57 protein-coding genes and 1 pseudogene are annotated in these 56,474 nt (G+C 55.2%); 30 read left to right on the forward strand and 28 right to left on the reverse strand.

Going from position 1 to position 56,474, the window contains the following annotated elements; all coding sequences use genetic code 11:
* The first annotated feature begins 782 nt into the window (after nt 1–782).
* Nucleotides 783–1,220 (forward strand): hypothetical protein, encoded by a 438-nt coding sequence (locus tag ACR0MP_RS19845; RefSeq protein ID WP_480893864.1) that lies wholly within the window; start codon nt 783–785, stop codon nt 1,218–1,220.
* A 693-nt stretch (nt 1,221–1,913) separates the two neighbouring features.
* Here the strand turns inward: ACR0MP_RS19845 and ACR0MP_RS19850 are convergent.
* Nucleotides 1,914–2,915: a LacI family transcriptional regulator gene (locus ACR0MP_RS19850; protein ID WP_480887779.1), complete on the reverse strand. Its 1,002-nt coding sequence runs from the start codon at nt 2,913–2,915 to the stop codon at nt 1,914–1,916.
* 173 nt (nt 2,916–3,088) lie between these two features.
* Here ACR0MP_RS19850 and ACR0MP_RS19855 point away from each other — a divergent pair, with 173 nt between their 5' ends.
* The 7 genes from ACR0MP_RS19855 (at nt 3,089) to ACR0MP_RS19885 (ending at nt 11,623) form a co-directional block, all read left to right on the forward strand.
* Nucleotides 3,089–4,318, forward strand: a complete 1,230-nt coding sequence (locus ACR0MP_RS19855) for an ABC transporter substrate-binding protein (protein ID WP_480887777.1) — start codon at nt 3,089–3,091, stop codon at nt 4,316–4,318.
* Nucleotides 4,319–4,390: 72 nt separating this feature from the next.
* A complete protein-coding gene (locus tag ACR0MP_RS19860) occupies nt 4,391–5,317 on the forward strand; it encodes a carbohydrate ABC transporter permease (protein ID WP_480887775.1) in 927 nt (308 codons plus the stop codon).
* A complete protein-coding gene (locus tag ACR0MP_RS19865; RefSeq protein ID WP_480887773.1) occupies nt 5,310–6,218 on the forward strand; it encodes a carbohydrate ABC transporter permease in 909 nt (302 codons plus the stop codon). The genes ACR0MP_RS19860 and ACR0MP_RS19865 overlap by 8 nt, the downstream gene beginning before the upstream one ends.
* 2 nt (nt 6,219–6,220) lie before the next feature.
* Nucleotides 6,221–7,291 (forward strand): ABC transporter ATP-binding protein, encoded by a 1,071-nt coding sequence (locus tag ACR0MP_RS19870; protein ID WP_480887771.1) that lies wholly within the window; start codon nt 6,221–6,223, stop codon nt 7,289–7,291.
* Nucleotides 7,288–9,717 (forward strand): beta-mannosidase, encoded by a 2,430-nt coding sequence (locus ACR0MP_RS19875; RefSeq protein WP_480887769.1) that lies wholly within the window; start codon nt 7,288–7,290, stop codon nt 9,715–9,717. The genes ACR0MP_RS19870 and ACR0MP_RS19875 overlap by 4 nt, the downstream gene beginning before the upstream one ends.
* Entirely contained in the window at nt 9,717–10,484 is a 768-nt protein-coding gene (locus ACR0MP_RS19880; protein WP_480887767.1) for a sugar phosphate isomerase/epimerase family protein, read from the forward strand. The genes ACR0MP_RS19875 and ACR0MP_RS19880 overlap by 1 nt, the downstream gene beginning before the upstream one ends.
* A complete protein-coding gene (locus ACR0MP_RS19885; RefSeq protein WP_480887765.1) occupies nt 10,484–11,623 on the forward strand; it encodes a Gfo/Idh/MocA family protein in 1,140 nt (379 codons plus the stop codon). Before ACR0MP_RS19880 ends, ACR0MP_RS19885 begins: the two co-directional genes overlap by 1 nt.
* A gap of 608 nt (nt 11,624–12,231) precedes the next feature.
* Here ACR0MP_RS19885 and ACR0MP_RS19890 read toward each other — a convergent pair.
* The 3 genes from ACR0MP_RS19890 to ACR0MP_RS19900 all read right to left on the reverse strand — a co-directional run bounded on the left by ACR0MP_RS19890 (nt 12,232) and on the right by ACR0MP_RS19900 (nt 13,552).
* A complete protein-coding gene (locus tag ACR0MP_RS19890) occupies nt 12,232–12,555 on the reverse strand; it encodes a hypothetical protein (protein ID WP_480887763.1) in 324 nt (107 codons plus the stop codon).
* A 21-nt stretch (nt 12,556–12,576) separates the two neighbouring features.
* Nucleotides 12,577–12,774, reverse strand: coding sequence for a hypothetical protein (locus ACR0MP_RS19895; RefSeq protein WP_480887761.1), 198 nt, complete (start codon nt 12,772–12,774; stop codon nt 12,577–12,579).
* 295 nt (nt 12,775–13,069) lie between these two features.
* Complete coding sequence (locus ACR0MP_RS19900; RefSeq protein WP_480887759.1) at nt 13,070–13,552, reverse strand: GNAT family N-acetyltransferase; 483 nt, start codon at nt 13,550–13,552, stop codon at nt 13,070–13,072.
* Nucleotides 13,553–13,804: 252 nt separating this feature from the next.
* Between ACR0MP_RS19900 and ACR0MP_RS19905 the strand changes: the two genes are divergently transcribed.
* The 3 genes from ACR0MP_RS19905 (at nt 13,805) to ACR0MP_RS19915 (ending at nt 16,124) form a co-directional block, all read left to right on the forward strand.
* Nucleotides 13,805–14,524: a sulfite exporter TauE/SafE family protein gene (locus ACR0MP_RS19905; RefSeq protein WP_480887757.1), complete on the forward strand. Its 720-nt coding sequence runs from the start codon at nt 13,805–13,807 to the stop codon at nt 14,522–14,524.
* A 277-nt stretch (nt 14,525–14,801) separates the two neighbouring features.
* Nucleotides 14,802–15,611, forward strand: coding sequence for an RNA polymerase sigma factor (locus tag ACR0MP_RS19910; RefSeq protein ID WP_480893866.1), 810 nt, complete (start codon nt 14,802–14,804; stop codon nt 15,609–15,611).
* 39 nt (nt 15,612–15,650) lie between these two features.
* Entirely contained in the window at nt 15,651–16,124 is a 474-nt protein-coding gene (locus ACR0MP_RS19915) for a YybH family protein (RefSeq protein ID WP_480887754.1), read from the forward strand.
* Nucleotides 16,125–16,673: 549 nt separating this feature from the next.
* Here the strand turns inward: ACR0MP_RS19915 and ACR0MP_RS19920 are convergent.
* Nucleotides 16,674–17,657, reverse strand: a complete 984-nt coding sequence (locus tag ACR0MP_RS19920; protein WP_480887752.1) for a TAXI family TRAP transporter solute-binding subunit — start codon at nt 17,655–17,657, stop codon at nt 16,674–16,676.
* 544 nt (nt 17,658–18,201) lie between these two features.
* A complete protein-coding gene (locus ACR0MP_RS19925) occupies nt 18,202–19,134 on the reverse strand; it encodes a metallophosphoesterase (protein ID WP_480887749.1) in 933 nt (310 codons plus the stop codon).
* Between the two features lie 575 nt (nt 19,135–19,709).
* On the opposite strand from ACR0MP_RS19925, the gene ACR0MP_RS19930 reads away from it, so the two are divergent.
* The gene (locus ACR0MP_RS19930) at nt 19,710–20,765 is read left to right on the forward strand and encodes a tyrosine-type recombinase/integrase (protein WP_480887747.1); all 1,056 of its coding nucleotides are present in this window, start codon (nt 19,710–19,712) and stop codon (nt 20,763–20,765) included.
* 56 nt (nt 20,766–20,821) lie between these two features.
* Here the strand turns inward: ACR0MP_RS19930 and ACR0MP_RS19935 are convergent, their stop codons facing one another.
* Nucleotides 20,822–21,166, reverse strand: coding sequence for a type II toxin-antitoxin system RelE/ParE family toxin (locus ACR0MP_RS19935; RefSeq protein ID WP_480887745.1), 345 nt, complete (start codon nt 21,164–21,166; stop codon nt 20,822–20,824).
* On the reverse strand, nt 21,163–21,420 hold the full coding sequence (locus ACR0MP_RS19940) for a type II toxin-antitoxin system ParD family antitoxin (RefSeq protein ID WP_480887742.1): 258 nt from the start codon (nt 21,418–21,420) through the stop codon (nt 21,163–21,165). Before ACR0MP_RS19940 ends, ACR0MP_RS19935 begins: the two co-directional genes overlap by 4 nt.
* A 353-nt stretch (nt 21,421–21,773) precedes the next feature.
* Between ACR0MP_RS19940 and ACR0MP_RS19945 the strand changes: the two genes are divergently transcribed.
* From ACR0MP_RS19945 to ACR0MP_RS19970, 6 genes are all read left to right on the forward strand, one after another.
* Complete coding sequence (locus ACR0MP_RS19945) at nt 21,774–22,079, forward strand: hypothetical protein (protein WP_480887740.1); 306 nt, start codon at nt 21,774–21,776, stop codon at nt 22,077–22,079.
* Between the two features lie 441 nt (nt 22,080–22,520).
* On the forward strand, nt 22,521–23,702 hold the full coding sequence (gene repA / locus ACR0MP_RS19950; protein ID WP_480893868.1) for a plasmid partitioning protein RepA: 1,182 nt from the start codon (nt 22,521–22,523) through the stop codon (nt 23,700–23,702).
* A gap of 1 nt (nt 23,703) precedes the next feature.
* Nucleotides 23,704–24,687 carry a plasmid partitioning protein RepB gene (gene repB / locus ACR0MP_RS19955; protein WP_480887739.1) on the forward strand — a complete coding sequence of 328 codons (984 nt, stop codon included), beginning with the start codon at nt 23,704–23,706 and terminating at the stop codon, nt 24,685–24,687.
* Nucleotides 24,688–24,881: 194 nt separating this feature from the next.
* Entirely contained in the window at nt 24,882–25,943 is a 1,062-nt protein-coding gene (locus tag ACR0MP_RS19960) for a helix-turn-helix domain-containing protein (protein WP_480887737.1), read from the forward strand.
* Between the two features lie 128 nt (nt 25,944–26,071).
* On the forward strand, nt 26,072–26,356 hold the full coding sequence (locus ACR0MP_RS19965) for a hypothetical protein (RefSeq protein ID WP_170456398.1): 285 nt from the start codon (nt 26,072–26,074) through the stop codon (nt 26,354–26,356).
* Nucleotides 26,353–26,634: a type II toxin-antitoxin system RelE/ParE family toxin gene (locus ACR0MP_RS19970; RefSeq protein WP_170592490.1), complete on the forward strand. Its 282-nt coding sequence runs from the start codon at nt 26,353–26,355 to the stop codon at nt 26,632–26,634. Before ACR0MP_RS19965 ends, ACR0MP_RS19970 begins: the two co-directional genes overlap by 4 nt.
* A gap of 220 nt (nt 26,635–26,854) precedes the next feature.
* Here the strand turns inward: ACR0MP_RS19970 and ACR0MP_RS19975 are convergent, their stop codons facing one another.
* The 7 genes from ACR0MP_RS19975 to ACR0MP_RS20005 are packed head-to-tail and all read right to left on the reverse strand — an operon-like array spanning nt 26,855 to nt 35,193.
* Nucleotides 26,855–28,240 carry a M20 family metallopeptidase gene (locus ACR0MP_RS19975; RefSeq protein ID WP_171127182.1) on the reverse strand — a complete coding sequence of 462 codons (1,386 nt, stop codon included), beginning with the start codon at nt 28,238–28,240 and terminating at the stop codon, nt 26,855–26,857.
* A 12-nt stretch (nt 28,241–28,252) separates the two neighbouring features.
* A complete protein-coding gene (locus ACR0MP_RS19980; RefSeq protein ID WP_480887735.1) occupies nt 28,253–29,659 on the reverse strand; it encodes an amidohydrolase in 1,407 nt (468 codons plus the stop codon).
* A gap of 20 nt (nt 29,660–29,679) precedes the next feature.
* On the reverse strand, nt 29,680–30,684 hold the full coding sequence (locus tag ACR0MP_RS19985; protein WP_480887734.1) for an ABC transporter ATP-binding protein: 1,005 nt from the start codon (nt 30,682–30,684) through the stop codon (nt 29,680–29,682).
* Nucleotides 30,681–31,658 (reverse strand): ABC transporter ATP-binding protein, encoded by a 978-nt coding sequence (locus tag ACR0MP_RS19990; protein ID WP_480472948.1) that lies wholly within the window; start codon nt 31,656–31,658, stop codon nt 30,681–30,683. Before ACR0MP_RS19990 ends, ACR0MP_RS19985 begins: the two co-directional genes overlap by 4 nt.
* Nucleotides 31,655–32,578, reverse strand: a complete 924-nt coding sequence (locus ACR0MP_RS19995; protein WP_480472946.1) for an ABC transporter permease — start codon at nt 32,576–32,578, stop codon at nt 31,655–31,657. Before ACR0MP_RS19995 ends, ACR0MP_RS19990 begins: the two co-directional genes overlap by 4 nt.
* A complete protein-coding gene (locus tag ACR0MP_RS20000) occupies nt 32,575–33,552 on the reverse strand; it encodes an ABC transporter permease (protein WP_480473304.1) in 978 nt (325 codons plus the stop codon). The genes ACR0MP_RS19995 and ACR0MP_RS20000 overlap by 4 nt, the downstream gene beginning before the upstream one ends.
* Before the next feature lie 60 nt (nt 33,553–33,612).
* Nucleotides 33,613–35,193: an ABC transporter substrate-binding protein gene (locus ACR0MP_RS20005; protein ID WP_480472940.1), complete on the reverse strand. Its 1,581-nt coding sequence runs from the start codon at nt 35,191–35,193 to the stop codon at nt 33,613–33,615.
* Between the two features lie 179 nt (nt 35,194–35,372).
* On the opposite strand from ACR0MP_RS20005, the gene ACR0MP_RS20010 reads away from it, so the two are divergent.
* Nucleotides 35,373–36,284 carry a LysR family transcriptional regulator gene (locus tag ACR0MP_RS20010; protein WP_170387145.1) on the forward strand — a complete coding sequence of 304 codons (912 nt, stop codon included), beginning with the start codon at nt 35,373–35,375 and terminating at the stop codon, nt 36,282–36,284.
* Here the strand turns inward: ACR0MP_RS20010 and ACR0MP_RS20015 are convergent.
* The gene (locus tag ACR0MP_RS20015) at nt 36,281–37,822 is read right to left on the reverse strand and encodes a M81 family metallopeptidase (RefSeq protein ID WP_480887732.1); all 1,542 of its coding nucleotides are present in this window, start codon (nt 37,820–37,822) and stop codon (nt 36,281–36,283) included. The two genes, ACR0MP_RS20010 and ACR0MP_RS20015, sit on opposite strands and share 4 nt — an antisense overlap.
* A gap of 151 nt (nt 37,823–37,973) precedes the next feature.
* On the opposite strand from ACR0MP_RS20015, the gene ACR0MP_RS20020 reads away from it, so the two are divergent.
* Complete coding sequence (locus ACR0MP_RS20020; RefSeq protein ID WP_480473300.1) at nt 37,974–38,474, forward strand: RES family NAD+ phosphorylase; 501 nt, start codon at nt 37,974–37,976, stop codon at nt 38,472–38,474.
* A gap of 217 nt (nt 38,475–38,691) precedes the next feature.
* Here the strand turns inward: ACR0MP_RS20020 and ACR0MP_RS20025 are convergent, their stop codons facing one another.
* Nucleotides 38,692–40,251 carry an acetolactate synthase large subunit gene (locus tag ACR0MP_RS20025; protein WP_480473298.1) on the reverse strand — a complete coding sequence of 520 codons (1,560 nt, stop codon included), beginning with the start codon at nt 40,249–40,251 and terminating at the stop codon, nt 38,692–38,694.
* Nucleotides 40,252–40,372: 121 nt separating this feature from the next.
* Nucleotides 40,373–40,558 (reverse strand): annotated as a pseudogene (locus tag ACR0MP_RS20030) (hypothetical protein); the annotation flags it as partial.
* A gap of 153 nt (nt 40,559–40,711) precedes the next feature.
* Here ACR0MP_RS20030 and ACR0MP_RS20035 point away from each other — a divergent pair.
* Both ACR0MP_RS20035 and ACR0MP_RS20040 read left to right on the forward strand, forming a co-directional pair.
* Nucleotides 40,712–41,329, forward strand: a complete 618-nt coding sequence (locus tag ACR0MP_RS20035; protein ID WP_480473296.1) for a GNAT family N-acetyltransferase — start codon at nt 40,712–40,714, stop codon at nt 41,327–41,329.
* Nucleotides 41,330–41,643: 314 nt separating this feature from the next.
* Nucleotides 41,644–43,290, forward strand: coding sequence for a tetratricopeptide repeat protein (locus ACR0MP_RS20040; protein WP_480887730.1), 1,647 nt, complete (start codon nt 41,644–41,646; stop codon nt 43,288–43,290).
* A 320-nt stretch (nt 43,291–43,610) separates the two neighbouring features.
* Here ACR0MP_RS20040 and ACR0MP_RS20045 read toward each other — a convergent pair whose 3' ends face one another.
* A complete protein-coding gene (locus ACR0MP_RS20045; protein WP_480887729.1) occupies nt 43,611–44,390 on the reverse strand; it encodes a HalD/BesD family halogenase in 780 nt (259 codons plus the stop codon).
* A gap of 107 nt (nt 44,391–44,497) precedes the next feature.
* On the opposite strand from ACR0MP_RS20045, the gene ACR0MP_RS20050 reads away from it, so the two are divergent.
* Nucleotides 44,498–45,412, forward strand: a complete 915-nt coding sequence (locus tag ACR0MP_RS20050; RefSeq protein ID WP_480887728.1) for a LysR family transcriptional regulator — start codon at nt 44,498–44,500, stop codon at nt 45,410–45,412.
* 182 nt (nt 45,413–45,594) lie between these two features.
* Here the strand turns inward: ACR0MP_RS20050 and ACR0MP_RS20055 are convergent, their stop codons facing one another.
* The 6 genes from ACR0MP_RS20055 to ACR0MP_RS20080 all read right to left on the reverse strand — a co-directional run bounded on the left by ACR0MP_RS20055 (nt 45,595) and on the right by ACR0MP_RS20080 (nt 49,065).
* Nucleotides 45,595–46,068 carry a GNAT family N-acetyltransferase gene (locus ACR0MP_RS20055; protein WP_480887726.1) on the reverse strand — a complete coding sequence of 158 codons (474 nt, stop codon included), beginning with the start codon at nt 46,066–46,068 and terminating at the stop codon, nt 45,595–45,597.
* Nucleotides 46,069–46,144: 76 nt separating this feature from the next.
* Nucleotides 46,145–46,516, reverse strand: coding sequence for a VOC family protein (locus ACR0MP_RS20060; protein WP_010443837.1), 372 nt, complete (start codon nt 46,514–46,516; stop codon nt 46,145–46,147).
* A gap of 48 nt (nt 46,517–46,564) precedes the next feature.
* Entirely contained in the window at nt 46,565–47,242 is a 678-nt protein-coding gene (locus ACR0MP_RS20065) for a methyltransferase domain-containing protein (RefSeq protein ID WP_480887725.1), read from the reverse strand.
* A gap of 29 nt (nt 47,243–47,271) precedes the next feature.
* Nucleotides 47,272–47,691, reverse strand: a complete 420-nt coding sequence (locus tag ACR0MP_RS20070; protein ID WP_480887723.1) for a DUF6326 family protein — start codon at nt 47,689–47,691, stop codon at nt 47,272–47,274.
* A 62-nt stretch (nt 47,692–47,753) separates the two neighbouring features.
* Nucleotides 47,754–48,410 (reverse strand): DUF2306 domain-containing protein, encoded by a 657-nt coding sequence (locus tag ACR0MP_RS20075; RefSeq protein ID WP_480887722.1) that lies wholly within the window; start codon nt 48,408–48,410, stop codon nt 47,754–47,756.
* A gap of 34 nt (nt 48,411–48,444) precedes the next feature.
* Nucleotides 48,445–49,065, reverse strand: coding sequence for a class I SAM-dependent DNA methyltransferase (locus tag ACR0MP_RS20080; protein ID WP_171329872.1), 621 nt, complete (start codon nt 49,063–49,065; stop codon nt 48,445–48,447).
* A 189-nt stretch (nt 49,066–49,254) separates the two neighbouring features.
* On the opposite strand from ACR0MP_RS20080, the gene ACR0MP_RS20085 reads away from it, so the two are divergent.
* Nucleotides 49,255–50,169 (forward strand): LysR family transcriptional regulator, encoded by a 915-nt coding sequence (locus ACR0MP_RS20085; protein ID WP_171329874.1) that lies wholly within the window; start codon nt 49,255–49,257, stop codon nt 50,167–50,169.
* A gap of 251 nt (nt 50,170–50,420) precedes the next feature.
* Nucleotides 50,421–50,786: a VOC family protein gene (locus ACR0MP_RS20090; RefSeq protein WP_480887720.1), complete on the forward strand. Its 366-nt coding sequence runs from the start codon at nt 50,421–50,423 to the stop codon at nt 50,784–50,786.
* Nucleotides 50,787–50,874: 88 nt separating this feature from the next.
* On the opposite strand, the gene ACR0MP_RS20095 is transcribed toward ACR0MP_RS20090, so the two are convergent.
* Nucleotides 50,875–51,471 (reverse strand): NUDIX domain-containing protein, encoded by a 597-nt coding sequence (locus ACR0MP_RS20095; protein ID WP_480887718.1) that lies wholly within the window; start codon nt 51,469–51,471, stop codon nt 50,875–50,877.
* A gap of 17 nt (nt 51,472–51,488) precedes the next feature.
* A complete protein-coding gene (locus ACR0MP_RS20100) occupies nt 51,489–52,316 on the reverse strand; it encodes a GNAT family N-acetyltransferase (RefSeq protein ID WP_480887717.1) in 828 nt (275 codons plus the stop codon).
* A 330-nt stretch (nt 52,317–52,646) separates the two neighbouring features.
* Between ACR0MP_RS20100 and ACR0MP_RS20105 the strand changes: the two genes are divergently transcribed.
* A complete protein-coding gene (locus ACR0MP_RS20105; RefSeq protein WP_480887715.1) occupies nt 52,647–53,546 on the forward strand; it encodes a LysR substrate-binding domain-containing protein in 900 nt (299 codons plus the stop codon).
* Nucleotides 53,547–53,568: 22 nt separating this feature from the next.
* On the opposite strand, the gene ACR0MP_RS20110 is transcribed toward ACR0MP_RS20105, so the two are convergent.
* Nucleotides 53,569–54,021 carry an Lrp/AsnC family transcriptional regulator gene (locus tag ACR0MP_RS20110; RefSeq protein WP_480887713.1) on the reverse strand — a complete coding sequence of 151 codons (453 nt, stop codon included), beginning with the start codon at nt 54,019–54,021 and terminating at the stop codon, nt 53,569–53,571.
* A gap of 123 nt (nt 54,022–54,144) precedes the next feature.
* On the opposite strand from ACR0MP_RS20110, the gene ACR0MP_RS20115 reads away from it, so the two are divergent.
* The 4 genes from ACR0MP_RS20115 (at nt 54,145) to ACR0MP_RS20130 (ending at nt 56,474) form a co-directional block, all read left to right on the forward strand.
* Nucleotides 54,145–54,984, forward strand: coding sequence for a PhzF family phenazine biosynthesis protein (locus ACR0MP_RS20115; protein ID WP_480887711.1), 840 nt, complete (start codon nt 54,145–54,147; stop codon nt 54,982–54,984).
* On the forward strand, nt 54,981–55,358 hold the full coding sequence (locus ACR0MP_RS20120) for a nuclear transport factor 2 family protein (protein ID WP_480887709.1): 378 nt from the start codon (nt 54,981–54,983) through the stop codon (nt 55,356–55,358). The genes ACR0MP_RS20115 and ACR0MP_RS20120 overlap by 4 nt, the downstream gene beginning before the upstream one ends.
* Nucleotides 55,359–55,466: 108 nt before the next feature.
* Nucleotides 55,467–55,865 (forward strand): RidA family protein, encoded by a 399-nt coding sequence (locus ACR0MP_RS20125; protein ID WP_480887707.1) that lies wholly within the window; start codon nt 55,467–55,469, stop codon nt 55,863–55,865.
* Between the two features lie 12 nt (nt 55,866–55,877).
* Nucleotides 55,878–56,474, forward strand: coding sequence for a LysE family translocator (locus tag ACR0MP_RS20130; protein ID WP_480887706.1), 597 nt, complete (start codon nt 55,878–55,880; stop codon nt 56,472–56,474).

Consider the following 56,474-nt stretch of genomic DNA (forward strand, 5'->3'; position numbering starts at 1 on the left):
GATTGAAGGGAACGCATGAGGGGATCAGAAAGGAGGATGACTGATCCCCTAACGTTATCGGCGCATTAGAGAGGGGGTCTATCCACGCACCTCGTTCTGGCTGTGTTTGTACCAAACCCTCACAGGTTTCCAATTGGGGGATTCCCGTAAACTTGAGATATAAGTGATCGTTGCGCTCTTCGCTTCCTTGTCCTTATGCCATCAAGAGCTTTGGCTCATTTCAGCAATTCACAGGCGGAATGAAAATTCGCAGGAGCTGCCCCGTCTCCAGTTGCGGGGAAGCAGGGCCTGCCAACAGCTTTATGGTGCGCGACTGATCAGGGGCCGCGCTCAAGCGGGAAACCAGGCAAGAGCAGTCCGCCTCGGCGGGCTGCTATCGCAAATACAGATAATGCCTGGGTGGGGCTAAGCGGGCGTGCCCGTGCGCCCTGCCCTGTCAAAAACAAATGTGAACCGCGCGTCGCGCGCGGATCTCCTATGATGGTTGTCCAGTAGGCGTTTGTTTTTGTTTGATAATGAAGGCCGGAAAAACCTCGAATATCCAGCCGTTCTTCAGCGTGTCATAGATTATCGAGAGCAACTTCCGGGCGGTGGCAATAATGGCTTTGCCTGATCCCTTGCGTTCCTTGATGCGCTGATAAAAGGCGTTCAGATACGCCGCTACAGCATTCTCCCGGTATAACTAAGGGAGCGCTTCCGGTGCGCCAGGGGGTCTTAGGCGCGCAAATGCTGTAGCGGCGTCGTGCGAGTGGTGATGCTCTTTTTGTACCCGAACAGGGCCGATGGCACACTGGCGCTATGTCTCTAGTTTATGTGCTAGGTTTCTCAGGGCACGGCCCTGTATTTTCTGGAATTCAGCCTGTTCACCTTTGATCCCCCTGCCCGCGATCACCAACTGTGCCGTGCCGGGACTGCCGGAGCAAAAGAAAGGGCGACTTGTGCCGCCCGTCCTTGGTTCAATCGTCTTCACTGCTCCGCTTAGGGAAGGCCACCATGTCGACACTGGGGAACATGTTGTGCTTTACCTGGATCGATGTGATGTTGAACCGGTCGTCGGTATGTACGAAGGCTACGCCGCAGCGGTCCCAGAAATTTTTGCCATCTTTTTGGCCGGTTTTGACGTTCAGTTTCAGAGTTTAAGTTGCCATTGCTGGATCCTCGCTTTTGAGTGTTTCGATGAACATGGCCAAAGCGGGCACCAAGGGGATGTCAGCACCTAATTTGTCTCGCGAGGAATGCGCTGTAGGCGCAGGGGAAATTAGGTGTTGAAGCTCTTGATCTTTACGCAGATCGAGAGCGGCTTCCCCGACTGCCCGCTTATGTTCATCTTGAAGAAACACGTGAGCGAGGACCTTCACTGGCAACGGTGTTGATGCTGTCTAACCCGCGAAAAGGCAAAAACGGATGGGGCTGATGCGTTCGGAACCTATGAACGGTTCACCTACGGCGCCGGCAACATCACATCGATCTCCCACAAGCTCATCGATCTGATCCGAGACCTGGTGGCCTTCCCAAAGCGGATCTGCCTGACGGTTAAGATCAATTCTCGGTACACGTCGCCCTTTTCTATTGGCGGAGGCACGGATCGGCATGCCCGCCCCTGGGCCGGTCTCCGCCGGACCAGGTTAACCAGCGGGCTCAAGGTCAGCTGTGCGGGACAAAACCAACTTTCTCCGCGCCTGCAATTGATCGGGCAAGGCACGGGAAAATCGGCCACCAAGCTGCCGTTCGCTGCGGCCGCCAAATTCGCGCTGTGAATGCTAAAGCGGACCTCAGAAAAACCTTGTTGTCCTAGCCGTGGGGAGCAATCGGACCACACCAGGGCCGCCCTGGGTCCTGTTTAATCTGACCCACCGAAAAAAGGCGGATCATGCTATTGGATCGCTTTTCCTATTTACATGATGAAACCGAAGTCACGCCAAGCGGGCAGAAACAAGATCCTGGCTCGGTTTTTCTTCCGGTGACTCGATTGCCTGGATGGCCGCTCTGGCTAGAAAGCTGCCTGCGTTCTGAACATCTTCTCTGACCACCTTGATTGCCTCCCGGAAGTGTTTCAGAAACGGCACAGCCTCTTTGGCAAAAATGTCCAGATCATGCCCAATGACCCGACCGGCCCGTTCTGCCCCAACGCTGGCGAAAATTGCTGCTGTTGAGGATGGAGCGATAATACCGTCGATATCGGTCTGATCTGTCAAGAGCGCTGTAATTCCCCGCTTTATGCTTTCCCCACTTTCGTCGCTGGTAAGCGCCGAGATGGTTTGGAAGTGCGCATCGGTCTGTGAGATCACCTCCTGCGCGCCCCGGAGCATATCCTGTGAATAGTTCTGACTGAGAGGGGGCGTCAGCATCGCAATGCGCCGACGGCCACAGCGGATTAGTTCCTGGGCCGCGATCTTTCCGAAGGATGTATTGTCAAAGTCGAAATACGGATGCTGATCCCGCCATTTCGACCGGCCGTAGGTGGCAAAAGGGAACTTGCGTTCCAGAAGGTGGACGACACGTGGGTCCTCGACTTCAATACGGTTCAGGATCAGCGCATCCGCTGATCCGGTCTCAAGGATGTAGCGGACCGGTTGCATTGGATCCTCACCAGGAAAATAGGGGGTCACAATCAGATGGTAACGGGTGCTACGCAACGCATGCGCGATCGACGATACAAGCTGACCGGTATGATCGGTCACTTCATGATCCGAACACAGGACCAACGAGATTACGTTGGTCTTGCCCGTGCGAAGACGCAAGCCGGCACGGTTCGGGATGTAGCCGATCTGCTCGGCAATAGCGCGCACCTTTTCCTTGGTAGCCAAGCCAATATCCGGTGCGTCGTTCAGAGCGCGTGACACGGTGGGCACCGCCAGTCCCGCAAGCTCGGCGATGGTGCGCAATGTTGGTCGGGAGTTCCCTGGAGGGGGCATTTGAACGCTTGCCTAACATGTTTGTTCCGGGCTTTACGGCCAAAGTGGATTTCGCCTGCACCGATATTTTATTCCCTGAACCTAGCTTTGTTGGCGGTGCGTGTAAATCCGTTGCAAAAAGCTTCTAAAGCGTTACAGTCGTCCACTATATCGATTTAGATTGGGAGGAATCAATGAATCGTTTGGCAAAAATATTCGCCGGAACAGTCCTGACAGGGGCCGGCGCGGCCCATGCGGCGGACCTAGAGGTCACACATTGGTGGACATCCGGGGGCGAAGCTGCAGCTGTTTCCGAATTTGCTAAAGCATTCAATGAAGTTACCGATCATAACTGGGTGGATGGGGCGATCGCGGGGTCGGGTGGCACGGCACGCCCGATCATCATCAGTCGTATTATCGGTGGTGACCCGATGGGCGCGACGCAGCTGAATCATGGCCGGCAGTCTGAAGAACTGATCGAGGCCGGGCTGCTGACGGATCTGACCGAGCTGGCCGAGCAGGAGGGATGGAAGGACATTGTGAACCCCTCATCATTGCTGGAGGCCTGTACATACGAGGGCCGCATTTACTGCGTTCCAGTCAATATCCACTCATGGCAATGGATCTGGCTCAGCCACGGAGCATACGAGACGGCTGGTATTCCTGTGCCAACTAACTGGAACGAATTTGTGGAGACTGCTCCCAAATTGCAGGAGGCAGGCATAGTGCCTCTGGCGATGGGGCAGCAAAGTTGGCAGCAGAACGGTGCATTCGGCGTTCTTGCTATTGCGATCGCCGGCGTGGATGCCTGGCGCAAGGTGGTGGTCGAGCGGGATGCAGATGCCGCAATGGGACCGGAATACAAGGAGGTCTTCGCAGCGATTGAAACGGCGCGCCAGCTCGCCGCCGACTCGAATATTCAGGACTGGAACCAGGCCACAAATATGGTGATCACTGGTAAGGCTGGGGCTCAGATCATGGGGGACTGGGCGCAGGGAGAGTTTCAGATCGCTGAGCAGGTGGCCGGAGAGGATTACACCTGTCTTCCCGGTCTCGGCATGAATAAAGTCCTCGATACTGGTGGTGATGCATTCTATTTCCCTGTTGTAGATGACCCAGAGATTCAGAAGGCGCAGATGGCTCTTGCCTCGACCCTGATCGCGCCGGAAGTTCAGGTCGCTTTCAATCTGAAGAAGGGTTCGCTGCCGGTGCGGGGCGACATCGATCTGTCTGCAGCAAACGAATGCATGCAAAAAGGTTTGGATATCCTCAAGGCCGGAGGTGTTTTGCCGTCCGGCGAGATGAACCTTACACCTGACACACAGACGCAAATCGAAGATCTGATGGCCGAGTTCTGGTCGACTGACATGTCCGCGGCGGACGCTCAGGAACGTTACGCTGACATCATCCGGTCCGCAGAATAGAGCACCACTCACAGGTCCACCTGTCCGGGGATTTGCACCCTCGGGCAGGTGAACTGCGCGCAGAGGACTATCATGTCAGACCTGACATCCGACAACTCGCTTGACCGCCGACACACAAAAAGGCCCGTATCGCTGTTTCGCAATCTGTCGGCCAAGATCGCCTCGATCCCCATGATCCTGACAGCTCTGGTAGTGTTTGTGGGAGGCACGGCCTGGACGGTGGTGCATTCCTTCACGTCTTCCAAACTGCTGCCCAAGCTCAACTTTGTGGGGCTTGATCAGTACGAGCGGCTCTGGACGACCCGGCGATGGTTGGAATCGATTGAGAACCTCGCGCTCTACGGCATTCTGTCCCTGATCTTCACACTGGTCATCGGGTTCACGCTTGCCGCCCTGCTGGATCGCAAGATCCGGGGCGAAAATGTGTTTCGGACAATCTTCCTATATCCCTTCGCGCTGAGCTTCATTGTGACCGGTCTGGCCTGGCAATGGATTCTGAACCCGGACCTGGGCATTCAGTATGTGGTGCGTGGCCTTGGGTGGGAAAGCTTTACCTTCAACCCGCTGAACGACCCTGACATTGTGATGTACGGAATTCTGATTGCCGGTCTGTGGCAGGGGACCGGGTTGATCATGGTCATAATGCTGGCCGGGCTGCGGGGGATCGACGAAGACATCTGGAAAGCCGCCAGAGTCGACGGTATCGGCACGGTCAAAACCTATATCGTGGTGATTATTCCGATGATGCGGCCGGTTTTTGTCACCGCGCTTGTCCTGATAACAAGCGGGATCATCAAGCTGTACGATCTTGTGGTGGCGCTGACCAATGGCGGGCCCGGCATAGCCTCGGAAGTGCCTGCCAAATACGTGATCCAATACATGTTCCGCGCCCAGAATCTGGGTCAGGGATTTGCCGCCTCGACGATGATGCTGATCTCGGTGGTGATCATCCTGATCCCCTGGGCCTATCTGGAATTCGGAGGGCGCAAACGTGGTTGATCTGTCCTCCGACCGCTATGCCGAAGGGCCGCGCGGCCCAAAGCCGAAACGCAGCTTTAGCAGAGCGAACATCTTCCTTTACGGCACGCTGATTGTGGTGTCGTTCTACTACCTGCTGCCGCTTTACGTGATGGTGGTGACATCGCTGAAAGGCATGCCAGAGATTCGGGCCGGGAACATCTTTTCCCCGCCGCTAGAAATTACCTTTGAGCCTTGGGTCAAAGCCTGGGCGCAGGCCTGCACCGGCATAAACTGCGACGGGCTGAGCCGCGGCTTCGGGAATTCGGTCAAAATCCTGATCCCATCGGTGATCCTTTCCATCGCGATCGCTTCGGTCAACGGCTACGCGCTGGCGCGCTGGCGGTTCAAAGGGTCCGAGGTGTTCTTTACCATCCTGATCGTCGGCGCGTTCATCCCCTATCAAACGATGCTGTACCCGCTGGTTATCATCCTGCGCGAGATTGGGCTGATGGGCGATCTGGGCGGGCTGGTCCTGGTGCATACGATCTTTGGCATGCCGATCCTGACGCTGCTGTTCCGGAACTATTTCACCTCGATCCCCGAAGACCTGCATAAGGCGGCCCGCGTCGATGGCGCGAGGTTCTGGAGTATCTATTTCCGCATCATGCTGCCGATGTCCCTGCCGATCTTCGTGGTGGCGATCATCCTGCAAGTGACTGGTATCTGGAACGATTTCCTGTTCGGTGTGATCTATACCAAACCCGAAACCTATCCGATGACGGTACAGCTGAACAACATTGTCAACTCGGTACAGGGCGTAAAAGAATACAACGTCAACATGGCGGCAACGCTGCTGACGGGTCTGGTGCCCCTGACCATCTATTTTGTCTCCGGCAAGCTTTTTGTACGCGGCATCGCCGCCGGGGCCGTGAAAGGGTGAACATGCATTCCGTTGAAATACGCGATCTGGATCTGAGCTTCGGCACCGTCGAAGTGCTCAAGGAGCTGAACCTGAATATCGAGGATGGAGAGTTTCTGGTTCTGCTTGGCTCGTCAGGCTGCGGAAAATCCACGCTGCTGAACTGCATCGCCGGATTGCTTGAGGTCACAGACGGCCAGATTTTCATTAAGGACCGCAATGTAACATGGGAGGAACCCTCGGACCGGGGTATCGGAATGGTTTTTCAGTCCTATGCGCTTTATCCGCAGATGACGGTTGAAGGAAACCTCTCCTTCGGCCTGAAAAACGCGCGTATGCCGCGAGATGAAATCAACAGACGGGTGGCGCGGGCAGCAGAAATTTTGCAGATCGAACCGTTGCTAAAACGCAAGCCTGCGGCGCTGTCGGGTGGTCAACGGCAGCGTGTCGCCATTGGCAGAGCCTTGGTGCGCGATGCTGATGTGTTTCTGTTTGACGAGCCACTCAGCAATCTGGACGCCAAGCTACGCGCCGATTTGCGGGTCGAGATCAAGCGCCTGCACCAGCAACTGAGAAACACTATCATCTACGTCACCCATGATCAGGTCGAGGCGCTGACCCTCGCAGACCGGATCGCGGTGATGAAGGGCGGGCAGATTCAACAACTGGCCTCACCCACGGAGATCTACAACCGGCCGGGCAATCGCTATGTGGCGGATTTTGTGGGCTCTCCGGCGATGAATTTCCTTGAAGGTCTGTTGAGCGAAGGGCGGTTCGAAACCAAGGATCAGGTGCTGTCGGTCGACGAGTATCATTTTGCTCGGCAGCCCGGCGGCCCGGCCACGATGGGCATCCGTCCCGAACATGTGGTGACAGGCGCAACTGCCGAGGCGGTGACGTTCAGCACCGACGTCCCCGTTGAAGTTGTCGAACCTATGGGGTCCGACACGCTCGCCTGGACCCGTTTTGCGGGGGAACCGTTCCGCGTACGGCTGGATGGTCAAACCGGCATTCAGCCCGGCGATCATCTGAGAATCGGGATCGACTTATCCAAGGCCTCGTTTTTCGACGCAGAGACCGAGGTGCGGCTGTGAAGGGTCTGCCGAACGGCCATGCCATCGACCTGACGGGTCACTGGCGTATGCGAGATGTTGACGGCGATTATGATCTGACGATCCGGCTGCCGGGTGACGGGATCACCTCCCTGTACGAGGCGGGGCTGATCCCCGACCCATATGCCGGGCGCAACGAATACGATCTGCGTTGGATTGCCGAACGCGATTGGGTGTTTGAACGGACGTTTCGCCTGGACAATCCCGCCTGCACCCTATGTCTGTCCGAGATCGATACGGTCAGCGAAATCGAGCTGAATGGGACCACAGTCCTGAAAACGGCCAACGCCTTCCGAAGCTACCGGGTCGACGTCTCACAGGCCGCGCGTCAGGGCGAAAACATGCTGCGGATCACCCTGCGGTCCGGCGTTCGGGAAAGCGCGGCCCGGCAGGCTGAACTGCCGTATCCGGTGCCCAGCCATCCCCGGAATTGCCCGATCCCGAACGGGAATATGCTGCGCAAGGTTCAGTGCGATTTCGGCTGGGACTGGAACATTGCGCTGGCCCCTTTCGGCATCTATGGCGACATGCGTCTGGTTCCAAAGGACCAGCCGTATTTTTCGTACATCCGCACGACGCAGGTTCACGCGGAAAATCAGGCAACCTTGACGGTTCAGGCCCGGCTTGACGGAGCCCGCAACGCAGAGGTTCGTTTCGCCGGGCAGTCGCAGACCGTGTCTGCCGATGAGGCGGGAGCTGTCAGGGCTGAATTCGTAGTTGAAAACCCTGACTTGTGGTGGCCAGCGGGCCTTGGGGCTCAGACCCTGTACCCGTTGACGCTGGTCGCTGACGACGTGACCGAGACCCGGCGCGTCGGTGTGCGGGATATTCGCCTTGTCACCGAACCGGATGATGTCGGCACGAGCTTCAGGTTAAAAGTGAACGGGATCGACGTGTTTTGCCGTGGCGCGAACTGGATACCGGCCGATGCATTGCCGGGACGGATCGCCCCAGGGAAAACCCGTGATCTGCTGCAATCCGCTGTGGACGCAAATATGAATATGCTCCGGGTCTGGGGCGGTGGGCGCTATGAGCCTGATAGTTTCTATGCTGCCTGCGATGAGTTGGGTTTAATGATCTGGCAGGACGCCATGTTTTCGTGCAATTTGTATCCAGCCCATGATGCATTTCTGGAAGATGTTTACACGGAAGTGGCCGAGCAGGCCGCGCGCCTGTCGACCCATGCATGTGTCGCCCTTTGGTGCGGAGACAATGAACTGGTTGGCGCGTTGGGCTGGTATGAGGAGAGCGTCCAGAACCGTGACCGATACCTGGCGGCTTACGACCGGCTGAACCGAACGGTTGAACGGGCAGTCAAGGACACGCTGGGTCGTAATGCCAATTGGTGGCCATCTTCTCCGTCGCTTGGGCCGCTCGACTTCGGTGATGGCTGGCACGATGACCGTGCGGGCGACATGCATTTCTGGTCGGTCTGGCACGAGGGGCGCGACTTTGACCACTACCGCGACGTTGCCCCCCGGTTTTGTAGCGAATTCGGGTTTCAGTCTTATCCATCGATGGATGTAATCAGCACTTTCGCAAACACACAGGATTTCAACATCGCCGCCCCGGTTCTCGAAAGCCACCAGAAAAATGCGGGCGGCAACGCCCGTATTGCTGAGACCATGTTTCGGTACTTTCGGTTCCCCGATGGATTCGAAAATTTTGTCTATCTCAGTCAGGTTCAGCAAGGCCTGGCGATCAAAACCGCTGTGTCACATTGGCGCGCGCAAAAGCCGCGTTGCATGGGTACGCTGTACTGGCAACTGAACGACACCTGGCCAGTGGCCAGTTGGTCATCTCTGGACTACGGCGGCGGCTGGAAACTGCTGCACCACATGGCCCGCAGATTCTTTGCCGCGGTGTGTGTCACCGTTGTACCAAACCGCGATGGGTACGCCCTAGTGGTCGTCAATGACACAAAAGAACCGTGCGAAGTCACTCTGACCGCAAGCGTCCTCAGGATGGACGGGCGTGAACGCGGTCTTGGAGATGTCAGGGCGACCATTGCGACTGACCGAGCCACAGAACTTTTGCAGGTACCGAAAGGCGCAGTAGCACCCGAGGAAATCCTGCTGTATCGGGCGACTTTGCCGAACGGGTCAGTGCAGACAGATCACCACGCGCCATTGGCTTACAAGAGCTATGACTTGCCCGAAGCGCATCTTCGACTGGCAACCAGAAAGGGCAGAGATCACACGGATCTGACCCTTACAACGGACCGGCCGGCCTTTTTTGCAGGTCTCGAAGCGGATCGACCAGGGCGGTTTTCAGACAACGCCATGCTAGTCCTGCCCGATGCGCCAGTGCACCTGACGTTCACCCCGACCGTATCCGGACCCGAACCGCAATTTGTGTTGCGAGACCTGCGGTCCGCCACCTATGGCCCCACTGAAAAGGATGTGTAATGACCTCATTCGGCTACCAGCTTTACAGTTCCCGGAATTTTCCTCCGCTCACCGATACACTGAGCTTGTTGGCCTCATATGGGTACGAGGAAATTGAGGGCTACGGGGCGCTGTTTCAGGATGCCGGTTTGCTGGCTCAACTACGGGCGGGGATGGAGCAAACCGGTCTGCGCATGCCAACGGCCCACTTTGGGCAGGAATTTGTGCGCCAGTCCCCGGATCAAGTCATCGCGTTGTGCCGCCAGTTTGATGTCGGGACCGTGTTTTTTCCCTTTCTTATGCCCGATGACCGTCCATCGGATGCGAAAGGATGGGAGGAGTTCGGGAAGTCGTTGGCCGAGGCCGGCAAATCCTTGCAGGACGCAGGGCTCGCCATTGGCTGGCACAATCATGATTTCGAGCTGGCTGATCTGGGTATCCCCGAAACGCCTCTGGATCTGATTCTACAGGCCGCGGATGATCTGCTGCTGGAACTTGACGTGGCCTGGGTTGTCCGGGGCCGACGTGATCCGTTCGACTACATCAAACGCTACGGCGATCGGCTGCGCGCCGTGCATGTCAAGGACATTGCGATTGTTGGAACCTGCGTGGACGAGGATGGCTGGGCCGATGTCGGTCACGGGACGCTGGACTGGCCCGCTTTTTTCGCAGGATTGCAGGACACAAGCGCACGTCACTTCATAATGGAACACGACAACCCGTCCGATCACACCCGGTTCGCCCGGCGATCGATTGAAGCTGCAAAATCGTTCGTGGAGGGATCTTAATGGACATGTTTGGGGTCGGGATCATCGGAGCCGGGAACATCTCGGCGGCATATCTGAGACTTTCACCGTTGTTCAAAGGCTTTGAGGTCCGCGCCATTGCTGATCAGAACCCAGCCGCGGCGGCCGCCAGGGCAGCAGAGTTTGGCATCCGAGCTCAGTCGGTCGAAGCCCTGTTGCGGGCGGACGACATCGACCTCGCTGTGAACCTTACCGTGCCTGCGGCGCATTTTGCGGTGTCCAAAGCTATTCTTGAAGCCGGTAAACATGTCTATTCCGAAAAGCCGATCGTTCTAACCAAAGATGAGGGCGCGAAGCTTTCGCAAGTAGCGGCCGAGCGTGGTCTGCGTGTCGGGTCGGCACCGGATACGTTTCTGGGCGGCAGTCACCAGCAGGCTCGGCAATTGATTGACGACGGGGCCATCGGCAAGGTCATTTCGGGAACCGCCTATGTGATGGGGCCAGGAATGGAACATTGGCATCCCGATCCCGACTTCTTCTTCCTGCCCGGCGCCGGGCCGGTACTGGATATCGGGCCATACTACATAACCAACCTGGTGAACTTGCTGGGTCCGGTAAACAGGGTAGCCGCTTTGTCCCAGACAGCATTTTCTGAACGCATAATACAGTCAGAACCACGTCGCGGTGAAACCGTCCCGGTAAAAACACCAACCACACTGATGGCCATCCTGGAGTTCGCCTCAGGCGCTATTATCAACCTTGGTACCAGTTGGGATGTGAAAGCACATACTCACAGCAACATGGAACTCTACGGCAGCACCGGATCATTGTTTGTGCCCGACCCGAACTTTTTCGGCGGCCCGCTCAAAATCGCAGGCGAGGACGGTCTGACCGAAGTCGTTGAACCGTGGGAGCACCCCTTCGGAATTCCCAACGAAAACCTTCAGGACCCAGAACCGCGCGCCAATTATCGTTGTGCAGGATTGGCCGATATGATCTCCGGCCTGCGCTCCAGTTCGCCTCACCGTTGCGCGCTTGAACTTGCGGTGCACAGCGTGGATGTCATGACGGCAATACTGAAATCGGCCGAGAGCGGTCGTTTCGTTGACATGACAACAACATGCGCTAGGCCCGAACCGCTTCCTCCCACTCTGGCCTCGAGTGTTATTGAACCTGTTTGAGAGCCTCTGGGAAACTCTGTTGCAAAGTCCGGAACCAACACAGCTGTTTGCACAATCACGCAGAAGTAAGGCAGCCAGCTCACCAAGCCGTTTGACAACACGGACTCTGTGCTTGAGCCTGCCTTGTCCGATCAAGGGCACGACTTTTCCCGCCAATGGTTATTAAGTGGCGTCTGCAACTCGGCTTAGGAATGGCGGCCCACAGCTGCCTTCCCTTCCAATTGACCCATTCTACGCCGCAGCCTGTCGAACCTGCCATTAGCCGCGAGTGTGAAATTCAGAGCTCTTCAAAATGAAACCTTGCGGGAAGAACTGACATTGGAATCTACGCTAGTATTGGCGTTGTTTAAGCGCCGTCAATAATGGTCGTATCCCTGACCACTGTGGGCTCGCAAAATGAATTCGACGCAGGGCGCGCAAGCGCCCTGCCCTAACGCGCCACTCCTGTTGGCTGTTTAGCTAGAGCTCAAATTTGGGATCTCGTCCCTAAAGAAACCCCACAACTTTGAGCAAATCGGAGCCAATAAAACGAGAATAGTTCGCGTGCGATACGTGAACGCTGCGTGGATGACCTTCCCCGTGTTCCAATTTCTGAAGCCCAGTTGAGATTAGTGCTTGATATTACTAATTGTCAGCAGGGGAGCACCGTTCTGACCAGTAAGATCGTCACCTACACCTACAATAGAATCTAAATCTCCCCACCAAGTTTCATCTATGACCACATAACTCTTCTTAAGCGTAACGGCATCCTGACCCTCCAAAATGACGTAGTTAAACGTGAGATTGCCATCTGCCATTTGAGGGTTGGTGATCTCCACAATCAATGACGTTGCTTTGCCGTAAACTTCTCCGACAACTGCAGCATTGGGCGGATCTTCAGCAAAGTCATCGTTGCCCTTGTTCCAGATTTCGATCAGTTTTGCCGTTGGCACTACGCTCGCGACACGAAACGGTCAGTCTGTGAAAGCAATCAAGTTGTTATTCACACCAGTCAAGGTGAGTGTTCCGTCAGACAGGCTTACCTCATCCGCGTGTTGGACGAACAGCACTTTGGGTTTTATTTGCGTCTCATCTGAAGACTGTGCTACCGCTGATGTCGAATAACAGGCAACGGCTGCCACTGCTCCGAAAAGTCGTATTGAAATGTTCATTTCTATCTCCCTCAATAACACTACCAAGCTATTCAGAACGCAATCTCGGCTTCTCGTGATGACAATTCTGATGCGCCTTCGCCTTTCATGTGTGCATGGTCTGCTATGCGGATCAAGAGAACAAAAATTGTCGCCAAAGATGCGAGCAAAGGGCGTCACAATCGTTTGCTTGCAGTGGTTGGGAATATATTCTGCGGTCGCAATATACTGCACTAAGATTGAGGTGAGTTTGGGCTCTCGGCGGACCTTCTCTGCAAGGCGTTTAGATGGTGGCAGGGCCGGACGAAACGGCCATTCACAGCGCAAGCGGCAATGTCCTCTTGTAGAACACATCATGCCCATCTTCATGCTCTCGGCTAAATCCAAGCCTTTCGAGAAGTGCATGCGATCGTATATTGTGCTGCTCTGTGTCCGCAATGATCTCATAGACCGAATATCGCGCCTCAAGCTCGGCCAACGTCAATACGCAAGCAGTATATGCAACCGAGCGTCCCCAAACGATTGGTGAGAGAACATAGGCCAAACTTGCCTTGCCATCCCGACTGATCGTCGCCTGTGTGTAGCCAACAACGACGTCTTCCTCGAAGACGGTCCAGTTCAGCCATGTTTCACCACTGGATGCTGGCGCGCCTTTCAAACGCCTTTCAATATCTGCGGTTACAGCTTCCAAAGAGTTCGGTGGCTTATCGTCGAGGAACTCGTAAACTCGTTCGTCTTGAAGAGCAAGGTACAGGCCCTTTGCGTGCGCAGCAGCCTGTTTTTCAATCGTGATCGCCATAGATGCAAAGATACGCTGAGCGCGCGGCTATCACTAGCCGAAAAGCTGACATTCGGAGAAGTGGGGCCTGATGTCTTCTCGACGGCTGCAGGGTGGGGCGAAACGAACTTTGGTTGTTTCTGATCCAATGACTGTTTCAAATGATCACGTGCGGATTCTAATGCTCCTGTTGAAAAAACTGGACTCAGAAGAATCTCGTGCTTCGGTAGCTTCCGGCAACTAAGGTGACAACCGAGCAGGATTGGGAAGCATTTGGACCTTCAACTTGATTTCATGGAACTGTGTTTGGTGACACTGGTGATCCTAATCGGATCAGCAAGCCAAGCGGCCATTGGCATGGGCCTGAACCTCTTTGCGATCCCCCTCTTACTGCTCATCAATCCAATCTATGCCCCCGGTCCGGTGCTGGTAGCGTCCTTTGCGTTGTCTTTTCTCGCACTTTGGCGCGTCCCCGCGAAGGTTGATCGGACCGAATTGAAGTTTGCTCTGATCGGCTTGGCAACAGGAACTGCTATAGCAGGGCTTGTTGCGGCGCTCATCGACAGTTCGAGTCTGACACGGTTGCTAGGGGTATTCGTGGTTATTGGTGTAGGGCTTGCACTTTCCGGTTGGTCAGCGGCTCTTAATCAACGAAACCTGATTGCTGCGGGAGGTGGAGCTGGTTTCCTCGGAACAATAGCCGGTGTCCACGCCCCACCCATAGCCCTCCTGTATCAAGGTTTGGAACCGGATCGGGTGAGAGGCGCGATCCTCACGTTTGTCGGAATCGGTAACCTGTTCTCGATCATTGCCTTGGTATTTGTTGGTCGATTTGGCACCGATCAGGCTATGGCGACGATATTGCTAATACCCGGCGTCCTATTTGGGCTTTGGCTTGCGCCAAGTCTTGCCCGACTGATCAATGCACGTTTGCTTCGGTTTCTTGTATTGTCAATCTCAGCCATTAGCGGGCTGTTGCTGGTATTCGGATAGCTGCCATTCGCGCATCGTGCAGCATCGGTCAAAGGGGCTCTTTCGTAGAATCTGCCGCGCGAAGGACGAATGCTCGCTCTCGGAAATCGCTGCCATCCGCGTCATCGACTATGAACGCACAAGGCGCGGAATGAGCGGTCGTTGGCGTGGTACATTGCAATGTCTGCTTCATCGTGTTTTTCAGAAGTCGCGGCTACCATTCCAAATTGTTTGTCACACTTCGCCTCAATGAGTTGTCTAATAGAACATGATTACTTCAAAAGGCACCGAAAACAACATGGCCCGGATCAGCAAGACCGACATAGAACTGGCCAAAGAAGGCGACGCCAAAGCGTTGGAAAGCCTCGTGCGTGGAGTTCAGGATCGAATTCACAAACTAGCTCTGCGAATGCTGGCTGATCCAGACGCCGCGCAAGATGCAGTTCAAGAAATTCTAATTCGTATCGTTACAAAGTTGTCGACCTTTCGGGGCGAAAGCAGCTTTGAGACCTGGGTCTATCGGGTTGCGACGAATTACCTGCTGACTGCGCGCAAGATCATCACACGCGATCCAGGGCTTTCGTTTCAAATATTCGCCGACGACCTTCTTGACGGGCTGGCGGACGAGAGCAGCCGCGCCGCTGAAGACCATGTGATGCTCAATGAACTGCGTCTGCGCTGCACCATGGCGATGCTGCTGTGCCTCGACCGGGAGCACAGGGCGGCCTATGTGCTTGGCGAAGTTATCGAGTTTGACCACAGCGAAGCGGCGGAGGTCTTGCAGGTCTCTCCTGCCAACTTCCGGAAACGGCTGTCCAGGGCGCGAGCCAGAGTGCAGGAGTTCACTGCAAGCACCTGTGGTCTGGCGGCCGAGAAGGCGACCTGTAGTTGCCGCAGGCGTCTCCCAGCGGCCATGCGCGCGGATCGGATCGGACAGATGCCTTCTGACGTGATGGCGGGCGCGCCCGCATTTGAAGACGTCGCGAAGCTCGCCTCCCGGACGGAGGCGCATCTCGTCGCTGCCAAACTTCAGCGAGCGACTGGACCGTTGAAGTCTCCGAAAGACTTTGCCGCGAAGGTTCTCAGGATCGTGGAACCGCCGGGCTAGAACCCCCACCCAACTGACCCCAAACCAAAGGAGACCAACATGAAACATGCATTCGCGTGGCTGATGGCGCTTGCCCTGAGCCTACCCCAAATGTCGACAGCAGAAGGAAACGATATTACACAAGACCAGCAAGACGTACTCGCGGCCATCGAAACCATGACCACCAGCTTTCAGGCTGCAGACATCACGCGGGTCATGGAGAGCTATGAACCCGGGGCAACAGTGGTGTTTGAGCCCGAAGCCCCCATCAACGATGCAGCCATCCTTGAACAGATGTTCGGCGGAATGGCGGCGATGAACCCGATTTTTGAATACCCCGCAGGCCACGAGGTTATTGTCTCCAGCGACATCGCAATCCATATCGCCCCTTGGTCGATGGCGGCAAAGTCCCCTGATGGCCAAGCAATCACGCAGTCGGGATTGTCAGTTGCGGTCCTCCGCAAGCAGCAGGACGGAAGCTGGAAGATGGTGATTGACAACCCACATGGCGGGCGACTGCTGGCTCAGGATTGATGACGTGGCTGGGACGGACTGAGAGGTACGTCCCGCCAGCGCACTTAGGGGAGATGCCAGTACGCAGATGTCTGCGGGACAGGAATACGTCAATTTCTGCCGCTCAAACCGACATTCGTATGGAGCGCAGCATGCATCACTCTGGGCTCTTTCGTAGAATCTGCCGCGCGAAGGACGAATGCGCGCTCTCGGAAATCGCTGCCATCCGCGTCATCGACTGTGAACGCACAAGGCGGGACAAACCGGACTTGTGCAGCTGCGGCTATTGCTGACGCAGCATTTGTTTCTGAGTTCAGCACGTTCTCAAAGGTGTCGCAGCCGACACCACCAAAGCAGTCATTGGAATCGTCAGGTCGCATTTGTGGGAAACAGCCCCCATCATCGCCGTTTGCCGCGATCCAGGCGTTCAAGTCATTCGGCGCCACTGTCGTATCCGCATCGTCTACGGCGCCGAGTGTTACCGCTGAAGAATAAGAAAGCCCTGCCTTCAGGTGACAACCCTCGCGCCTCGGACGCAGCGTTTTCCTGTTTAAGCGGACCGCAGTACCGTTACTTGATCCAACCCTGTTCTCGATAGTACCGAGCCGCCCCTGGATGCAGAGGCGCGGATAGTCCTTCGCGTATCATCTCTGACGGTTGCAAGCCTCTCAGGGCTGGGTGATCGCGGGCCAGCTGAGGCAGGTTTTCAAATGTGGATTTGATGAACGCATAGACATCGTTCTCGGACACTTCAGCGCTGCTTAGCAAGGTGGCCTTGAAGCCGAAGGTTTTGGTAAGTGATGCCACCCCGCTATACGTGTTCGCTGGAATTGAAACTTGGCTGAGCGCATCTGACCCGGAAACTAATCTATCAATCTGGCGACTAGATACCGAAACCAATTGGATCGGACAGGTCTGTGCCGTTTTCTGAATCCAGTTGGACGGGTAGCCGCTGACGTATGCAACGGCGTCGATTTCTCCGGAACACAACTGTTTTCGCACTCTGTCCTGCTCTCCGGACTTGTAGGTGCCAAAGGCGGATGTGTCCCAGTTTGCAGCTTGGGGAAGCTGTTTCACCAAGTACGTGGCTGAACCACCCAGCTTGACACGTTTTCCGTTCAGATCATCAGCAGACCGGACGTCGGATCCAGCGAGCGAAATGACGGTCAATGGTTCGCTATGAATTGAGAACAAAGAGCGTAGAGATGTGTCCGCCTCACTAGTTTTGAAAGATCGAGAACCCTTAAGCGCGTCTTCTGCCCAATCTGACCGCACCACCACAAGGTCAAACTTGCCCCGGCGCAGCTTTGGCAGATTCTCACGTGGGCCATCTGTGGCTTTGGCGCTGCACTTATAACCAGCGATATCTTGGGAAAACGATTTGCACAGTAGGGTGCCGACTTTGAAATAATATCCGCCTTTCCCCCCTGTCCCCATGTCCAGCCTGGAATCTGCAGCCTGCGAGGCATGCCCGGATAGCCCGAGGGCAGCAGTCAGGAGTAAAGAGGATGGTCGCAGGTACTTTTGCCCTGCCGCAAATATTTTACTAAGCACAATTGGTCCGTATCGTTTAGTTTATACATGCGAGCGTCTTCCGGATATTTCCCATACTCCCCCTTTTTCCTGAGAAGTTTCCATGATTTGGCCCGCTTATCAATGACGATGCGTCTCAAAATAGTGGCGATTTGCATTTGCCAACCCAAAGTTACCTGAACCTGTTCAGTAGCCTCGCGCTTTTGGTGCCGGAGACAGGATTGACGGATTTTCAACTAAGGAGCGGAGTCCGGTATGCGGAGAGGCTATGTGGAAACGCACCGGATCTAGTCTTTTTCTGAGCTTGTGAGTTTTGGTGCGCCCAGCACGAATGGCCGCTCTTACGCCGCATTGCCGTACTCAAGGTGATGCCCGCGCGGCAAAATCTGTGCTGCGAGCGCGCGCAGCGAGAAAATCGAATTCACAGATTGGGCTCTTTGCAGCCATCCGACAGTTTCGGTCAGGATCATTCGGTTCTAGTCGACCTTTAACGGCGGCAACGCGGGACAAACCGTGAATTCGCTGCGGCCGCGCGAATGGCGGCTTTATTGGCAGGCAACTGAAGCTAGCTTAGCTCCAGCAATACAATCTCGGGCGGAACTCCGAACCTGACCGGAGCGATAGAGCATCCTAAGCCGCCAGATACTAACAAATCGCACGCGCGCCCGTCCGGGCGCATTTCAACAACATGTCCGTATGCGTATTTGTTGCCGTAGCGCGAAGGCACGACGGGAGAATGCCCAAATACTCGAAATTGGCCGCCGTGCGTATGACCAGATACGGTCAATGCGACAGGCTTCTGAACTTCCAAAACCTTCGGGAAAATATCAGGCTCATGTGCCATCAAGATCATTGGTTCATTCTCAGGCACTTCATCTAGGGTGCGAGGAAGGTCGTCCATACCTTGCCAAGTTGTTCGGCCATATTCTTTTCTTGGCAGAAGTGCGAGCTGATCACCTAACCCAGCCACCCAAAACGGATTGCCGTTATGCAAGATCCGAACAGACTGATTTTCAAGGACAGGTACGCCGACATTTTGCAGTGCTAGTTGTCCAAAAGTCGGACCATACCCTTGTTTTTGAGCAGTTTTGTCTTCCCACCAATCATGGTTTCCAAGAATTGCATACCGTCCTAGCGGAGCCTCTAATTTGGCTAAGATCGGTGCCCAGTCACTGGAATGCACGTAAGACGTTACAAACCTTGAAGAAATGCCCGCTGAGAAATCGCCGAGCAAAAGTGTGAGGTCAGGCTTTAGGTCATTTGTTCGTTCTACAATTCGTTCAAGGCGACCAACGCTCATCCAAGGATTACATGCATGAATATCCGCCAGAATAGCGACCTTGAGCTTAAGGCCTTGTGTCCAATTTGTAGGTTGCAGCGCATAGCGCGTTACGACCAGCCGCCAAAGCGGTTCAATCGCAAACGCATATGAAGCCAATGCAGCACCAGACACTGCACCCAACCCCAGTGTCTTCAAAAACGTTCTGCGGCTAATCAATTGACCATCACCCTAGTTGACTGTGGAAGCCATTGTTGCAGTGCTTCGAAGTTACCCCTCGACGATAGATATTTGCTGCGGCAGGAAATCTCAATTTCGAAAGCGGCCACCGGTGCTGAGCGCAGCGTCTGTCAAGTTGGGCTCACCCTGGACCTTAGCTGCAACGTGTTCGGACGGCGGCATAGCAGACCAAAACTACCATTCGGCGGAACCCAAGTAACGACCGCAATCCGCCACCAACCAGTAGAATTTCACCCGGAGACGTTCAGTCCCCGAGCGCAGAACATACTGAAAACACTCACTCACGGTTAAACCGCCACCGCAATATTGCGTCAGGGTTGGTCGAAAGCATGACAAACATGGGGAAGAGTGAAGTCAAGATTCCCGATTACGCTGTGAAACGTTACAAAGCCTATGAACCACGCGAGTTTACAAGCCCCCTTCCCTGTTTATGCGCATTATTGTAGTTTTTTGAGCTTTACTTTAGCCAGTCTATCAAATCTCTATTACACCTGATAAGTATCTCTTATTACGTATGATTGATCTCCTGCGAATTTGTGTGCAAAATAGGCCCCATGACAGCCCCTGCGCCTTATCTCCCCGCTGCCTCGCCTGCCCTGTCTCAGGCGGATCAGGAGGCGCTGACCGACCTTTATGTCCGCGGCACGCCACCCAACACTCTCAGGGCTTATGAGCGCGACCTGCTCTACATCACGGCGTGGAAGGCTGCGCGCTTCGGGTCAGCTCTGGACTGGCCGGAGCGCCAAGACATCGCGCTGGCCTTCATTCTCGATCACGCCCGCGATCTGAATGACGCACCAGAAACGGACGCGGCGCGCAAAACCGCAGAAGCGCTGATTGCTCAGGGGCTGCGCAAGTCCCTCGCCTGCCCTGCCCCTTCGACGCTGGACCGTCGCATTGCCTCCTGGCTGGCCTTCCATCGAATGAAGAACCTGACCAGCCCGTTTGGCGCGCCGCAGGTGAAGCAGGCCCGTGCCAAGGCGCGGCGGGCTGCAGCCCGGCCCCCTGCCCCAAAATCGCAGCACCCGATCACCCGGGATGTGCTGGAACAACTACTGGCCTCCTGCCGGGGCAGCCACCGGGATTGCCGCGACCGGGCAATCCTGATGCTCGGCTGGGCTTCTGGTGGTAGACGGCGCTCTGAGATCACGGCGCTGGTGCGGGAAGATGTTTCGCTGAAAGAGTTTGATGCCAAGGGCGTGATCTGGATTTCTCTTCTGGAGACCAAGACCACCACCAAAGGCGAGACGCCGCGGCTGGTGCTCAAGGGTCGCGCGGCCCAGGCGCTGGTCCATTGGATCGAGGTTGGACAGATTAAGAACGGGCCACTGTTCAGACCAGTCTCAAAAGCGGATCGTGTGCTGAAGCGCCGGCTCTCGCCGGACGCTATCCATCAGATCGTCAAACATCGCCTCCGGTTGGCCGGGTTGCCGGAGAACTTCGCCTCGCCACACGGTCTGCGTTCTGGGTTCCTAACCCAGGCCGCCCTGGACGGCGCTCCAATCCAGGCGGCCATGCGCCTCTCGCTGCACCGCTCCATGGCCCAGGCGCAGAAGTACTATGACGACGTCGATATCGCAGAAAACCCGGCGACTGACCTGTTGGGGTGAGCACTTACCGATTGTTTTTAAAAATCCCTTCCTGAAGAATGCTCTGGCCGCAACGCCTACGTCTTGTTTTCAGCAGCGTCTGTCAACGTGGCCAGCGCGGAAACATGTCGCGGCAGATCACAATGGGAGTGCAGGATATCGATTATGATCACGCTATCCGGCTGGTCCAGGTAAACCAGAAAGTGCTCCCCTGCCCTTACATACCTGAGATCAACCGCGTCATCGACCAATATGGAACAACTGCGGCTGGCCACCCTGCCCTCTGTGATGGCTTGGCAGCGCGCTATCAGTTCTTGTTCATAAAGATCGGCTTGATGCGGTCCAAACTTATCGATGGTCCATCGGGCAATTTCAACCAAGCTGGCTTCAGCGCGGCGTGTCAGTCGAAAGGGTCTAGTCACGCTTTGGTTCGTGCCGTTGCAAAGGCACGACGGATCGCATCCAAACCGCTGCCTTCTGCCAGATCTCCAGCCTGAGCCTGCGTCACACCCTCTTGCAGGCCTTGTTTGAGAGACACCAGTCCCGCTTCTTCCCGCTCCAGAAGACGAAGGCCGGCGCGCAGTGCTTCACTGGCGTTCTGATAACGACCTGACGCAACCAGATTCTGCACGAGTTGATCCTGAGATTCTGTAAGTACGACATTGCGGGTTACCATGGCCTTAGCCTCCTCTATGGCAATATATGCCAACGAAGAAGCTGGTTCAACAGTAGAGGCTTCCACAACCGTTAACTTGATCAAGCTGATCTTATGGCGTGCCTGACTTATCAAACAGGCGCTCTCAGCCGTGGCTGAGTTAACCATCGCCCTCCGCTTTCGTACATTCCAAACACGGGGCCGTCCTTCTTGCCACGAACGCCACTCATCCGATCGCCCGCGAAATTTTCGAACAGCAGATGGTCACCAGCCAATGTTAGCGTCGGGGCTGCCGTGACCGGACCATCCTGTTACTGGACTGACATCGGATAGATGGCAGTATTCGGTGTTCGGCGAGCTATTTGCGAGGGGAAATGTCGCTGAAGGAATTCAACGAGAACGACCAAATTTATGTCTCGCCGCTGGTAGTCGAGACCACCCAAAAGGGCGAGGCTCAACGGTTGGTGCGCAAGGGTCGCGCAGCAAAGCCGCTGACGCGTTGGATCGAAGTGGGCCAGATCGAGGACCGCCTCCTGTTTCACTCGGTCTTGAATTCTGACTGGATGCGGACACGCCGCCTCAACCTGGACGCCATCGCCCAGATCGTCAAACACCGACTGAAGGTGGCAGGACTACGAAGGATTAGGCCTCACCGCATTGGCTGCGTTCGGGTTTCCTGACCCAAGCCACGCTGAACGGCGCCCCGCCCTGGCAAGTCAGTGAACTTGTCGGCACCTGTCAAGAATACCCACCAATTCGGGTTTGAGCGGCGTGAGGCTCAACGCTCATTTGATTTAATCATCTGCAACATGAGCAAACTGAGCGCATTGCAGTATTTCTGGCAGGATTTCGCTAGGCTATAAGGACAAAGTTGTCGACGTCAGGTAACCCTCTGAACTGGAACTTCGAAGCCAAACTTTTACTGTAACCATGCAACCTCCAAGCGCCTCTTAAATACCCAATGGAGACGTGAGTTAACAGCTGTTAACTTCAGAACGCTTGTGTAGGCTTCGTAGCGACCCACAAGTTATTGATTTTTCTCTTGACATGAATCGGAATACGAGTGCCTAAATGTACTCAAGTTGCGCAACCAAACAAAAATGAGCAGGAAAACTGCAACTATGCTACAGACCACACCAATTGCTGCGACGACGCAGTCTCACGTTACACGTGAAATCTCTGATCGTCTACAAGTTGCACTGACGACCCACTTAACTCAGGCGTATTCTCCTGAGTTATCAAAGACCCTCCGACTCTTCAGCGCGACGGAGGTTGCCGATCTGTTTGGCACAACCGGACAGTTCTTGCGAAAGGGCCATGCTGAGGGCTCTCTTCCAGAGCCGGAAGTCAACAAGAACGGCCGTCGCTTTTACTCCGGAGCCGAAATCAAAGCGATGCGCCAGATCCTTGAAGGCAGTTCCAGAAAGCCCGGAAAGTACCTTCCCGGCCGTCGCGATGCCGACCAGCTTCAGGTCATTCAACTCATGAACTTCAAGGGTGGCAGTGCAAAATCCACCTCAGCCATTCACCTTTGCCACTATCTTGCACTTCAAGGTTATCGCGTTCTGGCTATCGACCTTGACCCACAAGGCAGCTTGACCGGATTCTGCGGAATTCAGCCAGAAATCGAGTTTGAGGGGAATTCGATCTATGATGCTCTGCGCTACGAGGACCCGGTCTCGATGTCCGAGTGCATCCGGACCACTTACTTCCCTGGCTTAGATCTTTCCCCCGCCCAGTTGATCCTGTCAGAGTTTGAAACAGAAACCGCTGTCTACGCCCGAAAAGGCGTTCCCTTCTATAATCGGCTTGCCAGCGCAATCGAAGAAGTCGAAGCAAACTACGATGTAATCATTATCGATAGCCCGCCTTCTTTGGGATTCCTGACGCTGGCAGGATTGTTTGCGGCAACATCTGTGATTGTGCCGCTGACACCGAGCATGTTGGACGTTGCCTCCACGCAGCAGTTTCTTGAAATGACATCGGCATACCTGGAAGAGTTTGAGAACTCCGGGATTCCGATAGTCCATGACAATTTCCGGTTCCTCATAACGCGGGACGACCCCTCGGATACCCCATCACAGCAAATTGTAAGTCTGATGCGGGCGCTGTTTCAGGATCGGGTGATCGGAGCAACTGCGCTGCGAAGCACGGCGATTGCCGATGCCGCGATGCTGAAAATGACAATGTACGAAGTTGTTCGATCAGAAATGACACGGTCAACCTATGACCGCGCCCGATCAAGCATGGATGCCGTCGGGCACGAAGTCTCAAACATGATTCAAACCGCGTGGGGCCGTTGAAATGGCACTTAAACAAAACAAAACCAGCATGGCTGCAGCGATTGCGGCGGCAGCCGGAAACCCGCCCATTCCGCCTACGAAAACCGAGCGTGCCAATGCCGCGCTTCCACGAGGCACCATAGCTTCTGTTCGTGTTGGCGCCGGCGGAATCCAAGAAATCGATACCTCGCTCATATTGCCTTGGGGTCCGAAGGACAGGCTTGGAGTGGAGTTAACACCTGTTAACTCAAAAGCCGAGCCGAACGTCGATGCCGCTGTTCTAGAATTAGCCGAAAGCATCAGTGAAGCAGGCGGCCAACAGGTTCCGGTCCTCTTGCGCCCATCCGAGGAGGTAGATGGTCACTTCGAGGTTATTTACGGCCGCCGTCGCATCCTGGCCTGTCAGCATCTGAACCAGCCTGTACGCGCGCTGGTACGGACTCTCGATGACAAAGAGGCGCTTCAGGCGAAAGGTCTGGAGAACTCTTCCCGTGTTGATCTAAGTTATTATGAGAGGGCTCGGTTCGCCCGCGAAATTCTAAACCAAGGATATGACCGCTCGGAAGCGATCACAGCACTTGCGATATCCAAGAATACGCTGTCGCAATTGGAGCGGATCACCAACGACATTCCTGACGATCTCGGGGATATGATTGGGCCCGCGCCGAAGTCTGGTCGCCCGAAATGGACTGTTCTCGCTGAAGCATTGCGAAAGAAGGCAATAACAGCAGATAGCGCAAAGAAAATTCTGGAAAAGCTCAACGCATCTGATTCCGACGATCGATTGAACGGGCTCTTAAGTAGCTTAACCCCTAAGAAAGAAGCACAAGAAATCCGACCGGCACCAGACGTTGTCATCAAGACCAGCAACTCCACGGTGAACATGACGATCAAAAGATCAGGAGAGAATGAAGCCTATGCGCGTTGGCTTGAGGAAAACCTTGGTCAATTTATTCAGGAATCCTACGAGCGTTTCAAAGAAGGCGCTGAGGAAAAAGCGAGTTAACAACTGTTAACTCTACATGAGGCAACGAGCAAAAGGAGGAAGCAAAAAGAAACCCCCGAAACCTAAGGCTCCGAGGGCTGAAAACCAACTAGTGGTTGTAGATTTGACACCTAAACCCTAACAGCCCGCGAATCACGAGACAACAAAAAACGCCTCTGGGTGAACAGGTTTTCTTTGTCTGCTGACATAAAATCATGAAAACAGTAACAGCATTGGCTCCAAACGGAGCAACCTTGTCGGGAACGGCAGGGCAGGGGGGTAGTACGCCTAAAAAATGGATGCTTCTTCGAGCAGTTGAGGAAGCCAGAGAACCGCTTGGGCTTAACTCCACGTCTCTCAATGTCCTAAGAGCTATGGTTTCCTTTATGGGCGGAGACCATATTTCTTCAGATCAGGATGACCATCACATTTGCTTCGCTTCCAACGTGGCAATCGCAAAACGAACCCATGTCAGTGTTCAAACTGTTGAGCGCCATATCTCGGCGTTGGTTGAGCTTGGACTTATCCGTCGCGTCATGAGCGCGAACGGCAAACGTTGGGTGCGCCGGGACCGACAGGGAAGGGTGGTAACCGCAACTGGGCTCTCCTTAATGCCTTTGTCTGAACGGCACACTGAGTTCATCCAGCAAGCACAGAGGCATGCTGATCGAGTTCTGGAGTTCACTGTACTCCGCGACAAGGTTTCCGCCGCTCTGGCGCGCCTTAGGGAACTCGTAGCAAATGATACCGCGATCTCTGATTTGATGACCACCGTACGCAATGCTCTGCGTCGCAAACCAGATTCAAATGTACTAGGCGAACTCCTGGCGGAAATCTCTGTGGAAATCTCCCAGATAACACAGGCAGATACAGAAATTTTGAGGGCCAATGACCATGAAAATGAGGGGCACAAAGAGGACTCTTTGAATCCGATAGTTAAGAAAGAAAAACATTCTCAGATTCAAGTTTCTCCAGATCAAATGGAGCGCAGCTTTCCACGTTTGTGCTCGGAACTTCGCTTTGCCCGGGATCAGGCACATTGTAACCGTCTTATGGACGATATAGCCGAATACCTACGATTTGGTCAGACTTGGTATGCTATGAAATCGACACATAGTGCTGCTCTCCGTTTTATGGTTTTGGGATACATTTTCCAACGAGCGGAGAACATAAGATCCCACCAAGCCTATTTGATTTCTCTGACCTCCAAAATCGATCGGGGAGACATGCAGCCATTCGCTTTGTTGAAGCAAAATACAAAGAAACCACAGAAGTGAGGGCCGTACCTTTGAAATCTCATCTCGCTCATGAGCTCAGAGCAACAGATATCATTCATGCCAACGTCTATTGAGAATAGAGTGCCAATGTATTACATTGTACTACATACCGGAAACAGGTGATTGCGATGAGTACCAGCCCATATTCAATCCGTCTCGATGAAGACTTGAGAAAGTCCCTGGAACGAGAAGCTGCGATCGAAGATCGGCCACCAGCACAACTAGCGGTACGGGCAATCAGAATGATGCTGGAATCCAAGGCAGCAAAACGTGCAGCCATTGATGCGGCTGTTGAAAAGGCAGATCTAGGAAAGTTCATCACGGCAGACGAAATGAATGCTTGGATAGACAGCTGGGATACCGAGAATGAGCTCTCTGCTCCGGTTGCAAGCGGGCAATCCAATAGCCAATGAAAATTGTATTTCTCGAAGATACGGCCCGGGACATTCAATGGTTCCGTTACTACTACACGTCAGTTTTTCCTGAAGGCAGCGAAAGGGCACGAGCTCAGCTCAAAGCCATTCAGCTTACTCTCGCAGCCAACCCTTATGCAGGTCACCCGAGTGACACACGCCAAGACATACGGGAGCTTTCAGTGCCGCGAACCCCATTCACGTTAATCTATCGTGTAATGCCCACTCAAATAGAAATTCTGCGTCTCTGGGATACCCGGCAGGGCGCAGACTATTAAAACCCGGAGTCTAAACTGGCGGCATCAGCCGGGCAGGGTAGGGGGCAAGCAACCGAACCTGTTTTGTTGTTTGACCTCTAGCTTCTGCACAAAGGGCGGACAGCTGACTTTCGCTGCATATGCGAGAGCAACTCTACCAATCTGTGAAAGCGGTCATTTACAGTCAGATATGCGATACCCGCCCGATCCAGGTACGGATGAAGTCCTTTGTGGCGCGGGATCAGAGCGACCTGGCAAGGTCGCCAATATCCCAAAAAAGCCCGGCCATTGCGCGCAATGCATCACGCGAAACTGACTTTAACACGTGCTCGTTTGGCGCGTGCTGCGAACAGCCGCGATAGGAGTGCGGCACCCAAACCGTTGGGAGACCGAGCAAATCGGAAAAGACCTCGTTGGGCAAGGAACCGGCGAGATTTGGCAGGACATGGGGTGGCTTCCCACACGTTTTTTCAAGCGAACGCGCGACAAAAGACACCCACGGATGGTTGGGCGACGTTCGCGTTGCATCAAAGAAGCTGCGGTCGTGAGGCTTGATCTGAACGATCTCAAAACCTCTCGCATCAAGGTGGCGTCGAAGGGCGGGCAGGATATCGGATTGGTTAGTGCCAACAACGAAGCGGAGCTGGCAGGCGGCTATGGCAAATCCCGAGATCGCATTGACCGGTGCCTCGGGGACACCGCTTTTCATTGCGAGGACCGCAAAACTGTTCCAGCCGAAGACGCGCTCGGCCGGTGTCAGACCTTCCTCTCCCCAATTCTCGTCAATCTTCGGACCGCCATCCCCGCCAACCGGCAAGTTGCGCAGGGCGTCCCGGATGTCTTCAGTCAGGCTGGTCGGCCGCCACTCTGGTATTAGGATTTGGCCCCGCACATCGGTGATCGTCGAGAGGGCTTGTGCAAGGATCATCGCGGGGTCGGCAAGCAAACCGCCCCAGTTACCCGAATGGTGCGCGCCGTCTCTTAGATCAACGATGAGGTCGAACGAATTGCCGCCCCTTGCCCCCATGAACAACGTGGGCGTGTCGGACTGAAGGCGCGGCCCGTCCGATGCGATCAGGACGTCTGCGGCTAGGTTGTCTTTGTGCTTGGCGCAAAACTCCGACAACCCCGGTGATCCCATTTCTTCGCCCATTTCAATGAGAATGCGCATGTTGAAACCGAGCGCTCCGCGGGCCTCAATGACAGCGCTCAGCGCCGCCAAATTGATGAGATGCTGCCCCTTGTTGTCGGCGGTTCCCCGTCCATAGAGGCGGTCGCACTCGTCAACCAATCGAAATGGGTAAAGCCCGTCGCGCCATTGATCTGTTTGCGCGCGGATCACGTCGCCATGCCCATAGGACAGGATTGTCGGACGCGTGTCGTCCTCGATGCGCTCTGCAACTAAGATCGGTCCGGCATCGTGCACAGGGTTCGGGTAGATTTCACAGGAGAACCCGAGTCTGCTCAGGCGCGGAACGAGGGCTTCCTCAAGATAGCGCGGAAGCTCCGCGGCTTTTTCTTGTGTCTGGCTCTCCGTCTCATGGGCAACCAGTTCGCTAAGTTCTGTTGCAAATTGACCGGTGTCGAAAAACTGGGCGGCGTTGTCTATTGCAGAGGCGCGGGTCACGGTTGTTTTGCCTCAGACAGGTGGACGCACGTCGTCCGGGATCGGACATGTGTAAGGTGTTTGGCCCAGATGGTCTTGATGCGTCGCGCATGCAGCTTCGATGCGCGAGGGATCCTCAACCAGTCGACAAGCTGTCGCGGCCATTGCTTTTGCCGCGTAGACCATGCCTTTGTGAGCCGCGGGCGCCTTGCCTTGTGCCACTGTTTGCCACGTATGAAACGGCGTTCCTATAGCACAGGTGGCAACTCGTGCCTGAACGGTTGGGACTGCCCAACTCACGTCGCCAACATCTGTCGAGCCTTCGCCGCCATCGCTGTGGCGATCAAGAGGTGCGATGAAGTCGCAGAGTGCGAGATTTTTTTTGGGCTTAGCACCGATCCGCTTGAAGGTCGTATTGATGTCAGCGGCGGTTAATGTGGTCTGAATGTCGCGGGCAAAACTGAGATCTGCCTCGTCAAAGGCAACGGGTCCAAGTTTCTCTAGCTCGTGCTGCATGGTTTCTTCCAAAGGACGGTTGCCAAGCAGGTTTGAGACGCCGGAAAAGACCTGGCTGGTAACTTGCGTTCCTGTCATCAGCGCCGCGCCGTCCGCGATCTTTCGGACGCGCGTGACCAAATCGGCGAGGTCCGGTAGCGAGCTGGCGCGGACGAGTTGGCGCACTGTGGCCTTGGCTTGCACCACGTTCGGCGCTACGCCACCTGCATCGAGATAGGCGTAGTGCACCCGAGCGCTGTCGGGCATGTGCTCGCGCAGATAATTCACACCGATGTTCATCAGTTCAACCGCATCAAGCGCGGACCGGCCCAATTCAGGCGCGCCAGCAGCATGGGCGGCTTTTCCATGAAAAGTGAAGTCGATCCGGGTGTTCGCGAGCGATTTGGCCTCATTCACGCCTGTGAAGGTTGCCGGATGCCAGGAGATGGCCGCGTCGACATCATCGAACAGTCCTTCGCGCACCATGTACGTTTTGGCCGCGCCCCCTTCTTCAGCGGGGCAGCCATAGTACCGCACACGGCCCTTAATGCCGTTTTCGGCCAGCCAGTCTTTCACCGCCGTCGCGGCCAAGAGTGCGGCGGCCCCTAAAAGATTGTGACCACACCCATGCCCGTTGCCGCCCTCTTCAAGCGGCTGATGTTCAGCCACACCTGGCGCCTGGCTCAGATATGGCAGCGCATCGAACTCGCCGAGGATGGCAATCACCGGACCCTCGTCTCCTGCTTCGCCAATCACGGCCGTAGGAATGCCAGCTGCGTTCTCTGTTATCTTGAAGCCCTGAGCGCGTAACATCTGCACATGTTCGGCGACGGACTTGTACTCGGCATAAAGCGTCTCGGGCGTGTCAAAGACTCGATCTGACAAGGCGCTAAAATCATCACGATGGCGGTCGACGTGGTCCCAGATCGGATCGGCGTTTTTCAAGGGGCTCTCCAGCTTCTCGTTCAAACGGTTTCGGCGTGTTCCAGCAGGCAAGCCGTTTCGCGCCCGCCGCGCCCCGCTTTCAGTTCAGGAACAGTGGTGCGGCACTCAGCGGTCGCCACCGGGCAACGCGGGTGGAAGGTACATCCAGATGGCGGATCGAGCGGCGACGGAATTTCCCCCTCAATCGGGGCAAACTCACGCCGGCGCTGATCAAGGCGCGGAGCCTCTGCAAGCAGCGCTTTCGTGTAGGGATGGCGTGGGTCCAAAAAAATTTCCTCAGTCGATGCGCTCTCGACAATGCGGCCCAGATACATGATCGCCACGCGGTCGGCGATGTGTTCGACGACGCTCAGGTCATGGCTGATGAACAGATAGGTCAGGCCCAGCTCTTCGCGCAGATCCATGAACAAGTTGATAACCTGCGCCTGGATCGACACGTCCAGCGCAGCGATGGCTTCGTCGCAGACAAGGAACTTCGGCTTCACGGCGAGCGCACGTGCAATTCCAATCCGTTGCCTCTGACCGCCGGAAAACTGATGCGCGTAACGCCGCTTGAGCGACGGGTCGAGGCCGACCTTGCGCATCACGTCGTCCACGTATTCCGCACTCTCTGCCTTGCGGACGATCCCATGCATACGCGGTGCTTCGCCGATGATATCTTCGACGCGCATTCGCGGATTTAGGCTGGCAAAGGGGTCCTGGAAGATCATCTGAATTGCGAGGGTCGCCGCGCGTTTGTCGGTGCCGTTCAACGTCGCAACATCTTTGCCTCCGTAGAACATCTGTCCGTCACTTGCAGGGTGAATGCCGGCAACAACACGTCCCAAAGTGGACTTGCCGCAGCCGGATTCGCCGACCAATCCCAGAACCTCACCCTTTTGAATCGACAGATTCACGTTATCGACAGCATGGACCGTTTCTTCCCGGATGTTTGCGCCAAGTCGCTGTGCGATTTTCCCCGCGACGTCCAAACGTTTGGTGAAGCGCTTCGAAACGCCTCGGATTTCAACGAGCGGCTCACTCAAAGCGTCGTCTCCTTGGTGCGTTGCGGATTGAAACAGCGAAGGCTGCGGCCATCCACGTCCTTAATCGGGGGGCGCTTGGAACACGCTGCCGTTCGGGCCTGACAACGCGGTCCAAAGGCGCATCCTTCAGGCAGGGCGAGCATGTTTGGCGTCATCCCTTCGATCTGGAACAAACGCTGCCCGCGCCGGTTCGCCGTCGGAACCGATCCGAGAAGCCCGACCGTATAGGGATGCAACGGACGGTCGATAACATCGTCGATACTGCCTTGCTCAACGATCCGTCCTGCGTACATCACCGAAATCCGGTCCGCGAGCCCTGCCACAACGGCAAGGTCATGCGTGATCCAGATCATCGCGGTTCCCGTGCGTTTCGTCAGCTTCTGTGCCTCGTGGATGATCTGCGCCTGAATTGTCACGTCGAGCGCTGTCGTCGGCTCGTCGGCAATAATGAGGTCCGGCTGGTTCAAGAAGGCTGTCGCAATCGCCACGCGCTGCCGCATCCCACCGGAAAGCTGATGCGGATAGGCTTGCAATCGCTCTTCCGGCGATGGGATGCCAACCAAACCAAGCGCATCACGGCTTCTTTCCCAGGCGGTTTGGCGGCTTACGTTTTCATGGGCGAGAATGGCCTCGATCATCTGCGTATCGACGCGCAGGACCGGGTTGAGAGTCATCATCGGATCCTGAAAGATCATCGAGATTCGGTTGCCACGCAAGGTCTTGAGTCGCTCTTCCGGTGCGTTCGCGATCTCGTCACCATTAAAACGGATTGACCCATCGACGATGCGCCCGGGAGGATCGATCAGCCCAAGGATGGAAAACCCGGTGATCGACTTGCCCGACCCGGACTCACCCACCAGACCCATTACCTCGCCCTTGGAGACGGTGAAATCCACACCATCTACGGCCTTGACCACACCCGCGTGCGTGAAGAAGTGGGTCTTTAGCCCGCTGACTTCGAGTACTGCCGTCATTTCTTCAACCTCGGGTTCAAAACATCGCGCAAATGGTCGCCCACAAGGTTGATGGACACGACCGTCAGCAAGAGCGCGATGCCGGGGAAAACGGATATCCAGTAGCGCCCGGACAGCATGTACTCGAAGCCATTTGCGATCAGCACCCCAATCGACGGTTCAGTCTGTGGAAGGCCTACGCCAAGAAACGAAAGCGTCGCTTCCAATGAGATTGCGCTGGCGGTTTGCACCGTGCCAACGACGATCAGAGGCGCCATGCAATTCGGAAGGATATGGCGAAAGACGATCCGGGGTCGCGATATTCCAAGGCATTGCGCGGCTTCGACATATTCCTTGCCACGCTCGACAAGCGCGGTCGCGCGAACCGTGCGGGCGTAATAAGCCCATTGCGCGATCACGAGGGCGAGGATGATCTTGTCGACACCCTTACCAAGTGCCGCAACCATCATCAGCGCAACAAGCGATGCCGGGAACGACAGTTGAAGATCCACGATGCGCATGATGAACGCTTCGGTCCGGCCTCCGGCGTAGGCCGCGACCAGACCGATCGCCATACCGATCAGAAGGGCAATCACCCCAGATGCAAGCCCAACGGTCAGAGAAATACGCAAGCCATAGAGAATTGCCGAGTAGAGATCGCGTCCAGACCCGTCCGAACCGAGCCACATCGTGTATCCGTCGAATGCTTCGGAACCTGGAGGCAAGCGCCCATCCATGACGCTGACCTGGCCAAGATCGTAGGGGTTCTGCGGCGTGATCCAGGGTGCCAGGATGGCCAGCAGAACGATGATCAGGAATATGCCGAGCGCCGCTGTTGCGATCCTGCTTTCGAAGAACTCGGCCCGAAATCGCTGGAACGGCGTCTCGACTTTAGGGGACTTGGCGGGGGTCAGAGAATGATCTGTGACGGTGTCGGTCATGCGCCCTGATCCTGCAAACGAACCCTCGGATCGAGGATCGAGTAGAGTATGTCGACGATCAGATTGATCAGCACGAAGAACAGTACGATGATCATCAGATAGGCGACGACGACAGGCCGATCCAATTGCAGTATTGCGTCGATCAGCAGTTTGCCCATTCCCGGCCACGCGAAGATTGATTCAGTCACCACCGAGAACCCGATCAAACTACCGAATTCGAGGCCCATGACGGTCACTACCGGGATCATGATGTTTTTCATTACATGCACCAGAATGATGCGTCGGGTCGAAAGCCCTTTGGCCCGGGCATACTTCACGTAATCCTGTCCCATCGCTTCCCGGACACCCGCTCGGGTAAGGCGGATTGCCAGTGAAATCTTAAGAAGCGCTAGGTTGAGAGCAGGCAGGAAGATGTGGCTCAACCCATCGAGCGTAAAAAGGCTGCTGTGAATCCCAAGAAACGAGCCGATATCGCCGCGCCCTGTCGCTGGGAGCCATCTAAGTTCTACGGCAAACAGCATGATGAGCATAAGCCCGACCCAGAAGGTCGGCAGCGAAAACCCAAGGATTGAGCCAGCCATAATGCCCTTGGACAGCGGGCTGTCGGGATAGAGCCCGGCATAAAGACCCAATGGAATACCGATCACGATAGCAAGAAAGAGTGCACTGAAGGCCAGTTCCATCGTGGCAGGCATATGGTGCAGGATCAGTTTGAGCGCGGGCTCACCGAAGACGAAACTGTCGCCGAGGTCACCCTGTGCAGCACCTTTGAGGAACAACCAGTACTGTTCCCAAATAGGCCGATCCAATCCAAGCCGTCGAATTGCAGCTTCGATGTCAGCCTGATCCGCGTCGGGGCTGACCAGCATGTAGACCGGGTCACCAACGATATTGACGCCGAAAAAGACAATCACCGACATCAGGAAGACAACAAGCATTGCTTGCTGCAATCGGCGAATGACAAAAACGGTCATGAGGACATTCCCTGGGCAAAGGCTCCGGGCCGCTGCGAAGGCGGCCCGGATGCATTGCGATTACTCTTTCACGACGCCTGTCGCGAGAGTGTATTCGTCGGTCCGAGGGATGTAGCTCAGACCTTTTTTGGCCGCCCAGGTGTTGACCTGGAAGTGCGTCGGAATGATCGCCACGTTCTCGATCGCGCGCTCTGTCGCCGCGGCGAGCAGTTCCTGCCGCTTTGCGTCATCGACTGTTCGCAGGGCTTCTTCGATCAGTGCGTCGGTTTCAGCATCCGAGTGCCGGCCACGGTTCGATGATCCAAAGCCCGCATCCTTGTCATGGGTGTGGATCAGCGATTTGAGAGGCGAGGACGCTTCGCCGGACCCCGCGCCCCATCCGACGAGGATAAAGCTGAACTCCGGCAGACCCTCTGGGCTGCCTTTGGACGCGCGTCCAAAGTATACCGAACGCGGCATTGTTTCGACGGCTGTCTTGATGCCAACACGGGTCAACATTTGCGCAATTGCCTCGGCAATTTTGGCGTCGTTGATGTAACGGTCATTCGGCCCATGGATTGTCATTTCAAATCCATCGGGATAACCGGCTTCAGCCAGAAGCGCTTTAGCACCGTCCGGGTCATAAGCCACGACGTCCAGATTGTCGGACACGCCAAAGAACCCCTCGGGCAGAAGCTGGCCGGCGGGCAGGGCAACCCCCTCCATGACACGCTCAACGATTGCATCGCGGTTGATCGCCATGCTGATCGCCTTGCGGACGCGGACGTCCATGAGGGGGTTCTTGATATCGCCGCCACCGTTGGCCTTCACAAAGGGTGAATCCTCGCGGAATTGGTCCATGTGAAGATAGATCACTCGGTTGGACACGCCCTGGCTCAGCTGGATACCATCATTGCCCTGAAGTGTTGTGATATCGGTCGTTGGTACGCCCGATATCATGTCGACGTCACCGGCAAGAAGCGATGCAACACGGCTCGGACCGGACGTGATTGGGCGGAATTCCACCTCGGACCAGATCGGCGCGTCACCCCAGTAGTCGTCGTTCCGCACCAGTACGATGCTTTCACCCGGTGTGTAACTTTGGAACTTGAACGGCCCTGTGCCGATGGCGGCCGTACCCGCGTTGAAGTCTTCCGTCGTTGCTTCGCAGCCCACTTCTGAGATCACAGGGATCGTGGAAATGTCATTGCCCATCAACGGATAAGGTGCGGCCGTTTTGAAGTGCACCGTGTAGTCATCGATCTTGATGACTTCCTTACCCTTTAGATAGGTGCCGTATCCCGATGGAGAGTTCGGTACGTCCGGCGCACGCGCCATGGTGCAGACTACATCGTCCGCCGTAAAGTCACTTCCGTCGTGAAACTTTACGCCCTCACGCAGCTTGAACTCCCAAGTCAATTCATCAATCGGCTCCCATGACACGGCAAGACCCGGCGATAGGCGCTGCTTCTCATCCTGCGCGATCAGCCGGTCAAAGATGTGCACGGACATCGCGTTGTTCGGACCCAGGTTGTGAAAATGCGGATCGAGTGACGTCGGCTCCGAAGCGAGGCCGATCGTTAGTTTTTCGGCCGAAACAGCACCGGCGCCGAAAGCCAAAATGCTGACAGCGACGGCTGTCGCAGATGTGAGTTTCCTCATCAAAAAGACTCCCTGTTTGTTTGGCGCTTGTGAATGGGCGAATCTTTGGCCGATCCCGCGCCCTATAAAAAAACTAGCTACCGCAAAAATCATTGCCAATACTTATTGCTATGCGACTTTGCATAGACCAATCCAAGAGTTTGGATGTTCAGCCGCTCGTACCGGGGGAGTAATGTAGCATGACGGAACACAGACACAGACTGCGCGAGTTCGAGTCGCTAAGAGCCGTGATCACGACTGGGACAACCATCGGCGCCGCGCGGCGTCTCGGGATTTCGCAGTCTGCCGTGAGCCGGTCCTTGTCACAACTCGAGGCCCGTGTTGGGCGATCGCTCTTTCTCCGGCGATCGGGACGTATCGACCCAACAGACGAAGCCTTGCGTCTCAACGAAAAACTGGACCCAATTTTCGAGACGCTGGCGGACATTGAGGGCGCAGAATGGGCTACTCCGGATAACGAGCCGTTACGCCTGATCGTGCCGCCGACTCTGGCACATCACTTTGTCATCTCCAGGGTGGCCAGTTTTCTCAAGAAGAATGAAGGAAAGCAGCTTCAATTGGATATTCAGGCCACGGACGTGCTGGTCGCCGGCATTCTCGACCTCCGCTATGATCTTGGTTTGACGAGTGCGATGATCCAACGAACGGGTGTTCATCTCATGCCTTGGCGCCGCAGTCAGGTGGTCTGCGCCATGCCGAGCAACCATCCGCTATCGGAAAAACGAGTGGTGACGCCGCACGACCTTGAAGGCGTCGCGCTGATCGAGTTTCTGCGAAGGCTGGGGACGCGAGCGATCACCGAAAAGATCTTTGCGCGCGCTGGAATTCGGCCGAAACAAGTCGCAGAAACGGCAACGAACATGGCCGCACTGGAGCTCGTCCGCGAGGGTTTGGGCGTGACGCTGATCAATCCCTTCCCGTTGTTGTCGTCAGGGATGGAAGGTGTCGTCGTCAGGCCATTTGACGCCGCCATTTTTTATGACACGAGCTTTGTACTTCCATCAGGCAGGCCACCTTCTCAGCTTGCCCGCCAGTTCATGCAATTTGTCAAGTTGACGACGCCGCAGGACAAATACTCAGAGCCCGTCTAGCGCAGCATCTTAGCCGACCAAGAGGTGTCGACGTCCATCGGAAAGTTCGGTCGTGGCAAATTCGCAAACGGCCAGCGGTCGTGAACTGGCGACGTAAGCCCGCCCGTGTCGACCTCAAATACCTGGTTTGGCCCAAACCAGTTGGAAAACCCGGCCCGAAAGTGGCCTCGGGATTTCACAACAACAGTCCGGGCAGACGCAATATCCAGCCCGAACATATGAAAGAACACGGGGTCGGCAGTCTGTGTGCGATCGGTGATCACCACCACGGTGATACCACCAATACGAAGCGCAGCGGATGGCCCTAGGGCCAATCTCCGACCAGCCGTCATGCCCAGTTCACCTACCACATCTCCATTATGGAGACCCAAGACCTCTGCATCCACCTCAAAAGGCACATCCCATTGCGCCCAGAAAGCGCTGGAATCGGAAGACCGGTTGAATCGTGCCCTGAATTTGCCGCCGACACCGATGCCATGGGCTTCGTTCGCAAGTTCCGGATCACAAAAGGAACCGAATAGGCATTCTTCGACTTTTGCCGCATGAAGAGCGGCTATCAGTTCCGTCGTCCTGCCACTGCCGCCGCCACCAGGATTGTCACCGGCATCGGAGAAAATCACAGGCGTGCGCGCTTGGTCAGCGGAAATTGAGATCGCTTCCGTCACGGATGTCAGTTTCCGAACGAAATCCTTCCTCAATGACCAGGCCATGTCTGCCAATTCTTCCGCCAGTGCATTGGCCGCCTTCTGGTCCTCACGCGCGGTGACAACGATGCTCAGACCGTTGTCGGGCGTGTCGGAGAAAAGAAAATTACCGAAGATCGATACGTTTAGAATCTCACCTCGACCTTCGGCTTGTCGTCGCTGACCATGGTCGATCAGCGCGCCATACGGGTGCTCGGCACTTAGCAGGGTCACGGATGCCGGAACAAGAGGCAGTTTAACATGCGCGGTTTGGGGCCGGACGCCCGACGCCAAAACCCGGCGCAGCGAAAAGGCGGCTTCCTCGCCACGTTCTATTTGATCGACGTGAGGATTGGTCCGATAGCCGACGATCAGGTCACAGGCATCGACCATCCGTTGTGAGATATTTGCATGCAAATCGAGTGTCGCGATGACAGGTACGTCCGGTCCGACAACTCTCCGAATGCGTGACATCAACAAACCGTCGGGGTCGTGGTCGTGCTCGGCAACCATCGCGCCGTGATTGCAGATGTAGACTGCGTCGACAGGGCCAGCTGAGCGAAGCATGTCTTCCGAAGTCACCATGATCTCTTCGATCACGGTTTTTCGTACTGGACCTGCGGGATGGCAGGCTGCCAAGATACAGGGTACCGGCGTCCAGTCGCCCGTAGCATCCATCGCCCGGACAAAGGCCGCAAATTCTATTGCCAGCTTTGGTGTCGCGGATCTGGCTTCAGACATCAAAGCATCGCTTGTAAGCCATGTCAGAGACTTAAAGTCTGACAAATCAGCCGGGGGTGCAAAGCGATTTGACTCGAGAATTGCGCCAAGGAGGGCGATCTTTGGAGCCGTCATGCGAGAGGCCTTTGGAAATGCAACACAGTGCGAGGAAACATGAGTAGGTGATTTCAATCAAGATATCATGCGTCTTCTCTGTTCTAGGAAAACCACTGCCGCCTTGCGTCTTTCCTATAACGCGACGCGCAAACGATCAGTGCCACCCGTTATGCTGACAGAAGTTTCCGGAGAATTCGTAAAGATTGTTTGGGCCGATGACCCAGACGTTCACCTCATGCGCGGCGCACCGGATCGCCCACCCGCCCGGTTCAATCGCCGGGGGCAGGACGCTTTGTATCTGAGCCCTGATGTCGAAAGCGCAAAAGTCGCTATTGGTCAGGACGTTAGGAAGGATGATCGCCCGCGGGTTGTGCTGACCTTCGAGGTGGAACGATGTGCGTTATTCGATCTGCGCAGCCCCGAAGCCGCGGATATCTATGCACTCGCCAGTCAGCCCTGGCGCAAACTCTTAGCTGCGGGCGGAGAGCCGTCTTCATGGCTCGCTGCTGATCGGCTCAGAACAGATCGGCATATCGGGTTGATTGACCCTTCGCGAAGGCGTCCGGGTCTTTGGCACATAACTTTATTTCGATGGAGCGAGCCAGGCGCACCTGGCGTGTTTCGGCGTAGTGAAGTGAAGCCGGTTTCCGTCCTGCCGGATTATCGGTGACGTTTAAGGTGCGACCAACTATCATTTCGCAATTATGGTCATCGCGAAAATTGGCTGTGTGGAGGACATTGTCATGAGTTCTCTTCTGGCACGCCAATGACATTTTTTTGCATGTTGTTTGAGCGCTCGTGACAGTCTGCTTTCAGTGCCAAAATGTAGCTTCGCTTTGGGTAACGAAAGGCGGCTTTGGGCCGCCCGTTTCAAAAAGAATTTGTGTTCAAGATGCTGGCGGGCACATGACTTCGATCAAGGAAGGGCCGTCACGTGATAGCCCCGCGGAAAGGGCTTTTGCAAAGCTATCGGTGTCTTCAATTCGTATTCCGGGAACCCCATGCCCTTTAGCGAGCGCTACCCAATCAAGCGTTGGGTTTTCCACATCAAACATTGCCTCCGCATTCTTGCCAAAACTCTCAACACCGACATTTGCCAGCTCATCTCGAAGGATTTGATAGCCGCGGTTTGCAAAAACAATCACCGTAACGTCCAGGCTTTCGCGTGCCATCGTCCACAAAGATTGCAACGTATACATGGCTGATCCATCGCCTGTTAGAGCAATTACTTTTCTATCTGGACATGCAATTGCTGCGCCGGTTGCGCACGGTAGGCAAAGCCCTATCGCACCACCGGTTCCCCCAAGCAAGTCATGTGGTCGCGCGGTTGCAGTCGGAGGAATGACGTGAAACCCGGACGTCACGGATTCATTGCAAACGATAGCATTCTCGGGAATGAGGGCCGCTAACGCTTGGCCGACTTTCGCTAGGGTGAGATCTCCGGTTGGGATTGGAGGCAGGTCGAGAGCGTATGTGTTCAGCTGTGTCTTGCTCGAAACACCAACCGCATCTGCCAGTGTTTGAAGAGTCCAGGCAATATCATCCGTCGGAGCACACAGGCTTGAAACCGTGCAACCGGCGGGCTCGGGTGTGCTCGGTTTGCCCGGGTATGCAAAGAAGGCAACGGGTTGGTCGGCGCCGATCAAAGTGATTGACGATGTCTGTTCAAGCTGAGCGATCTTGGGTGCAATTGGATACACAAGTTGATCCAATTTGGCAGCCCCGGCCCCCTTCGAAATTCGAGGGATTAGAGTATCCGCCAACAGGCGGCATCCGGTTTTGACGGAAATTTTTCCAGCCAGTACACGAAGTGGACCAAAAAGCGCGGAACCACCTATCATCAAAGCCGCGTTTGCAGTCTTCAGACGCATGGCTGCGGCCTCGATGCCTTCCAAGGACGGGCGATGAAGTGGTTGGGCCAGAATGCTATTCGTCGCAGGGCCAGTCGCTGCATCCCAAGCAGTATCGGCGGGAAGAACAAGAGTGGCGATCTGGCCGTTTTGAGATCGGGCGGCCTGGATGGCTGCGGCCCCGTCCGATGCGACGCTTGTGGCCTGATCAGAAACTCGTGTCCAATGGCTTATGGCCTGACTTACGCCAATAATGTCGCCTCTGAGTGGGCTTTCATAGCGCAGGTGATGTGTTGCGTGATCTCCCACCACATTCACGATCCCGGACCCTGATTTTCGGGCGTTGTGTAGATTGGCAAATGCGTTGCCTAGCCCCGGTGCAAGATGCAGCAGAGTGCCGGCGACGTCCCGTTTCATGCGGTAATAGCCATCAGCGGCGCCCGTCGTTCCACCTTCGAACAGGCACAGAACACAGTTCATCTCGGGATGTCTATCAAGAGCCGCAACAAAGTGCATTTCAGACGTGCCTGGATTGGCGAAAACCGTATCCACACCATTGTGAAGAAAGGTTTTGACTAACGATTCTGCGCCATTCATTCGATCACCGCCAACTCTGATTTCAACGAACTTTATGGGAGAGACAATCTAAAAGTAACTGAAAAAGCTTTCGATGATGTGCAGGCCGTCAATCGTCATCGATGCCCTCGCCCGTAAGACATGCCATGTTGAACAACGCGAAATCGCGGTGGTTTTCGGCCAGTTCAAGTCGAACTCGGGTCGCCCAGACATGCTTGGGTTTTGGCGGCCGCTTCTGACCGACGATACGTCCTTTGTTCCAGGTTGGGCGAAGCGCGCGAACGGCAGGTATGTTTGGGTTTCCATGACTGATCCTCCGATCCGCCATGCCCTCCCACAACGACAACCCGAAATTGACGAGAAACAATATTACAGGATGCTGCGTCGCCTCAGAGGCCTGCTGGGAGCTCGACGTAGCCATCCATCGTTGCTTGAGCAGGACAATAAATTGCGCATTTGACAACAAGTATTTGCGGCCCACATGCTGAAACGTGAAAATCGAGGTGTAACGACCAAAGGTAATTTCATGTTTAGATCATCAACCCGAAGTGAAGCAGAAAGTTTGTTAAGCGGACTTGCTCTTGGATTTTCTGCGGACCCGTTCATGCGTTGGCTGTATCCTGAACCTGCCGATTTCCTTACCCACTTCCCGCGAGTAATGGATTTCTTTGGCGGGCGTGCATTTGAACAGGGTAGCGCGTTTCGGAACGATGATTTCACTGCTGGCGCACTTTGGCTTCCGCCAAGCATTCACCCTGACGAAGAACGGCTTGTCGCCTGTTTTGAGCAGACGGTCTCACCAGAAAAGCATGATGCGTTGTTCGAAACCTTCGGGCAGATGGACAATTATCATCCCGATGAGGATTGCTGGCATTTAGCATTTATTGCGGTCGATCCAATTCGCCAAGGAAAAGGATTGGGGTCCGCGTTGCTTGAATGCTGCCTCAAACGTTGTGATGAAGATGGAAGACCTGCTTACTTAGAGTCGACAAACCCTACAAATCTATCGCTGTATAAGCGCTATGGTTTCCAAGAGATGGGTCTAATCAAAGCCGACCAAGCCCCACCCCTGTTTCCGATGTTTCGAGCCGCCCAATAGCGGTAGATCAAACGGCTGCATTGTCTGCAATCTGTGAGTTCGGCAGTTTCAGGATATTTATGTCCGTAGCGAATGGCCGGTCTGGTGAAGCCGCACTGCGGCACCAGTGACTGCGATGAATGTCTCTTATGGGCCGTCCTCATCTTTGTCAGACAGGCCCGCCAACAAGATTCCGAATCTGCACGGAGTTCCGCAAAGAGCCAAAAAGCAGCCAAAAGCTTGAGCAGGTACTCCAATACTCGCCAACTTGCGGCGTTGCTATCGACTGAAGGCGTTCCGTGATAAGCTTGGCGAATTTAGAGGGGAAAATCGCAATGGAGTACTACAACCTCGGCGACTACACTCGGAAGATTTCAACGTCGTCAGATAACGCTCAGATATGGTTCGACCGGGGCTTGGCGTGGACATATGCCTATAATCACGAAGAGGCGATTGTTTGCTTTCAAAAGGCTGTTGCCGCCGACCCCGATTGTGCGATGGCGCATTGGGGCATCGCGTATTGCATCGGACCGAACTACAACAAGCCTTGGGAAACCTTTGAGGACGACGAGAAGCCCGACTGCATCGCGTTAGCGAGAACATCAATCGATGCAGCTACAGCGCTTCTAGATCGATTGACACCAGTTGAACGTGCCCTGATCGAGGCAATTCCGGCCCGCTATCCAACCTCGTCAGATGTCGAGGATTTCAGCCCGTGGAATGACGCCTTCGCTGCTGCAATGCGCAAAGTCCATGCCGAATTCAGCAATGACCTGGACGTGTGCGCCGTCTTTGCCGAGGCTATCATGAACCGGACCCCTTGGCAGCTTTGGGATTTGCCGACCGGGAAGCCAGCCGAAGGCGCGGATACGCTTGAGGCAATTGGCGTGCTCGACACAGCGTTCTCCACTCTTCCTGGCGCATGGGAACATGCCGGGCTTCTGCACATGTACATCCACCTGATGGAAATGTCGCCGCACCCCGAACGCGCGCTGCGCCATGGCGATGCGCTCAGCACGCTGATTCCGGACGCCGGGCACCTACTGCATATGCCTACCCACGTCGACGTTTTGTGCGGTGATTACATGAACGTGATGCTTCGCAATCAAGCGGCCATCGTTGCCGACCGGAAGTTCCTGGAGCGCGAAGGCCCCGACAATTTCTACTCCGTTTATCGCTGCCACAATTACCATTTCAAGATCTACGGAGCTATGTTCCTTGGCCAACCTAGGGCAGCGTTAGAAGCAGCGGAAGAATTGATTGCGACATTGCCCTCGGAGACCCTACGCCCCATGGCCGACTGGTTCGAAGGCTTCATCCCGATGAAGCAACATGTTCTTATCCGGTTCGGACGCTGGCAGGAGATTCTCGATCAGGATCTGCCAGTGGATGAAGAGCTTTTCTGCGTCACTACCGCCATGATGCGGTACGCGCGTACCGTTGCCTTGGCGAACCAGCACAAGATTACCGACGCCGAGAGTGAAAAGGTAAGATTCTATGATGCTTTGGAGCAGGTGCCTGAAACCAGAATGCTGTTCAACAACACTTGCCGCGACATCTTGAAGGTTGCCGAGCAAATGATGCTAGGTGAGCTTGCCTATCACAAGGGAGAGCACGAGAGCGCTTTCGAACACCTGCGCAGATCGGTCGAGACTGATGACACGCTGCCCTACGACGAACCCTGGGGTTGGATGCAGCCCACCCGCCACGCGCTCGGCGCTCTCCTTTTGGAGCAAGGTCAGACGGTGGAAGCGGAAAGGGTCTATCGCGCCGACCTTGGTTTGGATGCAACGCTTAGCCGGGCCTGCCAGCATCCGGGCAATGTCTGGAGCTTGCACGGCTTGCACGAATGTCTGACTCGGCGCGGTGAAACCGTCGAAGCGCCCCAAATTAAATTACAACTGGACAAGGCCGCTGCCCGGGCCGAAGTGCCAATCAAGGCATCATGTTATTGTCGGCACAAAGCTTTGGTGGCCGAGTAATCGGCTATCAGACGAACAGTGTGAGTCAATTGCAACGTCTACTTTGTCCCGCATAGTGTGAGTTTGACAGGCCTCTATATCTGCGCGTGCAGCGAATGGCTGTTTCGGCGGGCCGCACCGCGGCAGCGAGATAGGGAGACGAACAGTAGGAACGGGCTGCCCTTGCAGGTGAACATAAGTTGGTATCCCATGAATGCTGTGGTCAATCTAATGGCGAATTAGTGTCCATGCCTCTGATCGCCGCAAGTGATTACAAAGTCGGCTTTCAATTTGCGCCTCGCATTTCCTTCCGCGGGACGCGTTCATCGTTATGAAATTTTTCAGTTCAGCCGCCCATAAAATGTCATGCGCGCTGCCTCGGAAAGCTCGACACCGGGTTCGGCATTGTAAGCCAGCACGGCCAGAACTCGCGTAAGGTCGCCCTCGTTCGGCGCTACCCGGTGTATCGAGTTGCGGCCACGGAAGAACACCAGTGTCCCAGCTTTAGCTTCCACCGTACAAACTGGTGCCTTTCCGTCCAGTATTTCGTCGACTTGCTCAAATCCCATTTCGCCGGAATCAGCATCACGTACAGCATTCACATACTCGAATTTCCCGCCTTTCTCCGGTGCCTGTACCATCAGCGTGATTGCAAAGGACGAGTTGTCAAAGTGCCAACCGAGCTCCTCGCCCTTCTCAGCGAAGTGGAGGTTGATGGACGAGAGTGGGTCAGCATATTCATGCATTGCCTCTTCGCCCAGAACGTCGCACAGGAAACTGCGAAAAACCGGGTCGTTGTAAAGTATGCGCAGCGCTGAGCCATGGGGCATCAGATCGTCGGTGATGCACCCCTTAGACGAAGTTACAAGCCGGTTGCGCGCGTGGTCGTCTGCGAAGTCTTTATCTTTCTCGGTCAGGTAAACATTGTGCTGTTTTGTAGATTTGAACACCTTGTCCTTGTTGGCGAGACCTTCATCGCGGATCGCATCAATCGCATCCTTCAGAACAAAACCCGGCATAACGAAGACGCCGGTATCATCAAACTCGTTCTTACAAGCCGTCCGGAATTCAACGTCAGCAATCGGGAAGGTGTCCAAATCGATAATGTCACGCAGTTCCATAGAGCTCTCCTGAATTCGTGTTTCTTTTGGAGTGGAGTATCAAGAATAGAAGGACAAATAAAATTACTTTTTGTTGCCTTTGATGTGAAAAAACTTATTCAAGGTACATGGCAAAGATAACACTCAAGCAATGTCTATACTTCAGGGCTGTGGCACAGACCGGTGGCATCACCTCAGCGGCGGAAACCGTGGGTATCTCACAACCGGCCGTGGCTCAGGCGATCGCCAAATTGGAAGATCAAACCGGCCTTGTACTGTTTCGACGCTTACACGCGCGCGGCATGGAGCTGACGGCGCAGGGCGTCGAACTTCTGCGCTACGCGGAACAAATGTTGACCTACGCGGATCACATGGAAGTCGCAGCGGCAGATATAGCTGCGCACCGAAAAGGAACTTTGCGTGTGGGTTGCTTTCAGTCGATTGCCCCGTTCTATCTGGCGCGCATTCTCAGTGGCTATCGCCAGAAAGCGCCAGGTGTCGTTCTTGAAGTCGAAGAACGACTGCAAGAGGAATTGATCATTGCACTTGACCGAAACGAAATCGACTTGGCGATCCTTTACGATCTGGGAATCGATGGCACGCGCTTCCAGGTTAAGCCCCTCGCGCCTGCGCATCTGTATCTAATCGTTCCGCCAGACCACCGGCTTTCAACCCGAGACTCTGTCTCTATCAGTGAAATTGATGGCGCCGATTTTGTGCTTTTCGATGCGCCTCAAAGTAGGGAGTTCTTTCTCAATCTTTTTTCTATGTTCGATATTGCGCCCAAAATCGCCTTCCGGTCGTCTTCGATTGAATCTGTGCGATGTCAGGTTGCCAACGGACTTGGGGTTTCGCTTCTCTCAATGAAACCAGCCAAAAACACAACTTATGATGGTGGCCATGTTGTGCCGATCAGGCTGGCCGAAAAGATGCCCCCGACGCATATCGTGATTGCATCGCATGCAGATACTCCGGAGAACACTCTGGCGGAACCGTTCATCGCCTATTGTCGTGATGAATTTGGGGACTCATATAGCCTCTAGATCAGATGCGAGTTGATCTAGGGTCCGTGTGCACCGTTGGCGTTCAGGCTTTGCACTCGCGGCGAATGGCAGCAATACGGGCTGCGAGGGCAGCATCCGGAAGGTCCACTGAATGGCGGCTATGGGCCGCGAGTTACAACACACTCTGGAGCTGGCGATGTACCAGAAATCGGACAATGCTGTCACTCTGTCGCAAGTTGAAATTTGAGGAAGGTCGCCCCGTCATAGTCGACTTCGCCAACCCGCCAAGCACCAAGTCTGTCGAGTGCCCGCAGGTTCGTGCGTGACGGTGGTAAAAGGAAGGTCACATACGGGATGCGTTCATCGGAAATTGCAAAGTCGATCGCCTTTCGCGAGATGCGCGGCCCGAGGCCAAACGTGTCGGGCCGCAAGACCAGTCCGAAATCCCACTCGGCTCCTTCTTTTTGAAATCCACCCCAGCCGACATATCGGTCATCGGACAAAAATGCCCAATGTCCAAGTCCGTCACGGTGCCAACACTCTTCCTTTTTGGCGACAAACCGCGCCACTGTCTCGGCATTCCAAGTGAATTTCAGAAGCGGCATATGCTCGGCGACACGAGGGTCGGACATGTGCGCCAAGATTTCGGCTGGGTCGATTTCCGACAATCGGACGAATTTTATTTCAGATCTCATTGCGGCGTCTTTCGATGTGCTCGTCTCTCATTGTCCGCTGGACGCGATATTTCAACAGCCAACTCTTTGCCTGCTGTCACGCTGGGACATACGCATTCAGTTTGTTGCCATCCAGATCCCGGAAATACCCTCCGTAGAAACCATGATCTCCGCGTGTGCCGGGGGGTCCCTCATCTGTTCCGCCAAGTTCGAGGCACTTGGCGTGAAGCGTATCGGCGGCTTTTCTGTTGGTCATTTTCAAAGCGACCATCACCCCATTTCCAACGCTTGCCGGTGCCCCATTGAATGGACAAGCAAGGCATAACGCAGGCTCGGCCCTTGAGCGGCCCCATGCGGCCATATCGCCGTGTTTCCAAAGACGGTTTGCGCCCACGCTCGAAAACAAGGCGTCGTAGAATTTCAGCGCGGCCTCGAAGTTGTTGGTTCCGAGGGTAACATATCCGATCATGCTTGATCTCCGTAGTTCTGTGGTCGTCATTTTCAACTTTAAGCCCGGCTACAAAGACCCCTGGGTTGCTGCGCCAGACCGCCTAGCAAGTAAGGTCGAGGCCGGACCATGGCTCGGAATTGCCCGCACTTCAAAATTTTCGAAACGCTCGATTGCCTGCATCAATCGGGAGCGGGACATAAATCGGCCGGTCCCGCGAAACAAAAGCGCCTGGCGCATGAGGCTGCCGGCAAGACCACGGGCAGGCTCATCCGCGCAAAACGCGAGACAAAGCGCGCCGCCGGCTCGAACAACCCTGCAAAGCTCACTCAAAGCCAGGTGGGGATCGGGGACGGTTTCCAAAGCCCAAGCACACGTCACAAGATCGAACGTGCCATCTTCAAACGGCAGGGACTCCAACCGTCCTTGTATCTTCGGCACAGGAATGTCGGCGCAGCGCGCAAGCATGGCCGCGGACGGGTCGAGAAGGGTCATCAAATTCGGGGGCATGCCCTCGGCAATCAATGCACGTGCCAGATTGCCGGTGCCGCAGCCAGCATCCAAAAACTTCGAATTCGGCGTCGCAAGTGCACGCACCAGGCCTTCCAGAGCGGCCTGCGCCTCACCGCCTGCATGACGCAGCCAGCGATGATGAAGTTTGTCATAACGAGGTGCGAGTTTGTCATAAAGATCAACCGCATCGCTTATAGGCGTTTCTGCCAACATCTCTTTGGTCCTATTGCTCATTCATCGTGTCCGCGGTGCGCACACGTTTTTTACGAAGAACTTGCGTCGGATTGCGGCGCGGTGTGTTCGTGCTCGGGCCACATCCATGCGGTCCAGAGAATTGCCACTAGGGCCACGATCTCGATGACGAGGTGGAAGGTGTCATCCATGTCGGTGGGGGCCGAGGAAAGGAGCGTACCGGTTGTGACGATCGCTGCAAGAAAGGTGACAGGGCGACCAATCCTGCGGGTTAGCAGGAGCGAAAAGAGCACCATCGCAATCGGCACTTGGACGAGGAAACCGCCCAAAAGCATCAGCCCTTCGGTGATCTCGATGCCGTTGTAATGGCCTGTCAGCAGCATCTCGATATGGGACGCGAGGACAAACTGGTGAATATCGCGAAAGATGATGTTGAGCAGTATGAACAGCCACAGGGCCGACAGAAGAATACGGGGATCGAGCCGTCTCATTTTGGTGTCTTCTTTCTGTGTTTCTGGAGTTTGCCGGTATCAGGTCGAGAGCACGACCGGGTTCAGATCACCGCGCCGGATGTACACGTCGCAAAGGCGCGGCGGATAAGGAGTTCCGCAATCGCAAGGTTGATGGCCCACGCCCCAACCATCAGGAGGTCTCGCGAAAACCCCTGCAGTTCGGTGTCAAAGAGGGCCATTGCGACCAGAAAGAGCGCGGTTTGCGTTGAGGCCCCTTGGCCGATGGCATAGGCGCGCAGCATCGCAGCGCGGTGCGCGGCGACGTTTCGCGACCGGATCGCGACGATGGCCCATGCGATGAGGGTGACCATCGCGAGGCCGAGCGTGACCCTTGCCCCGTAAAGTACTGGTCCCTGCAGGGCATCGGGAAATGCGTAGAACACGGTCATCCAGAGCCCGGTTAGTGCGCTGATGCATCCCGCTGCCGCCACAATCCGCCCGAGGGTCCTGTGCAGGGCCGAGCGGTAGCGCCTCAGGCTCGGCAGGAATTGCACAGCCCCCACAAGGCAGAAAACTGAACTGCCGAGGATATGCAATGTGATCGGGAGGGGATCGAACACCGCACGCGGGTTCGGCGGGATGATCGCCCGAGCGCCGAGAAGTTCCGGAAGCCGGACCAGCCCTACGACTGCCGGAATGAAAGAGTAGAGGAACACGAGGGCAAGGAACGCCCATTCGCGACGGCTGATAAAGTGCATGCTTCGGTCTCTCAGAATAAGGCGTCGGTCTGCCTCAGGCGGGCTTGCGCGCGACGATAAAGGGGCTCAGTCGGTTCTTTCCGAAGTACCGCGTCTGCTCGATTTCGAACCCGGCGCGGATCAGGTGTCGGGTCAATTCAGCGCGACTCAAGATGATCACATTAGGCGCGATCCGCACGGCCATGAGCACGCGAACCATGGCTCGCATCCAGCGCGGCGCGTCCTTCAGACAAACCGTCTTTGATATGAAGTGACCGCCGGGTTTCATTTGGTGGAATGCTGCATCCAGTACGGTGGGTATGTCGTCCACCAGGTGAAGCAAGCTGAACGCGCAAATGGCGTCGAACGGTTGGCTAGGAATGTGTTGCGCCGCCTCCGCCTGAAGAAATTCTGGTGTTCCCGCGGCATCGCCACCTGATCGTGACCGGGCGATCCGGATCATCTCGGCAGAGAGGTCGGTTGCGGTCACATGAGCGACGACAGGCGCGATCTTCCTGGCTGTGCCGCCTGTGCCGCAGCCGATTTCAAGAACGCGATCGGTCGATCGAAGAAGCGCAGTGACGCATTCCAGCTTTTCTTCGTAGGCGGTGACATCGGCAATAGGTTTCTTGGCGTACTTGGGCGCATGCCGGTCCCAGAAGGCTTGGGCAGTCATGTCGGTTTCCTTTGCGCGTTGCACTTCAGGTTTGAAGCGGCGCGGATGCGCCAGTCGTAAGAAACTGCGGAATGCATTGTGTCGCTTTCGATTGCAGAGACCGGGCCGATCTCGTTTCGCATCCGGTATCATCCATGCGCTCATAAAAGGTCGATTGCTTAAATTCGTCCACCTGCTATACGCTCATGAATGAACTGGCAGGCCGTTTCCTTCGATTGGAACCAGGTACGCGCCTTCCTCGCGACAGCGGAGGAAGGCTCGTTCAGCGGTGCGGCGCGCGTGCTGAAGACAACGCAGCCGACGATAGGGCGGCAGATCGGTGCGTTGGAGGAGGCACTTGGCGTCACGTTGGTAGAACGCAGCGTCCGTGGTCTTACCTTGACGGAAGCAGGGCGCGACCTGATTGATCACATGCGCACGATGGGCGAGGCTGCGACGCTCATCTCGATGGTGGCCGACGGTAAATCTCAGGATGTCACCGGAGAGGTCACGGTCACGGGAACGGACCTCTTGTCAGCAGCGATTCTGCCGGGCGTGCTCAAGCCGTTGAGACAGATGGCGCCGGGCATCCGCGTCCGCATTCTCGCGTCGAGTGAGATGCAGAATTTGACGCAGCGCGAGGCAGACATCGCGATACGCCACGTCCGCCCAGATCAGCCGGACCTGATCGCACGGCACTTGGGCGACTTTCGCGCCACTCTCTATGCCGCGACCGACTATCTCGATCGTGCAAGCCGCCCACGGACACCGCGCGATGTGGCTGCACTCGATTTCGTCGGCAATGCCGACCCCGAGAGGCTAATGGCCCCACTGCACAACATGGGCGTGCCCGTTCGCGCAGAGAGCTTCGTGATGTCGAGCGAGAGCGGTGTCGTCGCATGGGAATTGGTGAAAGCGGGCTACGGCGTCTCTATGCAGCCCGAAACGTTGGGCGAGGCTGAATCTGGCATAGAGAAGGTCTTGCCGGATTTCCCTTCGCTTGAGTTTCCAATCTGGCTGGTCACCCATCGGGAGTTACAGACCAGCCGTCGTATCCGGATCGTATTCGACCTGCTGGCCCGGGGTCTGTCAGACGTTGCGAAGCGCCGAAGTGGTGGCGATTAACAGGTGCAAAAGCGCCGAACCCGGAGCAAGTAAGGTCGCGTGGCAATAGTTGAAGCTGCGCTTGCACGAGTTCGTTTTGTCCGATGAGTGTACGTTAATGTTGGAAATGCTGCGCAATCGATCAACTTCCGCTTTGGGGAAGCTGCAATGCGGCAACTTATCTCGCGATGAACGGCTGGTTTGGGCCGCTTATCAAGTCTCACGGTTTGTAGTAGTGTGCTCCGAGGACATGATCGGGTTTGAATTCGACGATGGAAAAAGTATTAGGATTTGGAGGATTTTTCTTTCGGGCAGAAGACCCTGCCACCTTGGCCGTTTGGTATCGTGACAATTTGGGAATTGATCTCGTTCCCAATGATTATGAAACGCCATGTTGGACGCAAGAAGCAGGCGAGACAGTGTTTGCCCCGTTCGAAAAAGTAACAGAGTATTTCGGGAATCAGGAAAAGGCATTTATGCTGAATTTTCGTGTTCGTGACATCGATAGAATGATCGCACAGCTCGAATCCAAGGGTGTGGAAGTCCGCCGAGATCCAGATTCACCTTATCCGAATGGCAAATTCGCATGGCTCAATGATCCGGAAGAAAATCCAATAGAGCTCTGGGAGCCAGCTTAGCCTCCAGGGCGAGCAATCATGAAACTTCGCAATGCTCGAATTTTCCGTCTTAGGACCTGGGGTTTGGATTAAGAACAGGGGATTCTTCTCAGCTGCCGCCAGTCCTCGTCAGCTTTTCGATCATCAGTTGCTGTAGAAGAATGATGGTCTTTGCATCCCGAATTTCGCCCTCGGTAATCATCTGCATCGCGTCCATTAGTGGAATGTGCATAACTTCAATGTCCTCTCCTTCGTCGAAAGAACCACCCCCCTGGCCCGTTTGATCAGAGCCTGAATACGTACCTTTGAAGAAAGACAGAAACTCCGTGACTGAGCCTGGGCTCATATAGACGTCAAACAAGTGGATGAGTTTGTCGATCTGATAACCGGTTTCTTCTTCAAGCTCTTTACGTATTCGCTCATCGGCCTGAGCGCCGTCAAGCAACCCAGCGGGGGTTTCGATCAACCCATCAATCCCTCCATTGAGGAAAACTGGCAATCGGAACTGACGCGTGAGCAATACTTGATCTGTATCCGGGTTGTGCAACAGGCAAGTCGCCCCGTTGCCGCGATCATAGGCTTCTCGCGTTTGGCGCTGCCATTGGCCATTCTGGCGACGCAATTCAAACTCGTATTTGGTTAGAACGCCCCAATCATTTGCCAGAATTTGCTCTGAAACCGGGCGAAACATCTGGCTTTCGGGCATTTTCCCGCTCCGAATCGTCATAGGTTCATGCTCAATTCAAATTGGCGGACTGTCGGTACAGCTACGACACTTCCAAGAAACGACTGGAACTCTGTTGATGAAACGTCAACGTTAAGCAGGCGAAGCGTGTCGCCAGCCTGACACGTGTGAAGCAATGAACTGCCGATCCCTTCCCGTCTTCGGTCTTTGCGAACGCAAATTTGGGCAAGGGTATTGTTTGTTGGCAAAATGACCGCATAGGCCGCCAAACCAAGGTTATCGGATATGGCCCAGCATTGTGCTTCATCCGCTACGGCGCTGACGGACGCGATGTCGTTTTGCCAGGAGGGTTCCAATTCGATCATTGCGGTGGCGTCGCTCTGAATCTCCCTCCAGGGTACCTTTCGCACCATACCAGGAGCATCGGTACTCGGCAGCGGTGGAACGTCATAACACTGCAGAGTCCGGGCAGTTTTCATTCCCAGAGACGCGTACAACTCAAATGCCTTGCTGTTATCGGCCATTACCTCGGTCTGGAAACTTACCGTGTCTCGTTGTTGAAGGTGCACAAGGCAATCGTCCGCCAGTCTCCGTGCCAATCTCAACCGTCGGAACGCAGGAACTGTGCCGCTTGCAACTAGGTAGCTGCGGCGTCCGCGCAAAGACATCAACCAAATGGCAGCGATTTGTCCTTCAACAAGCGCAACATGCGAGGCTTGGCGATCAAATCCCCTTTGCTTCAACATGAAAGCAAATGACTGCCGGGTCAGTTGCATTGGAACTGCATAGTCCGAAAACGCGCTGTTCATTGCCAGGCGCAAATCCTCGAGCGGGACGTGTTCAGCCGATACGATCTTTGGGTTCATAAACTGTCCACTTGCAAGAGTTTGAAACAACATTTCTGACTTAGCGGCGCTTTCGCATTACCAGGATGATCTTTGAAAGTAACACCTTTCCGGTGGCGCTGGGTAATCCATGCCAATGTCCCTTTTCATGTGGCCAGACCAGTGTTGAAACTCACCTAAGTGAACGGTTTTTTTCCCGCGGGTTGCATTAAGTCGATTCAGATAGATTTGAAAATACGCCAGCCTTTTCATATGGTCCTCGCATTCATTGATTTGATGGCTGGCATACGTTTGACCGGTTGAATGGCAATAAAACAAACAAAACAGAGTCCAAACACATAAGGAGCGTAAATGGCTTCCCGAGGTGATCTTCCGCCATTGGCTGCAATTCGGGTTTTTGAGAAGGCCGCGAGGTGCAAAAACTTCACAGTTGCGGCAGACAAGCTTGGGATGACTCAGGCTGCTGTCAGCTATCAGATAAAGATCCTTGAGGAACGGGTCGGCGCACCACTCTTCCGCCGCGAGGCGCGCGGAGTATCCCTGACAGACATTGGAGCTGGTTTCGCAGAAAAGGCGACCGACGCGCTCAACGTTCTGAGTGACGCATTTGCCGAGGCCAAAGGCGTTTCTCAGGAAAAGCTTGCAATCAGCGTCATTCCAACATTTGCCACCAATTTCCTGGCACAGCACCTGGGGGGATTTCAGGTGGAAAATCCCAATATTGCGGTGCGGGTGGAAGTGAGTGAAACCCTGACCGATTTTGTCTCCAGCGGTTTCGACGTTGCCATTCGCGGCGGCAAAGGCGACTGGCGTGGGCTATCGAGCCATCTGCTAATCCAAACCCGTTTTACCCCAATGTTGAGCAAGGATCTGGCTGAAAGCATCGGCGGCGTTCAGGATCCCAAGGACCTAATGCGCCTCCACATCCTGTCACCCTCCGATCCATGGTGGAACCGTTGGCTTGCAGAGGCGGGATTGGCAAGGCCGGAACTGTCAGACGAAATCCGCCACCATTTCGGCCCGCAGGTATTGGAAGCCAACGCCGCCATTTCTGGCCAGGGCGTCGCAATGCTGACTCCTGCGTTCTTCAAGGATGAGCTTGCAAGCGGGCGATTGATTCAACCGTTCAATCTGACTTGTGAAGATGGATCAGGCTACTGGCTTGTCTACCCGGAGAGCCACCGCAATTCGCAAAAGATACGGCGGTTCAGGAAATGGCTGGAAGCAAAGACCAAGGACTGGCGCTCGTAGATGCCAAAAGCCGTTCCGAGATCTAGGGCTGGTCGAGGGGCGGCAATCTGTGCTCGAAGATCGAAGATTTTACGATGGACGTGTTGGTCTCAGCTCGGTCGTGGAAGAGCAGAAGGATATCGTCGAGTTCGCTGATCTCTTTCAAAAGCAGTCGCGCGACATAACAATCGTCGCCAGTGACCCTGTCACATGACATAAAGCGAGGCTGCTCCTCGATCATCTTCTCTACAATGTGAAGCTGCCCACTTCTTGGTTTGATCCTGACAAGAGCCTGGATTGTATAGCCAAAACGTTTCAAATCGATACGGGCACCAAAACCCGTGACGTATCCGCTTTCCTGAAGGTGGCGCAGGCGTTCCCCGACGGCAGGGCCGGAGAGATCTACGTTCTTTCCTATGTCTGCGAGGCTGGTACGGCCATAGGAATCGAGAAGCTCTACGATTCGGCAGTCTGTTTGATCCAGTTCTTTCGACATGAAGGAAGTTTAGAGAACCGGGCAATGATGTGAAAGAAGATTTTCAATTTGCCCTTCATCAGTGCTGGGACATTTCCCGGGTCTTTCCGATAGTTTGCCGCAAGCAGAACTAAGGAAACAAAGATGGATATCCAGCGTATTGCGGCATTTAGCCAAGGAGCGGAAGGTGGAAATCCGGCAGGTGTGGTACTGTTGGAAAGCGACGCCAGTGTCGAGGAAATGGCCCGGGTCGCGGCTGAGGTCGGATATTCAGAGACTGCGTTTGCCGTACCACAGGATGGCGGGAAAAAGAGTTGGCGCGTTCGTTACTTCTCTCCTGAATCTGAGGTTCCATTCTGTGGCCATGCAACAATTGCTCTGGGCGCCGCGCTCGGGCGACACAGTGGGGCTGGCACCTATTCCCTGACCCTGAATGACGCCACGATCACAGTGGACACGGACACGACACCCGACGGCGTGGTGGCCACATTGTCGTCACCCCCGACCAAAAGCCGCGCCATGACAGATAGTGAAACGCGCGATATCCTGACGCTCTTCAATCTGACAGCGGATGACCTCGATCCGCGCCTAGCCCCGGCACATATCCATGGTGGTGCTGATCACGTCGTACTGCCGCTGAAGAGTCGAACCCGACTGGCTGGAATGACATATGATCTCGACAAGGGGCGGCAGGTGATGCGCGATCATAATTTGGTCACTGCGATGCTTGTCTTCATAGAAACCGATCAGACATTCATTGCGCGCAATGCATTCGCTTCGGGAGGTGTTCTGGAAGACCCGGCAACGGGCGCGGCAGCTGCAGCCTTTGCAGGGTACCTGCGCGACTGCAACTGGCCACATGGGGGTGAATTCACCATTCGGCAGGGTGAAGACATGGGCAGTCCTTCACTAATCAGTGTCTCATTAGATGATGTAAAAGGTAACTCGGTACGGGTATCCGGCACTGCGCGAGACATAGTATGAGTGACCTTCCCGAAGTAATTGCAGCCTATATAGAGGCCTACAACCAGATGGATGTGGCCAGTTTGATCGCGTGCCTTTCTGATGACGTGGTGTTCCGAAACATCGTCGACGGAGATGTCACGGTCGAAACGTCAGGGAAACAAGCCTTTTCCGATTTGGCCTCTGCCGGCGTGCAAGCGTTCAAAAGCCGTCAGCAAACGGTGACAAACATGATAACGGTCGAAGCTGTTACCTTGGTTGAGATCGACTATTCAGCGGTGGTTTCAGCTGATTTGCCAAATGGGTGGAAAGCAGGGCAGCAGCCGCGATTCCGCGGCGCATCTGCGTTTCGTGTTGAAGCCGGTCGGATCGTCAGTATTACCGATCAGAGCTGAGCGAGCCAAAACAAACATTGATGCCTGACCCTGATGTTTTGTTGGTGTTGATGTTCGACTTCGCCCAAGTTTTCGGCGGCAACACTACGAACACGCAAAGGAAATCAGATGATTAACCGTTTGGCTCCGGCCTCGCTGCGCGCTGTACCGGAACAGTATCAAGGTATCTATGTGCACGGCACCCAGATCACTGCTCCGCAGTCGTTTTTGTTTTTGTCAGGGCAAATCGGCGTCTCTCCGGATGGCAAAACCCATACGGGATTCGAGCAGCAATGCCATCAGGCGATGGACAACGTTGAGGCACTTCTCAAAGACGGCGATCTGGATACGTCCGACATTCTGCGCGCTGTTTACTATGTCACCGACGCGGTTTTCCTGCCCGAGCTTTCCAAACTGCGTCAGGCCCGTTGGAACCAAGGACATCCGCCAGCGGTAACTACGCTGGTCGTTGCTGCCCTCGCAGCACCAGATCTTCTCGTTGAAATCGAAGTTACTGCGGCCCGCTGACCTGGATGACACATGCCGGATCAGATTTGGGCTCTTATACTCTTTGCGCTGATCGCCACCGGCTCTCCCGGTGGGGCAACAGCGCTTGCAACAGCTTCTGGCGCGCGGTTTGGCTATCGGCAAAGCCTGCCTTTGATTCTAGGGATCGCCATTGCACTCGCGCTGCTGGTGGCCGTGTCCGGAACCAGTCTTGCGGCCACGCTGCAATCCACGCCTTTTCTGAATTCTGCTATTAAAGCAATAGGGTCAGGGTACCTTGTTTGGCTGGCACTGAAAATTGGGTTGGCCGGATCACCTTCGGCCACGCGCTTAAGCGAGGCACAACCCATGAGTTTCCTCGTCGGGGCGGCGCTGTTGCTTGTCAATCCAAAGGCTTGGGCGATGGCGGTGGGAGTCGCTTCATCTTTCTCCAACTTGGTCTCAGATCCCTTTTTGCTTGGCAGCATTCTTGCCGCTGTGTTTCTGGCGTGCGCTTGTGTTTCCCTGTCGCTTTGGGTTTTGGCAGGAGGGTTCATCGCAGATTTATTGCGTACTGACCGTCATTGGCACATCTTCAATGGAGCAATGGCGACACTCCTATTGGTTTCGATCCTACAGCTTTGGATTTAA

Source organism: Ruegeria sp. K3 (assembly GCF_056531845.1).

Bases quoted from the DNA above. Each gene is read 5' to 3' on its own strand.
- ACR0MP_RS20050 (WP_480887728.1), top strand. From the start codon at position 44,498: ATGGCAAAGATAACACTCAAGCAATGTCTATACTTCAGGGCTGTGGCA.
- ACR0MP_RS19965 (WP_170456398.1), top strand. From the start codon at position 26,072: ATGAGTACCAGCCCATATTCAATCCGTCTCGATGAAGACTTGAGAAAG.
- ACR0MP_RS19990 (WP_480472948.1), bottom strand. From the start codon at position 31,658: ATGACGGCAGTACTCGAAGTCAGCGGGCTAAAGACCCACTTCTTCACG.
- ACR0MP_RS20020 (WP_480473300.1), top strand. From the start codon at position 37,974: ATGCTGACAGAAGTTTCCGGAGAATTCGTAAAGATTGTTTGGGCCGAT.
- ACR0MP_RS20105 (WP_480887715.1), top strand. From the start codon at position 52,647: ATGGCTTCCCGAGGTGATCTTCCGCCATTGGCTGCAATTCGGGTTTTT.
- ACR0MP_RS20085 (WP_171329874.1), top strand. From the start codon at position 49,255: ATGAACTGGCAGGCCGTTTCCTTCGATTGGAACCAGGTACGCGCCTTC.
- ACR0MP_RS19970 (WP_170592490.1), top strand. From the start codon at position 26,353: ATGAAAATTGTATTTCTCGAAGATACGGCCCGGGACATTCAATGGTTC.
- ACR0MP_RS20090 (WP_480887720.1), top strand. From the start codon at position 50,421: ATGGAAAAAGTATTAGGATTTGGAGGATTTTTCTTTCGGGCAGAAGAC.
- ACR0MP_RS19940 (WP_480887742.1), bottom strand. From the start codon at position 21,420: ATGGTAACCCGCAATGTCGTACTTACAGAATCTCAGGATCAACTCGTG.
- ACR0MP_RS19960 (WP_480887737.1), top strand. From the start codon at position 24,882: ATGAAAACAGTAACAGCATTGGCTCCAAACGGAGCAACCTTGTCGGGA.
- ACR0MP_RS20100 (WP_480887717.1), bottom strand. From the start codon at position 52,316: ATGAACCCAAAGATCGTATCGGCTGAACACGTCCCGCTCGAGGATTTG.
- ACR0MP_RS19995 (WP_480472946.1), bottom strand. From the start codon at position 32,578: ATGACCGACACCGTCACAGATCATTCTCTGACCCCCGCCAAGTCCCCT.
- ACR0MP_RS20025 (WP_480473298.1), bottom strand. From the start codon at position 40,251: ATGAATGGCGCAGAATCGTTAGTCAAAACCTTTCTTCACAATGGTGTG.
- ACR0MP_RS20130 (WP_480887706.1), top strand. From the start codon at position 55,878: ATGCCGGATCAGATTTGGGCTCTTATACTCTTTGCGCTGATCGCCACC.
- ACR0MP_RS19870 (WP_480887771.1), top strand. From the start codon at position 6,221: ATGCATTCCGTTGAAATACGCGATCTGGATCTGAGCTTCGGCACCGTC.
- ACR0MP_RS19880 (WP_480887767.1), top strand. From the start codon at position 9,717: ATGACCTCATTCGGCTACCAGCTTTACAGTTCCCGGAATTTTCCTCCG.
- ACR0MP_RS20010 (WP_170387145.1), top strand. From the start codon at position 35,373: ATGACGGAACACAGACACAGACTGCGCGAGTTCGAGTCGCTAAGAGCC.
- ACR0MP_RS20065 (WP_480887725.1), bottom strand. From the start codon at position 47,242: ATGAGCAATAGGACCAAAGAGATGTTGGCAGAAACGCCTATAAGCGAT.
- ACR0MP_RS20045 (WP_480887729.1), bottom strand. From the start codon at position 44,390: ATGGAACTGCGTGACATTATCGATTTGGACACCTTCCCGATTGCTGAC.
- repA (WP_480893868.1), top strand. From the start codon at position 22,521: ATGCTACAGACCACACCAATTGCTGCGACGACGCAGTCTCACGTTACA.
- ACR0MP_RS20095 (WP_480887718.1), bottom strand. From the start codon at position 51,471: ATGCCCGAAAGCCAGATGTTTCGCCCGGTTTCAGAGCAAATTCTGGCA.
- ACR0MP_RS20040 (WP_480887730.1), top strand. From the start codon at position 41,644: ATGGAGTACTACAACCTCGGCGACTACACTCGGAAGATTTCAACGTCG.
- ACR0MP_RS20080 (WP_171329872.1), bottom strand. From the start codon at position 49,065: ATGACTGCCCAAGCCTTCTGGGACCGGCATGCGCCCAAGTACGCCAAG.
- ACR0MP_RS20125 (WP_480887707.1), top strand. From the start codon at position 55,467: ATGATTAACCGTTTGGCTCCGGCCTCGCTGCGCGCTGTACCGGAACAG.
- ACR0MP_RS19945 (WP_480887740.1), top strand. From the start codon at position 21,774: ATGTCGCTGAAGGAATTCAACGAGAACGACCAAATTTATGTCTCGCCG.
- ACR0MP_RS20070 (WP_480887723.1), bottom strand. From the start codon at position 47,691: ATGAGACGGCTCGATCCCCGTATTCTTCTGTCGGCCCTGTGGCTGTTC.
- ACR0MP_RS20015 (WP_480887732.1), bottom strand. From the start codon at position 37,822: ATGACGGCTCCAAAGATCGCCCTCCTTGGCGCAATTCTCGAGTCAAAT.
- ACR0MP_RS19900 (WP_480887759.1), bottom strand. From the start codon at position 13,552: ATGGCGATCACGATTGAAAAACAGGCTGCTGCGCACGCAAAGGGCCTG.
- ACR0MP_RS20035 (WP_480473296.1), top strand. From the start codon at position 40,712: ATGCTGAAACGTGAAAATCGAGGTGTAACGACCAAAGGTAATTTCATG.
- ACR0MP_RS19910 (WP_480893866.1), top strand. From the start codon at position 14,802: ATGGCCCGGATCAGCAAGACCGACATAGAACTGGCCAAAGAAGGCGAC.
- ACR0MP_RS20115 (WP_480887711.1), top strand. From the start codon at position 54,145: ATGGATATCCAGCGTATTGCGGCATTTAGCCAAGGAGCGGAAGGTGGA.
- ACR0MP_RS19885 (WP_480887765.1), top strand. From the start codon at position 10,484: ATGGACATGTTTGGGGTCGGGATCATCGGAGCCGGGAACATCTCGGCG.
- ACR0MP_RS19930 (WP_480887747.1), top strand. From the start codon at position 19,710: ATGACAGCCCCTGCGCCTTATCTCCCCGCTGCCTCGCCTGCCCTGTCT.
- ACR0MP_RS20055 (WP_480887726.1), bottom strand. From the start codon at position 46,068: ATGAGATCTGAAATAAAATTCGTCCGATTGTCGGAAATCGACCCAGCC.
- ACR0MP_RS20120 (WP_480887709.1), top strand. From the start codon at position 54,981: ATGAGTGACCTTCCCGAAGTAATTGCAGCCTATATAGAGGCCTACAAC.
- ACR0MP_RS19915 (WP_480887754.1), top strand. From the start codon at position 15,651: ATGAAACATGCATTCGCGTGGCTGATGGCGCTTGCCCTGAGCCTACCC.
- ACR0MP_RS20000 (WP_480473304.1), bottom strand. From the start codon at position 33,552: ATGACCGTTTTTGTCATTCGCCGATTGCAGCAAGCAATGCTTGTTGTC.
- ACR0MP_RS19845 (WP_480893864.1), top strand. From the start codon at position 783: ATGGCACACTGGCGCTATGTCTCTAGTTTATGTGCTAGGTTTCTCAGG.
- repB (WP_480887739.1), top strand. From the start codon at position 23,704: ATGGCACTTAAACAAAACAAAACCAGCATGGCTGCAGCGATTGCGGCG.
- ACR0MP_RS20075 (WP_480887722.1), bottom strand. From the start codon at position 48,410: ATGCACTTTATCAGCCGTCGCGAATGGGCGTTCCTTGCCCTCGTGTTC.
- ACR0MP_RS20060 (WP_010443837.1), bottom strand. From the start codon at position 46,516: ATGATCGGATATGTTACCCTCGGAACCAACAACTTCGAGGCCGCGCTG.
- ACR0MP_RS19855 (WP_480887777.1), top strand. From the start codon at position 3,089: ATGAATCGTTTGGCAAAAATATTCGCCGGAACAGTCCTGACAGGGGCC.
- ACR0MP_RS20005 (WP_480472940.1), bottom strand. From the start codon at position 35,193: ATGAGGAAACTCACATCTGCGACAGCCGTCGCTGTCAGCATTTTGGCT.
- ACR0MP_RS19895 (WP_480887761.1), bottom strand. From the start codon at position 12,774: ATGAACATTTCAATACGACTTTTCGGAGCAGTGGCAGCCGTTGCCTGT.
- ACR0MP_RS20110 (WP_480887713.1), bottom strand. From the start codon at position 54,021: ATGTCGAAAGAACTGGATCAAACAGACTGCCGAATCGTAGAGCTTCTC.
- ACR0MP_RS19860 (WP_480887775.1), top strand. From the start codon at position 4,391: ATGTCAGACCTGACATCCGACAACTCGCTTGACCGCCGACACACAAAA.
- ACR0MP_RS19850 (WP_480887779.1), bottom strand. From the start codon at position 2,915: ATGCCCCCTCCAGGGAACTCCCGACCAACATTGCGCACCATCGCCGAG.